At 71.6% G+C, this 47,199-nt stretch carries 35 protein-coding genes, 1 tRNA gene and 2 rRNA genes (2 of these 38 running past the window's edge); 31 read left to right on the top strand and 7 right to left on the bottom strand.

The features are described from left to right. Positions 1-2,213 (top strand): 23S ribosomal RNA (locus tag ABIH81_RS27120) (it extends 896 nt beyond the left edge of the window). A gap of 73 nt (positions 2,214-2,286) precedes the next feature. After that, positions 2,287-2,403, top strand: a 5S ribosomal RNA gene (rrf, locus tag ABIH81_RS27115). A gap of 94 nt (positions 2,404-2,497) precedes the next feature. Here rrf and ABIH81_RS27110 read toward each other — a convergent pair. Further along, entirely contained in the window at positions 2,498-4,204 is a 1,707-nt protein-coding gene (locus ABIH81_RS27110; RefSeq protein ID WP_349877736.1) for a hypothetical protein, read from the bottom strand. On the opposite strand from ABIH81_RS27110, the gene ABIH81_RS27105 reads away from it, so the two are divergent. After that, a complete protein-coding gene (locus ABIH81_RS27105; protein WP_349877735.1) occupies positions 4,127-5,140 on the top strand; it encodes a Replicase polyprotein 1ab in 1,014 nt (337 codons plus the stop codon). The two genes, ABIH81_RS27110 and ABIH81_RS27105, sit on opposite strands and share 78 nt — an antisense overlap. Continuing rightward, a complete protein-coding gene (locus tag ABIH81_RS27100) occupies positions 5,137-6,207 on the top strand; it encodes an HAD-IIA family hydrolase (protein ID WP_349877734.1) in 1,071 nt (356 codons plus the stop codon). The genes ABIH81_RS27105 and ABIH81_RS27100 overlap by 4 nt, the downstream gene beginning before the upstream one ends. A 13-nt stretch (positions 6,208-6,220) precedes the next feature. On the opposite strand, the gene ABIH81_RS27095 is transcribed toward ABIH81_RS27100, so the two are convergent. Continuing rightward, positions 6,221-6,556 carry an SCP2 sterol-binding domain-containing protein gene (locus tag ABIH81_RS27095; RefSeq protein ID WP_349877732.1) on the bottom strand — a complete coding sequence of 112 codons (336 nt, stop codon included), beginning with the start codon at positions 6,554-6,556 and terminating at the stop codon, positions 6,221-6,223. A gap of 111 nt (positions 6,557-6,667) precedes the next feature. Between ABIH81_RS27095 and ABIH81_RS27090 the strand changes: the two genes are divergently transcribed. The 4 genes from ABIH81_RS27090 to ABIH81_RS27075 are packed head-to-tail and all read left to right on the top strand — an operon-like array spanning position 6,668 to position 9,224. Further along, a complete protein-coding gene (locus tag ABIH81_RS27090; RefSeq protein ID WP_349877731.1) occupies positions 6,668-7,237 on the top strand; it encodes a hypothetical protein in 570 nt (189 codons plus the stop codon). Next, positions 7,234-7,473, top strand: a complete 240-nt coding sequence (locus tag ABIH81_RS27085; RefSeq protein ID WP_349877730.1) for a hypothetical protein — start codon at positions 7,234-7,236, stop codon at positions 7,471-7,473. The genes ABIH81_RS27090 and ABIH81_RS27085 overlap by 4 nt, the downstream gene beginning before the upstream one ends. Positions 7,474-7,494: 21 nt before the next feature. Further along, entirely contained in the window at positions 7,495-8,343 is an 849-nt protein-coding gene (locus ABIH81_RS27080) for a TlyA family RNA methyltransferase (RefSeq protein WP_349877728.1), read from the top strand. Beyond that, a complete protein-coding gene (locus ABIH81_RS27075) occupies positions 8,340-9,224 on the top strand; it encodes an NAD kinase (RefSeq protein WP_349877726.1) in 885 nt (294 codons plus the stop codon). Before ABIH81_RS27080 ends, ABIH81_RS27075 begins: the two co-directional genes overlap by 4 nt. 512 nt (positions 9,225-9,736) lie before the next feature. Here ABIH81_RS27075 and ABIH81_RS27070 read toward each other — a convergent pair. Continuing rightward, on the bottom strand, positions 9,737-9,886 hold the full coding sequence (locus ABIH81_RS27070; RefSeq protein ID WP_349877725.1) for an HTH domain-containing protein: 150 nt from the start codon (positions 9,884-9,886) through the stop codon (positions 9,737-9,739). A gap of 245 nt (positions 9,887-10,131) precedes the next feature. Beyond that, positions 10,132-10,599, bottom strand: a complete 468-nt coding sequence (locus tag ABIH81_RS27065) for a helix-turn-helix domain-containing protein (RefSeq protein WP_349877723.1) — start codon at positions 10,597-10,599, stop codon at positions 10,132-10,134. A gap of 79 nt (positions 10,600-10,678) precedes the next feature. On the opposite strand from ABIH81_RS27065, the gene recN reads away from it, so the two are divergent. The 9 genes from recN to ABIH81_RS27020 all read left to right on the top strand — a co-directional run bounded on the left by recN (position 10,679) and on the right by ABIH81_RS27020 (position 23,575). Then, complete coding sequence (gene recN, locus ABIH81_RS27060; protein ID WP_349877721.1) at positions 10,679-12,436, top strand: DNA repair protein RecN; 1,758 nt, start codon at positions 10,679-10,681, stop codon at positions 12,434-12,436. A gap of 118 nt (positions 12,437-12,554) precedes the next feature. Beyond that, positions 12,555-13,733: a putative cytokinetic ring protein SteA gene (gene steA / locus ABIH81_RS27055; protein ID WP_349877720.1), complete on the top strand. Its 1,179-nt coding sequence runs from the start codon at positions 12,555-12,557 to the stop codon at positions 13,731-13,733. Between the two features lie 27 nt (positions 13,734-13,760). Next, positions 13,761-14,702 (top strand): copper transporter, encoded by a 942-nt coding sequence (locus tag ABIH81_RS27050; RefSeq protein ID WP_349877718.1) that lies wholly within the window; start codon positions 13,761-13,763, stop codon positions 14,700-14,702. Between the two features lie 60 nt (positions 14,703-14,762). Beyond that, the gene (locus ABIH81_RS27045; RefSeq protein ID WP_349877717.1) at positions 14,763-15,626 is read left to right on the top strand and encodes a hypothetical protein; all 864 of its coding nucleotides are present in this window, start codon (positions 14,763-14,765) and stop codon (positions 15,624-15,626) included. Between the two features lies 1 nt (position 15,627). Then, entirely contained in the window at positions 15,628-17,325 is a 1,698-nt protein-coding gene (locus ABIH81_RS27040; protein ID WP_349877715.1) for a lipid II flippase MurJ, read from the top strand. Then, on the top strand, positions 17,322-18,455 hold the full coding sequence (locus tag ABIH81_RS27035) for a glycosyltransferase family 4 protein (protein ID WP_349877713.1): 1,134 nt from the start codon (positions 17,322-17,324) through the stop codon (positions 18,453-18,455). The genes ABIH81_RS27040 and ABIH81_RS27035 overlap by 4 nt, the downstream gene beginning before the upstream one ends. Beyond that, entirely contained in the window at positions 18,455-20,908 is a 2,454-nt protein-coding gene (locus tag ABIH81_RS27030; RefSeq protein WP_349877712.1) for a hypothetical protein, read from the top strand. Before ABIH81_RS27035 ends, ABIH81_RS27030 begins: the two co-directional genes overlap by 1 nt. Positions 20,909-21,204: 296 nt before the next feature. After that, positions 21,205-22,935, top strand: coding sequence for a CTP synthase (locus ABIH81_RS27025; RefSeq protein WP_349877710.1), 1,731 nt, complete (start codon positions 21,205-21,207; stop codon positions 22,933-22,935). 34 nt (positions 22,936-22,969) lie between these two features. Continuing rightward, a complete protein-coding gene (locus tag ABIH81_RS27020; protein WP_349877708.1) occupies positions 22,970-23,575 on the top strand; it encodes an NUDIX hydrolase in 606 nt (201 codons plus the stop codon). A 63-nt stretch (positions 23,576-23,638) separates the two neighbouring features. Here ABIH81_RS27020 and ABIH81_RS27015 read toward each other — a convergent pair whose 3' ends face one another. Further along, on the bottom strand, positions 23,639-23,890 hold the full coding sequence (locus ABIH81_RS27015; RefSeq protein ID WP_172967806.1) for a TM2 domain-containing protein: 252 nt from the start codon (positions 23,888-23,890) through the stop codon (positions 23,639-23,641). A 288-nt stretch (positions 23,891-24,178) separates the two neighbouring features. Here ABIH81_RS27015 and ald point away from each other — a divergent pair, with 288 nt between their 5' ends. The 13 genes from ald (at position 24,179) to ABIH81_RS26950 (ending at position 37,063) form a co-directional block, all read left to right on the top strand. After that, entirely contained in the window at positions 24,179-25,294 is a 1,116-nt protein-coding gene (gene ald, locus ABIH81_RS27010; RefSeq protein ID WP_349877707.1) for an alanine dehydrogenase, read from the top strand. Between the two features lie 11 nt (positions 25,295-25,305). Beyond that, positions 25,306-26,277: a site-specific tyrosine recombinase XerD gene (locus ABIH81_RS27005; RefSeq protein WP_349877705.1), complete on the top strand. Its 972-nt coding sequence runs from the start codon at positions 25,306-25,308 to the stop codon at positions 26,275-26,277. Positions 26,278-26,471: 194 nt separating this feature from the next. Then, the gene (locus tag ABIH81_RS27000) at positions 26,472-27,395 is read left to right on the top strand and encodes an AAA family ATPase (protein WP_013285595.1); all 924 of its coding nucleotides are present in this window, start codon (positions 26,472-26,474) and stop codon (positions 27,393-27,395) included. Positions 27,396-27,436: 41 nt separating this feature from the next. Beyond that, a complete protein-coding gene (locus ABIH81_RS26995) occupies positions 27,437-28,435 on the top strand; it encodes a segregation/condensation protein A (protein WP_349877703.1) in 999 nt (332 codons plus the stop codon). Between the two features lie 4 nt (positions 28,436-28,439). Then, positions 28,440-29,336 (top strand): SMC-Scp complex subunit ScpB, encoded by an 897-nt coding sequence (scpB, locus tag ABIH81_RS26990; protein ID WP_349877702.1) that lies wholly within the window; start codon positions 28,440-28,442, stop codon positions 29,334-29,336. Then, positions 29,323-30,093, top strand: coding sequence for a pseudouridine synthase (locus ABIH81_RS26985; protein ID WP_349877700.1), 771 nt, complete (start codon positions 29,323-29,325; stop codon positions 30,091-30,093). Before scpB ends, ABIH81_RS26985 begins: the two co-directional genes overlap by 14 nt. Before the next feature lie 171 nt (positions 30,094-30,264). After that, positions 30,265-30,945 carry a (d)CMP kinase gene (gene cmk / locus ABIH81_RS26980; RefSeq protein WP_349877698.1) on the top strand — a complete coding sequence of 227 codons (681 nt, stop codon included), beginning with the start codon at positions 30,265-30,267 and terminating at the stop codon, positions 30,943-30,945. Positions 30,946-30,965: 20 nt separating this feature from the next. Beyond that, a complete protein-coding gene (der, locus tag ABIH81_RS26975) occupies positions 30,966-32,348 on the top strand; it encodes a ribosome biogenesis GTPase Der (protein ID WP_349881212.1) in 1,383 nt (460 codons plus the stop codon). 148 nt (positions 32,349-32,496) lie between these two features. Next, positions 32,497-32,570 (top strand) — tRNA-Pro (locus ABIH81_RS26970). 254 nt (positions 32,571-32,824) lie between these two features. After that, on the top strand, positions 32,825-34,060 hold the full coding sequence (locus tag ABIH81_RS26965; RefSeq protein ID WP_334467090.1) for a hypothetical protein: 1,236 nt from the start codon (positions 32,825-32,827) through the stop codon (positions 34,058-34,060). A 511-nt stretch (positions 34,061-34,571) separates the two neighbouring features. Further along, positions 34,572-35,246: a hypothetical protein gene (locus tag ABIH81_RS26960; protein ID WP_334467088.1), complete on the top strand. Its 675-nt coding sequence runs from the start codon at positions 34,572-34,574 to the stop codon at positions 35,244-35,246. Positions 35,247-35,294: 48 nt separating this feature from the next. Then, positions 35,295-35,753 carry a hypothetical protein gene (locus ABIH81_RS26955; RefSeq protein ID WP_349877696.1) on the top strand — a complete coding sequence of 153 codons (459 nt, stop codon included), beginning with the start codon at positions 35,295-35,297 and terminating at the stop codon, positions 35,751-35,753. Between the two features lie 77 nt (positions 35,754-35,830). Further along, positions 35,831-37,063 carry an IS701 family transposase gene (locus tag ABIH81_RS26950; RefSeq protein WP_349877687.1) on the top strand — a complete coding sequence of 411 codons (1,233 nt, stop codon included), beginning with the start codon at positions 35,831-35,833 and terminating at the stop codon, positions 37,061-37,063. Here ABIH81_RS26950 and ABIH81_RS26945 read toward each other — a convergent pair. Further along, the gene (locus ABIH81_RS26945) at positions 37,039-38,004 is read right to left on the bottom strand and encodes an endonuclease NucS domain-containing protein (RefSeq protein WP_349877695.1); all 966 of its coding nucleotides are present in this window, start codon (positions 38,002-38,004) and stop codon (positions 37,039-37,041) included. The genes ABIH81_RS26950 and ABIH81_RS26945 overlap by 25 nt on opposite strands. A gap of 261 nt (positions 38,005-38,265) precedes the next feature. After that, positions 38,266-38,736: a hypothetical protein gene (locus ABIH81_RS26940; protein ID WP_349877693.1), complete on the bottom strand. Its 471-nt coding sequence runs from the start codon at positions 38,734-38,736 to the stop codon at positions 38,266-38,268. Positions 38,737-38,962: 226 nt separating this feature from the next. Between ABIH81_RS26940 and ABIH81_RS26935 the strand changes: the two genes are divergently transcribed. Continuing rightward, positions 38,963-47,199, top strand: partial view of a LamG-like jellyroll fold domain-containing protein gene (locus ABIH81_RS26935; RefSeq protein ID WP_349877691.1) — the 5' portion only. Its footprint extends 2,782 nt past the window's final position; 8,237 of the gene's 11,019 nt are visible here — the first part of the coding sequence; the start codon lies at positions 38,963-38,965; its stop codon lies beyond the right edge, outside the window.

Genomic DNA, 47,199 nt, shown 5'->3' with positions numbered 1-47,199 from the left:
TCTCCCCGAAATGCATTTAGGTGCAGCGTCGCGTGTTTCTTGCCGGAGGTAGAGCACTGGATGGTCTAGGGGGCCCACAAGCTTACCGAAATCAGCCAAACTCCGAATGCCGGTAAGTGAGAGCGCGGCAGTGAGACTGCGGGGGATAAGCTTCGTAGTCGAGAGGGAAACAGCCCAGATCACCAGCTAAGGCCCCTAAGCGTGTGCTAAGTGGAAAAGGATGTGGGATCGCATAGACAACCAGGAGGTTGGCTTAGAAGCAGCCACCCTTTAAAGAGTGCGTAATAGCTCACTGGTCAAGTGGTTCCGCGCCGACAATGTAGCGGGGCTCAAGCACACCGCCGAAGCTGTGGCATTCACATATTGACTTCGCTCGGCCTTGATGCCGGGTGCAGGTGTGTGGATGGGTAGGGGAGCGTCGTGCCGGGGGTGAAGCAGCGGGGTGACCCAGTTGTGGACGCGGCACGAGTGAGAATGCAGGCATGAGTAGCGAAAGAAGGGTGAGAAACCCTTCCGCCGGATGACCAAGGGTTCCAGGGCCAGGCTAATCCGCCCTGGGTGAGTCGGGACCTAAGGCGAGGCCGAGAGGCGTAGTCGATGGACAACGGGTTGATATTCCCGTACCCGCGAAAGAGCGTCCCTGACGAACCTCGTTGTGCTAACCACCCGAGCTGCCGGCGGTCTTCGGACCTATGGCGGTGAGCGTGGGAACCTGACGGGTAGTAGTCAAGCGATGGGGTGACGCAGGAAGGTAGCTGATCCCGGCCGGTGGTTGTGCCGGGGTAAGCGTGTAGGCCGGTGTGTAGGCAAATCCGCACACCATGAGGCTGAGACGTGATGCCGAGCCGATTCAGGTGAAGTCAGTGATCCTATGCTGCCGAGAAAAGCCTCTAGCGAGTTCTTAGCGGCCCGTACCCCAAACCGACACAGGTGGTCAGGTAGAGAATACCGAGGCGATCGGGCGAACTGTGGTTAAGGAACTCGGCAAATTGCCCCCGTAACTTAGGGAGAAGGGGGGCCGGAGACGTGAAGCCCCGCGCGGGTGGAGCGTTGTATGGCCGCAGAGAGCAGGGGGAAGCGACTGTTTACTAAAAACACAGGTCCATGCGAAGAAGTAATTCGATGTATATGGACTGACGCCTGCCCGGTGCTGGAACGTTAAGGGGACCTGTTAGCTCTTCGGGGCGAAGCGGAGAACTTAAGCGCCAGTAAACGGCGGTGGTAACTATAACCATCCTAAGGTAGCGAAATTCCTTGTCGGGTAAGTTCCGACCTGCACGAATGGCGTAACGACTTCCCCACTGTCTCAACCACAGGCCCGGCGAAATTGCATTACGAGTAAAGATGCTCGTTACGCGCGGCAGGACGGAAAGACCCCGGGACCTTTACTATAGCTTGACATTGGTATCTGAATTAGCTTGTGTAGGATAGGTGGGAGCCGGTGAAGTCCATACGCCAGTATGGGTGGAGGCAATCTTGAAATACCACTCTGGTTGATTCGGGTATCTAACTTCGGACCGTTATCCGGTTCAGGGACAGTGTCTGGTGGGTAGTTTAACTGGGGCGGTTGCCTCCTAAAGGGTAACGGAGGCGCCCAAAGGTTCCCTCAGCCTGGTTGGCAATCAGGTGTTGAGTGCAAGTGCACAAGGGAGCTTGACTGTGAGACTGACAGGTCGAGCAGGGACGAAAGTCGGGACTAGTGATCCGGCACTGGCATGTGGAAGCGGTGTCGCTCAACGGATAAAAGGTACCCCGGGGATAACAGGCTGATCTTCCCCAAGAGTCCATATCGACGGGATGGTTTGGCACCTCGATGTCGGCTCGTCGCATCCTGGGGCTGTAGCAGGTCCCAAGGGTTGGGCTGTTCGCCCATTAAAGCGGTACGCGAGCTGGGTTTAGAACGTCGTGAGACAGTTCGGTCCCTATCCGCCGTGCGCGTAGGATACTTGAGAAGGGCTGTCCCTAGTACGAGAGGACCGGGACGGACGAACCTCTGGTGTGCCAGTTGTCCCGCCAGGGGCACGGCTGGTTAGCTACGTTCGGAAGGGATAACCGCTGAAAGCATCTAAGCGGGAAGCTCGCTTCAAGATGAGGTATCCCACCCACATTTGTGGGGTAAGGCCCCCAGCTAGACGACTGGGTTGATAGGCCGGAAATGTAAGCCCGGTAACGGGTTCAGTTGACCGGTACTAATAGGCCGAGGACTTGACTACCAAGCTGCTACGCGTCCACTGTGCAACTCTGAACAAACAGCAACCTGCGGGTTGTTTGACATGTTCATAGAGTTACGGCGGTCATGGCGGAGGGGAAACGCCCGGTAACATTCCGAACCCGGAAGCTAAGCCCTCCAGCGCCGATGGTACTGCACTCGGGAGGGTGTGGGAGAGTAGGACACCGCCGGACAATCTTCCAGTCGAGGGCCGCCCCAGCAGGGGCGGCCCTCGACTGCGTTAGCGTTCTTGGCGGAAACGCCATCAGGAAGGATGTACCTGTGAGCTCAGGACCCCAGGGCGGGGACCGCCCCCGTCGTTACGAGGATCGCACCGACCGCGGCCAGGGGCGTGGTGACGCCGGCCGCGACGGCCGTCGCGATGACCGTCCCTCGTACCGGGGCGGCCGCGACGACCGCCCGGGCGGCTTCCGTGGTGGCGACCGCGACAGTGGCGCCCGTGGCGGCGACCGTCGCGAAGGCGGTTTCCGCGGTGGTGACCGTCGTGAGGGCGGTTTCCGCGGTGGCGACCGTGAGGGTGGCTTCCGCGGCGGTGACCGTCGTGAGGGCGGTTTCCGTGGTGGTGACCGTCGTGAAGGCGGTTTCGGCGGTGGTGACCGTCGTGAGGGCGGTTCCGGCGGTGGCGACCGTGAGGGTGGCTTCCGGAGTGGAAACCGGCCGGCCGGCGACCGTCGCGAAGGCGGGTTCCGGGGCGGCGACCGTGATGGCGGCTTCCGTGGTGGTGACCGTCGCGAAGGCGGCGCCCGTGACGGTGGCTTCCGTGGCGGTGACCGTCGCGAAGGCGGCGCCCGTGACGGCGGCTTCCGTGGTGGCGACCGTCGCGAGGGTGGCTTCCGGGGCGGCGACCGCCGCGAGGCCGGTGCCCGTGACGGCGGCTTCCGCGGTGGTGACCGTCGTGAAGGCGGCTTCGGCGGTGGCGACCGCCGCGAGGGCGGCGCCCGTGAGGGTGGCTTCCGTGGCGGTGACCGTCGTGAGGGTGGTTTCCGTGGGGGCGACCGTGAGGGTGGCTTCCGGAGCGGGGGCCGCGACGGCGGTGACCGCCGTGAGGGCGGTTTCCGTGGCGGGGATCGTCGTGAGGGCGGCGCCCGTGACGGTGGCTTCCGTGGCGGCGATCGCCGTGAGGGTGGTTTCGGGGGTGGTGACCGCCGTGAGGGCGGTTTCCGTGGCGGGGATCGTCGTGAGGGCGGCGCCCGTGACGGTGGCTTCCGTGGCGGGGACCGTCGCGAGGGTGGCTTCCGTGGCGGCGACCGTCGTGAGGGCGGCTTCGGCGGCGGTGCCCGTGAGGGTGGCGCCCGTGAAGGCGGTTTCCGTGGTGGTGACCGTCGTGAGGGCGGTTTCCGTGGTGGTGACCGTCGTGAGGGCGGTTTCCGTGGTGGTGACCGTCGTGAGGGCGGTTTCCGTGGCGGCGATCGCCGTGAGGGCGGCTTCGGCGGTGGTGACCGCCGTGAGGGCGGCTACCGTGGCGGGGACCGTCGTGAGGGCGGCGCCCGTGAGGGCGGTTTCCGTGGCGGGGACCGTCGCGAAGGCGGTTACCAGGGCGACGACAACCGCCGGGAGAGCTACGCCGGCGGCGATCGCCGTGAGGGCGGTTTCCGTGGTGGCGACCGTGAGGGTGGCTTCCGCGGCGGCGACCGCGACCGTGGCTTCCAGCGCGACGAGCGTCGCGATGACCGGCGGCCGGGCGGCTACCGGGGCGAGCGGGACGGTGAGCGCCGTGGCTACGGCGACCGGCCGGGTGGTGACGACCGCCGGACCGGCAACTACGGCCCGCAGCGGGAGCGCCGGGACGAGCGTGGTGAGGGGCGTACCGGTGAGGCGCCGGAGCTGCCGGACGACGTCGTCGCGAGCGACCTCGACTCGGCCGTCCGGGCCGAGCTGCTCTCCCTCGCCAAGCCGGTGGCGGAGACGGTCGCCCGGCATCTGGTCGCGACCGGTCTGCTGATCGACGAGGATCCGGCGCTGGCGCTGGCGCACGCCATGGCGGCCCGCCGGCTCGCCTCGCGGATCGCCGCCGTGCGGGAGGCCGTCGGGCTGGCCGCGTACCACGCGGGTGAGTGGCAGACCGCCATCGCCGAGCTGCGGACGTACCACCGGATGACCGGCCTGCAGAGCCACCTGGCGGTGCTGGCCGACTGCGAGCGGGCGCTGGGCCGGCCGGAGCGAGCCATCGACCTGTTCCGCGGCGCGGACCGGGACAAGCTCGACCAGGCCGTCGCGATCGAACTGCTGATCGTGGCCGCCGGGGCGCGCGGTGACCTCGGGCAGAAGGACGCCGCCGTGGCGATGCTCCAGGTCCGCGAGCTGACCGGCGAATCGACCGAGCCGTGGGCGGCGCGACTGCGTTACGCGTACGCGGACGCCCTGCTGGCGGTGGACCGGCGCGAGGAGGCGCGGGAGTGGTTCTCCCGGGCCGCCGACGTCGACTCCGAGGGGGAGACCGACGCCGCCGAGCGGCTGCTGGAGCTGGACGGCGTGGTCATCGAGGGCGACGACGAGCCGGAGGACGACACGGACGCGTCCGAGCCGTCGGCCGAGGCGGCCGGCGACGACGATGATGACGACCTCGACGACGACGAGGACGATGACGACCGCGAGGACGACGCGCGGCTGAGCGGCGGCGACGACATCACGTCGAATGCCGGCGGGGACGCGGCACGGGCCGGCTACCGGGACCGTGACGCCGGCGATCTGGCCGACGACGAGCTGACCGACACCGAGGCCGGCTCGGTCGCCACCAGCACCGCCACCACCCCGACGTTCGTCGCGGCGACCGAGGAACCGGCCACCACCACGCCGACCGGCACCTCTGCGGCCGCCGAGGCAGCGGCCGCCACCCCGGCGGACGAGGCCGACCTGCCCGCGCCGGGTGACGCCGCGCGCGGCGAGGGCGGGGCGGCGGACCGCCGATGACCGGGTACGCCGGTGACACCGCCTCCGGCGCGGATCGGGGAGAACCCGACCGCGCCGGGGCGGGCGGCCGGCTGGTCGAGGCGTACTCGCTTGTCGTCTTCGACCTGGACGGCGTCATCTACCTGATCGACCGGCCCATCCCCGGGGCGGTCGAGGCGGTCGGCCGGTTGCACGCCGAGGGGCGCGCGGTCGCGTACGCGACGAACAACGCCTCCCGCCGCTCCAGCGAGGTGGCCGACCTGCTCACCGGCATGGGCGTTGCGGCGCAGCCGGCGGAGGTGCTCACCTCCGCGGCTGCCACCGCCGAGCTGCTCCGCGACCGGCTGCCCGAGGGCGCGCCGGTGCTCGTGGTCGGCGCGGAGGCGCTGCGCGCCGAGCTGCGCGCGGTGGGCCTGCGGCCGGTGTCCACTGCCGACGAGGAGCCCGCCGCGGTGGCCCAGGGCTACGGCCCGCAGGTCGGCTGGTCCGACCTGGCCGAGGCGTCCCTGGCGGTACGGGCGGGCGCACCCTGGTACGCCACCAACACCGACCGCACACTGCCCAGCCCGCGCGGCCCGCTGCCGGGCAACGGCTCGCTCGTCGCGGTGCTGCGTACCGCGCTCGGCCGCGACCCCGACGTGGTGGTGGGCAAGCCGGAGCCGGCGCTGTTCACCACCGCCGCGCGGCGAGCCGGTACCGGGCGCACGCTCGTGGTGGGCGACCGGCTGGACACCGACATCGAGGGCGCCCGCCGGGCCGGGCTGGACAGCCTGCTGGTGCTCACCGGGGTCAGCGACGCCGCCGAGCTGCTGGCCGCACCCGAGGAGCGCCGCCCCGCGTACGTCTCGTTCGACCTGGCGGGCCTGTTCGACCCGGCCGTAGTGGTGGCGGTGCCGGGCCGGGCGACGGCCGGCGGCTGGTCGGTGACCGAGGCCGGCGGGGATCTCGTGCTCGACGGCGCGGGACCGCCGCTGGAGGCGCTGGCCGCGCTCTGCGCGGTGGCCTGGTCGACGGCGGCCGGGCCGCGCGTGCGGGCGCAGTCCCCGGCGGCGGCCGACGCGCTCGCCGCGCTCGGCCTCGGCGACTGAGGCGCCGGGCCGCTCAGAGCAGCTTGCGGAGCTTCATCAGGTCGAACGGGTTGGCCTTGATCGACACTCGCCGGGAGGCCACCGCCGACATGACGTCGAGCCGGCCGTGCACCAGCGCGACGAGGTCGTCGCTGCCGGTGCTCAGCGCGATCTTCGCCTTCGGGTCGTCGCCGTCGGACAGGTCGACCAGCCGGCCTCCCTCCAGCCGCCCGTGGAACGCCGTGCCGAGGTCGGTGATCCGGCAGGCCAGGGTGCGGTCGAGGTCGATGCGTCCCTGTGCCTCGGCGTTGCGGTCCAGCCGCGCGGCCAGGTCCTGCAACGCCTGCCGGCACTCGTCCACGCTGGCCACATCGTCTCCTCACCACGAACCACGCCGTTCCCGGCACCGTACCGCAATGGGGCGTCCGGGGTGCCCGGTAGCGTGGCACCTGCACACCTCGCCCCGCGGAAGGACTCAGGCATGCAGGACGCGTGGCGCGCCTACCTCGAGCTGGCCATGGGCCTGACGGAGGCGCCCCGGAAGAAGGCACAGGACGCGGTCATGCGCGTCGTCGGCCAGGGCGGCGCGACCGCCGCCCAGCTCCAGACGCTCGCCGAGGAACTGGTCGCGACCGGCCTGGCGAACCGGGAGTCGCTGACCAAGCTGGTCCGCTTCGAGGTGGACCGGGCGCTGGGCGCGGTCGGGCTGGCCACCGCCGACGAGGTCGCCGAGCTGACCCGCCGGGTGCACGACCTGGAGCGGCAGCTGCGCGAGGCGCGCGGCACCCTCGAACCGGGCGCGGCTGAGTCGTCCGAGCCGGAGCCGTCGCCGGCCGAGTCGTCCCGGGCAGCGGCGGCCCCCGCCACGGCGCCGCCGAGCGCCCCGGCGACGACACGCTCGAAGGCCCCGGCCACGACGCCGACGAAGGCGGTGGCGAAGAAGACGGTGGCCAAGAAGGCGATCGCGAAGAAGCCGCCGGCCACTGTCTCCCGTACCCCGGAAGCCGCGCCGGTGAAGAAGGCCACCGGGCGCCGGGCGGCCGGCTCGTGACCGCGCCCCGGCCCGGCCCGCCGCCGGGTCCACGCCCGGGACCGCCCCCGGGACCGCCCCCGGGGGTACGCCCCGCGCCGGCCGAGGAGGTCGGCGACGCCCGGCACCCGGCGGTGGACGCCGCCGTGCTCGGCATGGCCAACGCCGAGGCGCTGGCCCCGGCCGACCAGATCGCCCAGTACGAGGCGGCGTACGAGACGCTGCGCGAGACCCTCGCCACCATCGACCAGGCCTGAGCAGAGGCGGAGAGACACCTGATGGCTCGTCGTACCCGGCTGGACGCCGAACTCGTCCGGCGCGGGCTGGCCCGCTCCCGGGAGCAGGCCGCCGCGCTGGTGGAGGCCGGTCGCGTCCAGCTGCGCGGAGTGCAGGCGCGCAAGCCCGCGGCGATGGTCGACCCGGCCGACCCGCTGCTGGTCACCGGCGAGGATCCGGCGCAGGAGTACGTCTCCCGGGGCGGCCACAAGCTGGCCGGCGCGCTCGCCGCGTTCGCCCCCGGCGGGCTGACGGTGGCCGGGCGGCGCTGCCTGGACGCCGGCGCGTCGACCGGCGGTTTCACCGACGTGCTGCTGCGCGGCGGCGCCGCCGAGGTGGTCGCCGTGGACGTCGGCTACGGGCAGCTCGCCTGGTCGCTGCGTACCGACGAGCGGGTGCGGGTGTTCGAGCGCACGAACGTGCGTACCCTCACGCCGGAGGCGATCGGCGGCCCGGTCGACCTGACGGTGGCCGACCTGTCGTTCATCTCGCTGCGGCTGGTGCTGCCCGCGCTGGCCGCCTGCACCGGCCCCGGCGGTGACCTGGTGCTGATGGTCAAGCCGCAGTTCGAGGTCGGCAAGGAGCGGGTCGGCGCCGGCGGCGTGGTCCGCGATCCGGCGCTGCGCGCCGAGGCGGTGCTCGACGTGGCCGCGGCCGCCGCCGGGCTCGGCCTCGGCCTGGCCGGCGTGGCGGCCAGCCCGCTGCCCGGGCCGAGCGGCAACGTCGAGTTCTTCGTATGGTTGCGCGGGGACGCGCCCGCCGCGGATCCGGAGCGGGTCCGCGCGGTGGTGGCCGCCGGCCCGCAGGGCGCCGCCGCGACGGCGGCCACGACCGAGGAGGTGTCCGGGTGAGCCGTACCGCGCTGCTGGTCACGCACACCGGCCGTCGACGCAGCACCGAGCACGCCCGCGCGGTGGCCGCCGACCTGATCGCCGCCGGGTTCGAGGTGCGGGTGGTGGCCGAGGAGGCCGACGACCTGGACCTGCCGGGCGTGGTGCCGGTGACCGGCCCGGAAACGGCCGAGGGCGCCGAGATCGTGTTCGCGCTCGGCGGGGACGGCACGTTCCTGCGCGCCGCCGAGCTGGCCCGCCCGGCGAAGGTGCCGCTGCTCGGCATCAACCTGGGCAAGGTCGGTTTCCTCGCCGAGGCCGAGATCGACGACCTGGACACCGCCGTGCGTGACGTGGTCGACCGCAACTACACGGTGGACGAACGGCTCACCCTCGACGTCACCGCCGAGTTCGAGGGCGGGCCGACCATCGAGTCGTGGGCGCTCAACGAGATCAGCGTGGAGAAGGGCGAACGCGCCCAGATGCTGGAGCTGCTCGTCGACGTGGACGGCCGGCCGCTGTCCCGGTACGGCTGCGACGGCGTGGTCTGTGCGACCCCCACCGGCTCGACCGCGTACGCGTTCTCCGGCGGCGGGCCGGTGGTCTGGCCCGAGGTGGAGGCGCTGCTGCTGGTGCCGATCAGCGCGCACGCGTTGTTCAGCCGCCCGCTGGTGACCGCGCCCACGTCGACGTTCGTCATCACCGTCGACCCGTTCACCACCCTGGCCGTGCTCTGCTGCGACGGGCGGCGCGTCTACGACCTGCCGCCCGGCGCCCGGGTCACGGTGCGCCGGGGCACGCTGCCGGTGCGCATCGTCCGGCTGCGGGCCCGCCCGTTCACCGACCGGCTGGTGGCCAAGTTCGACCTTCCCGTCCAGGGCTGGCGGGGCAACCGTCGCTGACCAGCGGCTCAGCGGAAATCTCCGTTCGGCCCACCGGTCCCGGCGCTCGCGCGCGTTACGGTTGGCGTACGGGCCGCGAAGAGGTGAGTCCGGGCGCGGCGGTGAGGCCCGCCGCTTCCCGGATGCGGCCCACCTGTCGCGGGCTCGGCCAGGGGGTGGTCGGGGCCGCGACGGTCGGGACGCCGGAGCGTCGTAGGCCGGCCGCGGCGGGCGGACCGGCACGCCGAGTCCGGTCGGGTGTCGACCCCGGCCGGGCCGACAGGTCGCAGGGCCGCCGCCGGAGGAAGCGGCGGCACGCGAGCTGGGCGGCACGGTCTCCGGCGTCCCGGCCTCCACCCCGTCGTGCTCGTGTCCACCTGGCGACATGTCGGCCGGGCGCGGCACGGTGTCCCTGCGCGTCTCGGCGCGGGACCGGGCCGGCAGCACCGTGACGCAGACCGTGGTCGACGCGTACGGGCTGCGGTGAGACCCCGGGGCGGGGCGGTCCTGGGGCCGTCCCGCCCCGGCCCCGGTCAGATCCACCCCCGTCGGGCGGGCTGGAACGCCAGCCCGGGCCGGGTGTCCACACCGGCGGCGGCCATCAGGTCGGCCAGCCGCCGCTGCACGGTACGGCGGCTCACCCCGAGCTGTGACGCGATCGACTTGTCCGGCACCCCGGCCACGAACAGCGACAGCAGCCGTGCCTCGTCTTCGTCGGGCTGGTAGCCGGTCGGCGGGCGTGCCGAGCGGCGTCGCCATCAGCCAGTGGCTCTCGAAGAGCGCGACCAGCGCGTCCAGCAGCTGGCTGCGGCCGATCACCGCTGCTGTCGGCTCGCCGCCGTCGCGGTCGGGCACCAGCGGGCAGATCGCGGTACGGCCGTCCACCACGGCCAGTCGAACCGGCAGCCGGTCCAGCACCCGGGCCTGCTCACCGGCGCGTACGCCCCGCTCCACGTCGGCCAGCGCGCCGGGCATCGCCAGCGGGTTGGCCCGGCAGAACCAGAGCACCTCCTCGCGCGCGCCGTCCGCAGCTCGCGCAGCCGTTCGCGCAGCGCCCGCGCGCCGGTGACCACCTCGACCAGGTGCGCCGCATCCCGGCCCGGTAGTCCTCGGCGAGCCGGCTGACGGCGGCGCGGGCCTCCTCCAGCGCCGACTGGCGGCGCAGCAGCGCCTCGCCGAGCGGCACGTCCGGCGCGAGCGGCCGCCGCGGCGCGTCCGGTTCCGGCCCGGTCGGCAGCACCAGACCCTTGTCCCGCAAGGCGTCCAGCCGGGCGCCGACCTCCGCGCGGGGTCGCCCCAGCCGCTGCGCGAGCTCACCGGCCCGGGCCGTGTTCGCCCTGACCAGGCAGCGGTAGAGCTCCTCCTCGTCCGGGGTCAGGCCGATCTCCTCCAGCACGGGGCTGAACTGTACGGGTGCCCGCGCCCCGCCCTGCCGGCTGGTCAACTGTCACACGGCGGGGCTACTGTCGGGTGCTGTGCTGGAAGAGCTGCGCATCACCGGACTGGGCGTCATCGACGACACGACGCTGCCGCTGGCCGCGGGGATGAACGTCATCACCGGCGAGACCGGTGCCGGCAAGACCATGGTGGTGACCGGCCTCGGCCTGCTCTTCGGCGGCCGCGCCGACGCCGGCCGGGTGCGCGCCCAGCCGGGCCGCGCGGTGGTGGAGGGCCGGCTGCGGCTGAGCGGGCGGGTGGCCGAGTCGGTGCACGCCCGCATCGTCGACGCCGGTGGCGAGCCCGACGAGGACGGTTCACTGCTGCTCAGCCGCACCGTGACCATCGAGGGCCGCTCCCGGGCGCACCTGGGCGGGCGCGCCATGCCGGTGTCCACGCTCGGCGAGGTCGGCGAGCAGGTGCTGGCCGTGCACGGCCAGTCCGACCAGTTGCGGCTGCTGCGCCCGGCCGAGCAGCGCGCCTCGCTCGACCGGTTCGCCGGCCCCGAGCACGAGAAGCTGCTCGACGCGCTGCGCGAGACGTACGCCCGGTGGCGCACCGTCGTCGACGACCTGGCCGACCGGCGGCGCAACGCCCGCGAGCGCAACCAGGAGGCCGACCTGCTGCGCCTGGGCCTGGACGAGATCACCCGGGTCGACCCGCAGCCGGGGGAGGACGACGAGCTGAAGGCCGAGGCGCAGCGGCTGGAGCACGCCGAAGGGCTGCGCACCGCCGCCCAGGTGGCGCAGCAGTGCGTGGCCGGCGGCGTCGAGGCGACCGACGAGACGCCGGACGCGACGGCGCTGCTGGGCACCGCGCGGCGCACGCTCGAGGCGCAGGCCGGCACCGACCCGGCGCTGGGTGAGCTGGCCGCCCGGCTGGAGGAGGCGGCCACGCTCGTCACCGACGTGGCCGCGGAACTGTCCACCTACCTGGCCGCGCTGGACGCCGACCCGGCCCGCCTCCAGACCGTCTACGAGCGGCGGGCCGCCTTGCGCGGGCTGACCCGCAAGTACGCCGACGACGTCGACGGCGTGGTGGCGTGGGCCGAGCGGGCCCGGACCCGGCTGTCCGATCTGGACACCTCCGACGAGCTGCTGGACGAGCTGGACCGCGAGGCGTCCCGGCTCGCCGGTGAGGTGGCCGACCTCGCCGGCCGGGTCTCGGCGTCCCGGCGGGAGGCAGCGGTCCGCTTCGCCGAGGAGGTCACTGCCGAGCTGGCCGGGCTGGCCATGCCGCACGCCCGCATCGAGGTGGCGGTGCTGCCGCGACCGGCGGGCCGGTCCGAGCCGAGCCTGCCGGTCAACGGCGTCGAGACCGGCGTCGGCGCGGACGGCGCCGACGAGGTGGAGCTGCGGCTGCTGGCGCACCCGGGCGCGCCGGCGCTGCCGTTGCAGAAGGGCGCCTCCGGCGGCGAGCTGTCCCGGGTGATGCTCGCCATCGAGGTGGTCTTCGCCGGTTCCGGCGGCCCGCCCACGCTGGTGTTCGACGAGGTCGACGCGGGTGTCGGCGGCCAGGCCGCGGTGGAGATCGGCCGTCGGCTGGCCCGGCTGGCCCGCAGCCACCAGGTGCTCGTGGTCACGCACCTGCCGCAGGTCGCCGCGTTCGCCGACCGGCACCTGGTGGTGGCCAAGGACACCGGGGGAGCGGTCACCACCAGCGGGGTGCGCGTGGTCGAGGACACCGAACGCGCCCGGGAACTGGCCCGGATGCTCGCCGGTTTGCCGGACTCGGATCTGGGTATCGCCCATGCCGAGGAGCTCCTGGCCGTGGCGGCCAAGGAAAGGCGTCCGTGACGCCCCTATTGTGAGCGCAAGCACACCGGCGCGGGTTCCGGTGTGCTTCCCTGGGTAGGCGGCCCTGCTCAGGCATGTCGCGACAGCAAAACCTGCCTCACATGCCAGGATGGTCACGATGCGTCTACCCACACTGCGCCGGAGCCGGAACCCGGAGCCGGGCTCCATCGTCGGCACCGCGCGCCTCGACCGCCGGACGAAACGGCTGGTCGGGCGGCTGCGACCCGGCGACATCGCGGTCATCGACCACGTCGACCTGGACCGGGTGGCGGCCGACTCGCTCGTCGCGGTGGGTGTGGCCGCGGTGCTCAACGCCAAGCCGTCGGTCTCCGGCCGCTACCCCAACCTCGGCCCGGAGGTGCTGGTCTCGGCCGGGATCCCGCTGCTGGACGATCTCGGCGAGAGCGTCTTCGAGCAGGTCCGCGAGGGCGACCGGGTCCGCATCGAGGGCAACACCGTCTTCGCCGGCGACGAGCCGGTCGCGCACGGCTCGCTGCAGGACGCCGAGACCGTGGCCAAGTCGATGGCCGACGCCCGGGAGGGCCTGTCGGTGCAGTTGGAGGCGTTCGCCGCCAACACGATGGACTACCTGCGGCAGGAACGCGACCTGCTGCTCGACGGCGTCGGCGTGCCGGAGATCCAGACCCAGATCCAGGGCCGGCACTGCCTGATCGTGGTACGCGGCTACGACTACAAGGCCGACCTGGACGTGCTGCGCCCGTACATCCGGGAGTTCAAGCCGGTGCTGATCGGCGTCGACGGCGGAGCCGACGCGCTGGTCGAGGCGGGCTACACCCCTGACATGATCATCGGGGACATGGACTCGGTCACCGACGACGTGCTGCGCTGCGGCGCCGAGGTGATCGTGCACGCCTACCCGGACGGGCGGGCGCCGGGCCTGGCCCGGGTCAACGGGCTCGGCGTACCGGCGATCACCTTCCCGGCGGCGGCCACCAGCGAGGACCTGGCCATGCTGCTGGCCGACGAGAAGGGCGCCTCGCTGCTGGTGGCGGTCGGTACGCACGCCACCCTGGTGGAGTTCCTCGACAAGGGGCGCGGCGGCATGGCGTCGACGTTCCTGACCCGGCTGAAGGTGGGTGGCAAGCTGGTCGACGCCAAGGGCGTCAGCCGGCTCTACCGGCAGAGCATCTCCGGGTCGTCGCTGCTGCTGCTGGTCCTGTCGGCGGTGGCCGCGATGGCCTCTGCGGTGGCGGTCTCCACCGTCGGGAAGGCGTATTTGGGCGTGGTCTCCGAATGGTGGGACAATTTCGTGTTCCAGCTCGGCCAGCTCTTCTAGCTCCCCGACGATCAAGAGGCTGCAAGCGTGATCAACTTTCGCTACCACGTGGTGTCCCTGACCGCGGTGTTCCTGGCGCTGGCGATCGGCCTGGTGGTCGGCACAGCCGCCCTCAACGGGCCGGTCGCCGACTCGCTCCGGGAGAACGTCAACGGCCTGCGCAAGGACAACTCGCTGATGCGCCAGTCGGTCAACAGCATGCAGAAGCAGCTGGAGACCGAGGAGGACTTCGCCGCCGAGATGGCCCAGCTCGTGCTGCCCGGCAAGCTGACCGGCCGCCGGGTGCTGGTGCTCACCCTGCCCAGCGGCCGGGACCAGGCCGAGGGCGTGGTGAAGATGCTCCAGACCGCCGGCGCCGACGTCACCGGCCGCATCGACGTGCAGGACAAGTTCGTCAACCCGGACAGCAACAACAACCTGCTGGAACTGGCGGTCACCGCGGCCCGGCCGAACAGCGCCCCGACCGGCAACCTGCCCGGCAACGGGCACGGCGTGGAGACCTCCAGCGCGTTGCTGGCCAACGTGCTGGTGGACCGCCCGGCCGGGAGCCCGCCGGTCAGCGAGGCCGACCGGCGCGCCGTGCTGGAGCAGTACGCCACCGCCGGATACCTCACCCCGGCGGACCGGATCTCCGCCGCCGCCGAGGCGGTGGTGATGGTCACCGGCCAGCCGTACGTGGACAAGGACTCGGCGAAGAAGGACGAGTCGGTGGTGAAGATCGCCGAGCAGTTCGACCGGGCCGGGGTGCTGGTGGTCGCCGGCATGGGCTCGACCGGCGGGAACCTGGTCTCCGTGGTCCGCGGCGACCCGGTGCTGTCGCAGACCATCTCCACCGTCGACAACGCCAACACCGTGCAGGGCCAGCTGGTCACCAGCCTCGCCCTGGCGCAGCAGCTCACCGAGAAGAAGACCGGGCAGTACGGCGTGGGCGACAACGCCGCCGCCCGGGTGCCTACACTGCCCCGGTGACCGCTCCGGGCCGCCCGGTCCGTGCCGCGTCGCGTTCGAAGTCCGGATCGAGGAGGTCCCGTGAGACTGGGTCGGCTGCTGGCCGTGGGCGCGGGCGCGCTGGCCGCCCGCTACGTGCTGCGCCAGACGCGTACGTCGCCGGGCGGGCCGGCGCTGGAGCGCACCAACTACCGGGGCCGCACCGTGACCCTGGCCGCCGGTCCGGCCCTGGCCGTCGGCGCGGCCACCGGGGCGGCGCTGGGCGCCGGTAGCGCCCCGGCCGGCGCCGCCGCGCTCGTCGCCGGGCTCGGCGCGGGCGCGGTCGGCCTCTACGACGACGTGGTCGGCGCGCGCCCCGAGCAGAAGGCCGCCAAGGGGTTCGCCGGGCATCTCGCCGCGCTGCGCGAGGGCCAGGTCACCGCCGGGATGGTCAAGGTCGCCGGGGTGGGCGTGGCCGGGCTGGGCGCCGCGGCGCTGCTCGCCGCCGACCGGCGGGTCGCCGCACACCCGCGCCGGCAGCGTGCCGGGGCGTTCGGCCGCGGGGTCGACGTGCTGCTCGGCGCCGGCGTGGTGGCCGGCACCGCGAACCTGGTCAACCTGCTCGACCTGCGGCCCGGCCGGGCGTTGAAGTCCGGCATGCTGCTCGGCGCGCCGCTGACCGCCGGCCCGTACGGCGGCGTCGCCGCGGGCGCGCTCGGCGCGTCGGCCGCGCTCGTCGGTGACGACCTCGGCGAGCGGGTGATGGTGGGCGACAGCGGCGCCAACGCGCTCGGCGCGCTGCTCGGGGTGAGTCTCGCCGCGCGTACCGGGCCGCTGGGCCGGGCCGGCGTGCTGGCCGTGCTCGCCGCGCTCACCGCCGCCAGCGAGAAGGTCAGCTTCACCCAGGTCATCGCGCGGACCCCGGGGCTGCGGCACCTCGACGAGCTGGGCCGGCTCCCGGACTGACGTGACGAAACCGGCTCCTCTCGCCGCCGCCGGCCGGGTCGCCGGGGCGGCCGCCCTCATCGCCGTCCTCACCGTGCTCAGCCGGCTCGCCGGCTTCGGCCGGACCGCGGTGTTCACCTGGATGCTGGGCCCCACCGACCTCGGCGGCGCCTACCTGGTGGCCAACTACGTCCCGAACTTCATCTTCGAGATCGTCGCCGGCGGGGCACTCGCCAGTCTCGTCGTACCGCTGTTGGCCGGCGCCGTCGAGGCGGGCGACCGGCGCGCGGTGGCCGCCACCACCGGCGCGCTGCTGACCTGGACGCTGAGCCTGCTGGTGCCGCTGGCGGTGCTGCTGGCGGTGTTCGCCGACCCGCTGCCGGGCCTGATCGGAAACGGTCTCAGCGAGGCCCAGCAGGCGTCCGGGGCGCGGATGCTGCGGGTCTTCGCGCCGCAGTTGCCGCTGTACGGCGTGGGGATCGTGCTGACCGGCGTGCTCCAGGCGCACCGCCGTTTCGCGTGGCCGGTGATCGCGCCGCTGCTGTCGAGTGTCACGGTCATCGGCGTGTACCTCGGTTTCACCGCGGCGCAGGGGCGGCTGGCCACGATCGGGCAGGCCGGGCGCGGCGGCGAGCTGCTGCTGTCCGCCGGCACCACGCTCGGCGTGGTGGTGCTCTCGCTGTCGCTGCTGATCCCGGTGCGCCGGCTGCGGCTGCGGATCCGGCCGGGCTACCGCTTCCCGGCCGACGCCCGGGCCCGGGTGGGCGGTCTGGTGGTCGCCGGGGCGGTGACGGTGGCGGCCCAGCAGATCGCCCTGGTGGTCGCGCTCAACCAGGTCACCTACGGCCGCACCGCCGACGTCAGCGTCTACAACCTCGCCCAGACCGTCTACTTCCTGCCCTGGGCGGTGCTGGCGGTGCCGCTCGCGGTGGCCGCGTACCCGACGCTCGTGGCGGCCCGGGCCACCGGCGACGAGCGCGCCTACCGGGAGACCCTGGCCCCGGCGGTACGCGGGGTCGTGCTGCTCAGCCTGCTCGGCGCCGCCGCGCTCGTCGGCACCGCGATCCCGGTCGGGCACTTCTTCTTCTCCGACCCCCTGGACGCGCGCACCGCGGCGGCCGGGATCGCCGGTTTCGCGCCCGGCCTGGTCGGCTACGGCCTGTTCGCGGTCCTCACCCGCGCGCTGTACGCCCGGGGCGAGACCCGCGCGGCCACCGTCGCCACCGCGTTCGGCTGGCTCAGCGTGCCCGTGCTGGCCGTCCTGACCGCTGCGGTCGCGCCGCTGGCCGATCGGGTGCTCGCGGTGACGCTGGCGTCCTCGGCCGGCATGCTGCTGCTCGGCGCGCTGCTGATCGCCGCGGTCCGGCGGGCCGCCGGTGGCGAGGCGCTGGCTGGTGCCGGCCGGGCCGGCGCCGCCGGGCTGCTCGCCGCCGTCGTCGCCGGAGCCGGCGGGGCGGCCGTCGCGGCGGGACTCGCCGGGCTCGGTGACGGCACCCCGACGACACCGTGGGCCCTCGCGCAGGGCATGCTGTCCGGGGTCGTGGTCGGTGTCCTGTTCCTCGCCGTCGCCTGGCTGACCGACGCCCGCGACCTGCGGCCGCTGCTCGCGACCGTGACCCGCCGGTTGGGCCGGCGACGCCCGGCCGGCGGGGACGACGGCCCGCCGGCGCAGCAGCACCCCGGCGAGCGGGGTGACGGAAGGGAGACCGTTTCCTCATGACGGACGCCTCGCCGGCACCGCGCTGGCCCGGGTCGGTGGCCCTGGTGCTCGCCTCCAGCACCGGCGGGGTCGGGCAGCACGTGCGCTCGATCACCCGGGGGCTGACCGAGGCCGGCACGTCCGTGCTGGTCTGCGGCCCGGCCGCCACCGAGGAGCAGTTCGACTTCACCGGCGCCGGGGCCCGGTTCAGGCCGGTGGAGATCCCGGCCAGCCCCACCCCGGGCGACGCGCGCGCGGTCACCGCGCTGCGCCGGGCGCTCGCGGACACGCCCGTCGACGTGGTGCACGCGCACGGGCTGCGCGCCGGCTTGGTCGCCGCGCTCGCCCGCCCCGCCGCGCCGCTCGTCGTCACCTGGCACAACGCGGTCCTCGCCGGTGGCCTGCGCGGCGCCGTGTCCCGTCTGGTCGAGCGGGTCGTCGCCCGGTCCGTGCGGGTCGCCCTGGGCGCCTCCGCCGACCTGGTCGCCCGCGCCGCCGCGCTCGGCGCCGCCGACGCCCGCCTGGCCCCGGTCGCCGCGCCGGCGCTGCCCGCGCCGCGCCGCCGCCGCACGGCGGTACGCGCCGAGTTCGGCGTCGCCGCCGACCGGCCGCTGATCCTCTCGGTGGGCCGGCTGCACCCGCAGAAGCGGTACGACGTGCTGATCGACGCCGCCGCCCGCTGGCGGACCCGTACTCCCGCCCCGCTCGTGGTGATCGCCGGCAGCGGCCCGGCGTACCTGCCGCTGGCTGCCCGGATCTCGGCCGCCCGCGCGCCGGTGACGCTGCTCGGGCACCGCGGCGACGTGGCGGACCTGCTGGGCGCCGCCGACCTGGCGGTGGTGACGAGCGACTGGGAGGCCCGCCAGTTGTTCGCGCAGGAGGCGCTGCGGGCCGGCGTACCGCTCGTCGCGACCGCCGTCGGCGGGCTTCCGGACCTGGTCGGCGACGCGGCGGTGCTGGTGCCGCCCGGCGACGTGGACGCCGTCGACGCGGCCGTGCGCGACCTGCTCGACGACCCCGTACGCCGGGCCGACCTGGGCCGTCGCGGCCTGGCGCGGGCCGCGACCTGGCCCACCGAGGCGGACACCGTGGCCGCGCTCGCCGGCCTCTACGCCGAGCTGACACCCCAGCTCTCGACCGGGAACCGCTGATGCTGCGCAGACTGACCCCGGTTCTGCTGACCCTGGTCGTGGTGGCGCTGGGCATCACCGCGCTCTCCGCCCGCCCGGACGAGGGTGCGACCCGGCCCGGCGCCGACTTCGTGGTGCTCGTCGGCGCGGCGGGCCTGCGGTGGGACGACGTCGACCCGGAGAACACGCCGACGCTGTGGCGGATGGCCGAGCAGGGCGCGATCGGGTCGCTCTCGGTACGCTCCGCGCACCGCCCCACCTGCCCGGTCGACGGCTGGCTCACGCTCGGCGCGGGGAACTTCGCCGCCTGGCCCGGCGCCCGCCCGGGCGGCGGCTGCCCGGCCACCGGTGTGACGGTCGAGCGGCCCGACCGCATCGGCGCGAACCTGCCCGACCAGGCCGGCGCGGTGGCGCACAACCAGGAGCAGCTGTCCTGGGGCGCGACGCCCGGTGCGCTGGCCGAGTCGGTGCGCTGCTCGGTGGCGGTCGGGCCGGGCGCCGCCGTGGCCGCCGCCCGCCCGTTCGGCCGGGTCGACAGGTACGCCCCCGCGCTCCCCGAGAACCCGGCGGAACTGCTCGGCTCCTGCGTGCTGAGCATCGTCGACGTCGGCACGGTCGACGACGACGACCCGGCCGTACGGTCCGCCCAGGCGCGGGAGGCCGACGCCCGGCTGGCCCGGGTGCTCGCCGCCCGGCCGCCGCGCTCGCTGGTGCTCGTCGCCGGCGTGTCCGACACCGACTCCCCGTCTCGGCTGCACGTCGCCATCGCTGACGGCCCGGGCTGGGAGGGTGGCTGGCTGACCTCGCCCAGCACCGCCCGGTCCGGCTACCTGCAACTGATCGACCTGGCCCCGACCGTGCTCGCGGTGCTCGACAAGCCGATGCCGGACCGGGCGTTCCTCGGCCGGCCCGCGGTGACGGTCGACGACCGGCCGGACGACCTGCGGGCCGCGATCGAGGCGCCGGCCGACGCGGACCGGGAGGCAGCCGCCCAGCGCCGCGTCGCCGGCTGGTTCTTCACGCTGCTCGCCGCCGCCCAGATCGCCCTCGCGGTGGTGGTGCTGCCGCTGCTGCGCCGCGCCCGCCGGCTCGCCGGACCGCACGGACCGGAACCGGTGTCCCGGCGGATCGTCGCGGTGGTGGAGCTGCTGCTGATCGCCGCCGCGCTGGCAGTGCCCGCGGCGCTGCTGGCCGACGCCGTGCCCTGGTGGCGCGGGGACGACGCCGGCGTCTGGTACGCCTCGGTGACCGCGCTGCTCATCATCGGCGGCACCGCTGCGGTCCGGTTCAGTCCCGGGCACGACCGCACGCTCGGTCCGCTCGGGGCGGTCGCCGGGCTGGCCACGCTCGTCGTCGGCGTGGACGTGCTCACCGGCTCCCGGTTGCAGCTCAACGGCGTGGTCGGCTACTCGGCGCTGGAGGGCGGCCGGTACGCCGGGCTCGGCACCGTCGGGCTGGGCGTGTTCATCGCCGGGGCGCTGCTGTGCGGCGGCTGGCTCGCCCAGCGGTTCCGCCGGGGCTGGCGGCCCATGGTGATGGTGACGGTCGGCGGGCTCGCCGTGGTGGTCGTCGGCAGCCCGTACCTGGGCGCCGACTCGATCGGCGCGATCGCGCTCACCGCCGGGGTGAGCGTCGCGGCCGCGATCTGCAGCGGCGGCTGGCTGACGGTGAGCCGGCTGGCCTGGGCCACCATGGCCGCGCTGGCGGTCACCGTCGGCTTCGCCCTGGTCGACCTCGGCCGCCCGGCGGACGAGCGCGGCAGCCTGGGCCGGTTCCTGGCCGCGGTGGGCGACGGCACCGGCGGGCTCACCGTGCACCGGTCCAGCAGCTCCAACATCCAGACGCTGGTGAACAGCCCGCTGACCGTGCTGGCCCTGGCCGGGGCCGCGCTGGTCTGGCTCGCGCTGCTCCAGCCGTGGGGCGGGCTGATGCGGCTGTTCGGCATCTACCCGGCGATCCGGGCGGCGATGGCGGGCACCGGGGTGGCCGTCGGGCTGGGCGGCGTCCTCGGCGGTTCGGCGCTGGACGTGGCCGGCGCGGCGGCGGCCCTCGTGGTGCCGATGGCGGCCCTGGCGGCGCTGCGGGTGCTCGACCACTCCACCGACCGCACGGTGCCCGACAGCGGCCGTCCCGGGGGCGAGACGGGCGCGATCCCACCGGGCGGGCCGGACAGATCCTCCCGGGGTGGCGCCGCTGCCGACGGCCCGACGGACGGTCGTCCGCCGGCCGGTGGCGGTACGGATGGCGGCCGATCGGGGCGCGACGGGCAGGCCGGTGGCGGTGCTGGTGAAGGCCGGTCGGCGGGCGACGGCCCAGTCGGTGACGGTGCGGGCGATCCGGGGGAGGCCGGGGAGCCGGCCGGACCGGGTCGGCAGGGCCCTGCCGGCAGGGGGGCGCCGAACGGGCCGCCCACCGCCGGGACGCGGGTTCCCGCACAGCCGAGCCCGGCGTCCGCGGAGATCCCCGCCGGCTGATCCGGTAGGTGCCCGCCCCGGCCTGCCCTCGCCAGGTCGGGGAGGTAGCGGGGTCGAGGCCCTGCGGAAGGCACCACATCGGCGAAGTGGTGTCGATCAAGGGCCCTGACGGGGCCGGAAGGGCGCCGCGCGAGCGCCGGGGGAGGGCCGGATACGGCCTCACGTGCGCCGACAGCGGGTGCGACGCCGGCTCACGGTCCGGATGGTGTTACCGTGGAATCCCGTGGATCGCGTGATCACTCTGCTGATCGGCACGGCGGTTCGCACGACCGCTACGGACGACACGGGAGCAGGCCTTGGCCCCTACAGCACGGACGACCAGGCACATTTTCGTCACCGGGGGCGTCGCCTCCTCGCTGGGTAAGGGCCTCACCGCCTCCAGCCTCGGCAGTCTGCTGACCGCGCGCGGACTGCGCGTGGTGATGCAGAAGCTCGACCCGTACCTGAACGTCGACCCCGGCACGATGAACCCGTTCCAGCACGGCGAGGTCTTCGTCACCGAGGACGGCGCCGAGACCGACCTCGACGTCGGCCACTACGAGCGGTTCCTCGACCGGGACCTCTCCGGCAAGGCGAACGTCACCACCGGCCAGATCTACTCGGCGGTGATCGCCAAGGAACGGCGCGGGGAGTACCTCGGCGACACGGTGCAGGTCATTCCGCACATCACCAACGAGATCAAGGCCCGGATCCTCGGCATGGCCGACCCGGACGCCGACGGCCAGGTGCCCGACGTGGTGATCACCGAGGTCGGCGGCACGGTCGGCGACATCGAGTCGCTGCCGTTCCTGGAGTCGATCCGGCAGATCCGCCACGACCTGGGCCGGGACAACTGCTTCTACCTGCACGTGTCGCTGGTGCCGTACCTGGCGCCGTCGGGTGAGCTGAAGACCAAGCCGACCCAGCACTCGGTGGCGCAGCTGCGCAGCATCGGCATCCAGCCCGACGCGCTGGTGCTGCGCTGCGACCGGGAGATCCCGGAGAAGGTCAAGGAGAAGCTGTCGCTGTACTGCGACGTCGACCGGGAGGCGGTCACCGCCGCACCGGACGCGCCGAGCATCTACGACATCCCGAAGGTGCTGCACCGCGAGGGCCTCGACGCGTACGTGGTGCGCCGGCTCGGCCTGTCGTTCCGCGACGTGGACTGGACCCGCTGGGACGACCTGCTGGAGCGGGTGCACCAGCCCCGGCACACGATCACCGTCGCGCTCGTCGGCAAGTACGTCGACCTGCCCGACGCGTACCTGTCGGTGAGCGAGGCGATCCGGGCGGCCGGGTTCGGCCACCGCGCCCGGGTGCAGCTCAAGTGGGTGCCCAGCGACGACTGCGTGACCGCGGCGGGCGCCGCCGCCGCGCTGTCCGGCGTCGACGGCATCGTGATCCCCGGCGGCTTCGGCGTGCGCGGCATCGAGGGCAAGGTCGGCACCGCCCGGTACGCGCGGGAGAACGGCATCCCGCTGCTCGGCCTCTGCCTCGGCCTGCAGTGCATGACCATCGAGGTGGCCCGCCACCTGGCCAACCTCGACGGGGCGAACTCGCTGGAGTTCGACGAGGAGGCGGTGCACCCGGTCATCGCCACCATGGCCGACCAGGAGGACATCGTCGCCGGGCGCGGTGACCTGGGCGGCACCATGCGGCTCGGTGCGTACCCGGCGAAGCTGGCCGAGGGCTCGATCGTCGCCGAGGCGTACGGCAGCACCGAGGTCAGCGAGCGGCACCGGCACCGGTACGAGGTGAACAACGCCTACCGCGACCAGCTCACCAAGGCCGGCCTGACCATCTCCGGCACCTCGCCGGACGGGCGGCTGGTCGAGTTCGTCGAGCTGGACCGCAACCTGCACCCCTTCTTCGTGGCCACCCAGGCGCACCCGGAGCTGAAGAGCCGGCCCACCCGGCCGCACCCGCTGTTCGCCGCGTTCGTCGGCGCCGCCGTGGCGTACTCGCAGGCCGGCCAGCTGCCGGTGGACCTGGACGGCGCGTCGAAGAAGGCCGGCCGCGGCGGTGGCGCGAAGGCGTCCGCGAAGTGAGCGGCCGGTCCGCGCGAGCGTGCGGGGAGGCGGTGTGAGCGGCGTCGAGCACCGGTACGAGGTGACCGGCCGCCGCGAGATCTGGTCCGGCCGGATCTTCTCCGTGGTCAGCGACGACGTCACCATGCCCGGTGGCGGCACCGCGACCCGCGACTACGTGCGGCACGTCGGCGCGGTCGCCGTGGTGGCGCTCGACGACGCCGGTCGGGTGGTGCTGATCCGCCAGTACCGGCATCCGGTCGGCCGGCACCTGTGGGAGCTGCCCGCCGGGCTGATGGACGTCGGCGGCGAGGATCTGGCCGCCGCCGCGCTGCGGGAGCTGGCCGAGGAGGCGGACCTGACCGCCGGGCGCGTCGACGTGCTCGTCGACCTGCACAGCTCGCCCGGCTTCGCCGACGAGGTGGTCCGGGTCTTCCTGGCCCGCGACCTGGCCGACGTGCCGGCCGGCCAGCGGCACGACCGGCACGACGAGGAGGCCGACCTCCAGGTGGTCCGCGTGGACCTGGACGAGGCGGTGGGGATGGTGCTGGCCGGCGAGATCACCAACGCGTCCTGCGTGGCCGGGCTGCTCGCCGCCGCCCGCGCCCGCGACACCGGCTTCACCGAGCTGCGCCGCCCGGAGGCGCCGCTGCCGCGCTGATCCGCAGACGACGAGGGGCCGCCCGGCGCACTGCGCCGGGCGGCCCCTTCCGTGCGCCGGTGGTCAGTCGCGCAGCGGGCGTCCCTGCCCGTCGACACCGCCGTTGACCAGGATCAGGATGCCGTCGATGGTGCCCCAGAGCGCGCCGAAGCCACAGGTCACGACGCTCACCACGAGCTGGAGCACGCCGGTCTTGGTGTCGCCCATGTAGAACCGCCCGGCGCCGAAGAAGCCGAGCAGAATGCCGAGTACACCCGCGACGACCTTGCTCTTGTCCGAGACGCCCTGCGGGTACTGCTGATAAGGAGTGGTCATGAGCGGACACAATAGTGATCGGTTCACGTCCTGTCGGCCTCGCGGCTCAGCCGATGGGAAGATGTCATCGAACTTTGTCCTGTCGGCGGATGGCGTCTCCACCGGGCAGTCCGGGGCATGCCTGACACACCGTCAGGACCAGCGGGCACCGGATGTCACAGTGTCGCCGTCCGTGGGCTTCCCACGGGCCTAGACTGCCGCCGGCGGGACAGGAGGACCGCGCCGGCAACGGAGCCGGCGCGGCCAGGCAGTCGGGGGTGAGCCGCCCCGGAGGAAGGTGTCTGCATCGTGAAGGTCGGAATCCCCCGCGAGGTCAAGAACCACGAGTACCGGGTGGCGATCACGCCCGCCGGCGTCCACGAGTTCACCCGCCACGGCCACGAGGTCTTCGTGGAGGCAGGCGCCGGAGTCGGTTCCAGCATCACCGACGACGAGTTCGCCGCCGCCGGCGCGAAGATCCTGGCCACCGCCGACGAGGTGTGGGACACCGCCGAGCTGGTGCTCAAGGTCAAGGAGCCGATCGCCGAGGAGTACCACCGGATGCGCGAGGGGCAGGTGCTGTTCACGTACCTGCACCTGGCCGCGTCCCGCGAGTGCACCGACGCGCTGGTCGACCGGAAGGTCACCGGCATCGCGTACGAGACGGTCGAGCTGCCCGACCGGTCGCTGCCGCTGCTCGCCCCGATGTCCGAGGTGGCTGGCCGGCTCGCCCCGCAGGTGGGCGCCTTCTACATGATGCGTACCGGCGGCGGGCGGGGCGTGCTGCCCGGCGGCGTCTCCGGCGTGTACGCGGCCAAGACCGTGGTCATCGGCGCGGGCGTGTCCGGCCTGAACGCCGCCGCCATCGCGCTCGGCCTGCAGTCCGAGGTGCTGCTGCTGGACAAGAACGTGGCCCGGCTGCGCTCCGCCGACGCCATCTACCGGGGCCACCTGCAGACCGTCGCCTCCAACGCGTACGAGATCGAGCGGGCCGTGCTCGACGCGGACCTGGTCATCGGCGCGGTGCTGGTGCCCGGCGCGAAGGCCCCGAAGCTCATCTCCAACGAGCTGGTCTCCCGGATGAAGCCGGGCAGCGTCCTCGTCGACATCGCCATCGACCAGGGCGGCTGCTTCGAGGACTCGCGCCCGACCACGCACGCCGACCCGGTCTACAAGGTCCACGACTCGATCTTCTACTGCGTGGCGAACATGCCCGGCGCGGTGCCGAACACCAGCACCTACGCGCTGACGAACGTCACCCTGCCGTACGCCCTCGAACTGGCCAACCAGGGCTGGCAGGCGGCGCTGCGCAACGACCCGGCGCTGGCCCTGGGCCTGAACACCCACGCCGGCAAGGTCGTCTACGGCCCGGTCGCCGAGGCGCACGGCATGGACGTGCTGCCGCTGGACGAGGTGCTGAGCTGACCGAAGCCGCAGTGCGCAGGGCCGGCGCGGAACCCGCGCCGGCCCTGCGCCGTGCGGTCCGGACCTACCTGGACCACCTCACCGTCGAGCGTGGGCTGTCCGCGAACACGCTCGCCTCGTACCGCCGGGACCTGGACCGCTACCTCGCCACGCTGGCCGAGGCCGGGGTGGACGACCTGGCCGCCGCCGGGCCGGCGCAGGTCGAGGCCCACCTGGCCCGGCTGCGCGCGGGCGACGACGACCACCCGCCGCTCGCCGTCTCCTCCGCCGCCCGCGCGGCCAGCGCGGTACGCGGCCTGCACCGCTTCGCGCTGCGCGAGGGACTCGCAGGCGCCGACCCCAGCCGCGACGTCCGCCCGCCCGCGCCGCCGCGCCGGCTGCCCCGGGCGCTGCCCGTGGACGCGGTCCTGCGGCTGCTGGAGGCCGCCGGCCTGCCCGGCGCCACCGGCGACGCCGCCGCCCGCGCGCTGCGCGACCGGGCGCTCCTGGAGTTCCTGTACGGCACCGGCGCGCGTATCTCCGAGGCGGTCGGCGCCGCAGTCGACGACCTCGACCTGGACGCCGGCACCGTGCTGCTGCGCGGCAAGGGCGGCCGGACCCGGCTGGTCCCGGTCGGCGGGTACGCGGCCGACGCGCTGCGCGCCTGGCTGGTCCGGGGCCGCCCGGCGCTGCTCGCCGCCGGGCGCGGCACCCACGCGGTGTTCGTCAACGCACGCGGCGGCCCGCTCACCCGGCAGGGCGCCTGGGCCGTGCTGCGCACCGCCGCCGCCCGCGCCGGCCTGCCGGTCGACGGACCCGACGCGGTCTCGCCGCACACGCTGCGCCACTCGTACGCCACCCACCTGCTCGACGGCGGCGCGGACGTGCGCGTGGTGCAGGAACTGCTCGGCCACGCCTCGGTGACCACCACCCAGGTCTACACGCTGGTGACTGTGGAGCGGCTGCGCGAGGTGTACGCGACAGCGCATCCGCGCGCCCGCTGAGCGCCTGCGTCGTGAGGCCCTGCTGACGGGCGGCCGACACGCCGACCCGCTACCGAACGCGCTGCTGGCCGGTGGCGTACAGTCGGCATCGGCGCGGGCCTCCAGGTGCGACGGACCGGGGGTGCGCAGCGGCGCCGCGAGGGACGTCGGACGGCTCCGACGCCGGGTGGTCGTCGGGAGGGGGCAACGAGGACATGGCAGGAAACGGTGACCGTGCCGAGACCTGGACGTCGGAGCTCCGTGAGCAGCAGGCGACGCTCGGTGCCGATCTCGGCCCTGCCGACCCGGCCGCGTACACCATGCGCAAGCCGATCCCCGAACCCATGCCGACCGACCGGCACGGCCCGGCGCGGATCATCGCGATGGCCAACCAGAAGGGCGGCGTCGGCAAGACCACGACGACCATCAACCTGGGCGCGGCCCTGGCCGAGTACGGCCGCAAGGTGCTGCTCGTCGACTTCGACCCGCAGGGCGCCCTCTCCGTCGGGCTGGGCGTCAACCCGCACAACCTGGACCTGTCGGTCTACAACCTGCTGATGCAGGACGACGTCACCGCCGAGGACGTCCTGATCAAGACCGACGTGGCCGGGCTGCACCTGCTGCCCGCCAACATCGACCTCTCCGCCGCCGAGATCCAGCTGGTCAACGAGGTCGCCCGGGAGATGGCCCTGGCGCGGGTGCTGCGCACCATCCGCAAGGAGTACGACTTCATCCTGATCGACTGCCAGCCCTCGCTGGGCCTGCTGGCGATCAACGCGCTCACCGTCGCGCACGGCGTGCTCATCCCGCTGGAGTGCGAGTTCTTCAGCCTGCGCGGTGTGGCGCTGCTGCTGGACACCATCGACAAGGTGCGCGAGCGGCTCAACTTCGACCTGGAGCTCGAAGGCATCCTCGCCACCATGTACGACAGCCGCACCACCCACTGCCGCCAGGTGCTGCAGCGGGTGGTCGAGGCGTTCGGCGACAAGGTCTACCAGACCGTCATCACCAAGACGGTGAAGTTCCCCGAGTCCACGGTGGCCGGTGCCCCGATCACCACCCTCGACCCGGCCTCCTCCGGCGCGCGCAACTACCGGCAGCTCGCGCGGGAGGTCATCGCCGCCCAGGCGGACCGGTAGGGCGCACGCCGGCCGCCCGCCGCGTCGTCTACGGTTTCCCGGTGACCGCACCGCCCCTCGACCCGCCGCACGGCCCCGGCGACCCCGCCGTCGCCGCGGAGACGGCCGCCGAGGTCGACGGTGTGGTGCCCGCCGACCCGGGCGCCGGCGAGCAGGCGAGTGGCTTCACGGTCCGGCTGGACAACTTCACCGGCCCGTTCGACCTGCTGCTCCAGCTGATCAGCAAGCACAAGCTGGACGTCACCGAGGTCGCGCTGCACAAGGTCACCGACGAGTTCATCGCGTACCTGCGCGCCATGGGCGACCAGTGGGACCTGGACGAGACGAGCGAGTTCCTGCTCGTCGCGGCCACGCTGCTCGACCTGAAGGCGGCCCGGCTGCTGCCCTCGGCCGAGGTCGAGGACGAGGAGGACCTGGCGCTGCTGGAGGCGCGGGATCTGCTTTTCGCCCGGCTGCTGCAGTACAAGGCGTACAAGGAGGCCGCCGCGCACATCGCCGAACTGGAGGCGGTCGGCGGCCGGCGCTATCCGCGGGCGGTCACCCTCGAACCGCGGTACGCCGAGGCGCTGCCCGACCTGGTGCTCGGCATCGGTCCGGAGCGGTTGCGCAAGCTCGCGGTCAAGGCGATGAGCCCGAAGCCGGTGCCCGAGGTGTCCATCGCGCACGTGCACATGGTCCGGGTCAGCGTCCGCGAACACGCCGGCATCATCGCCGACCGGCTGCGCCGCGCCGGGGTCGCCACGTTCTCGCTGCTCTGCGCCGACTGCGAGATGACGCTCGAGGTGGTGGCCCGGTTCCTGGCGCTGCTGGAGCTGTACCGGCAGGGGCTTGTCGCGTTCGTGCAGGAGCAGGCGCTGGAGGAACTGACCGTCCGCTGGACCGGCCCGGCCGACGGGGAGGCCGAGCTGACGGTCGACGAGTACGCCGGCACCCCCGAACCCACCACCACGTCCACCCCCGCCGCGCCCAGCGATGCCGCCGCATCCGACGCCGTCGTGCCCACCGACATGGCGGACGAACCCGCACCGACGCAGGAGTGAACGGATGAGCGACGAGGAACGCCGCGACTCCCTGGCCGACCAGGCCGCCGCCTGGGTGCCCCCGTGGGAGCGTCCCGCCCCGCCCAGGCCCGCCCCGGACGACTCCGACGCGGCACCGGAGCCGTCAGCAGATCTTGGAAACGAAGGGCCCTCAGAGGGGCCGAATCCTTCCAAGATCGCCGCAGCCACATCCGCCACGCCGGATCTTGGTACGGGGGCGCCCCCTGATGGGCGGGACCGTACCAAGATCTCGGGAGAGAGCGGGACGGGCGACGATGCCGCGCAGGGCGTCGGCGTACCCCCGAAGCGGGGACGGCGGCGGGCCGCGCCGGAACCGCCGCCCGCGCCCGTCCTGGACGACGCGGAGCTGCGCGGCGCCCTGGAGGCGATCCTGCTCGTGGTCGACCAGCCGGTCAGCGAGCTGACCCTGGCCGAGGTCCTCGAACAGGCCCCCGAGCGGGTCGGCGCGATGCTCGACGAGATCGCCGCCGGCTACACCGCGGCCGGGCACGGTTTCGAGCTGCGCCGGGCCGCGGGTGGCTGGCGTCTCTACACCCGGCCGGAATACGCGACGTACGTGGAACGGTTCGTGCTGGACGGGCAGTCCGTGCGGCTGACCCAGGCCGCGCTGGAGACCCTCGCCGTGGTCGCCTACCGGCAGCCGGTGACCCGTTCGCGCATCTCGGCCATCCGGGGTGTGAACTGCGACGGGGTGCTCCGTACCCTGGTGGGTCGCGGCCTGGTCGAGGAGTGCGGCACCGAAGCGGACAGCGGCGCCTACCTCTACCGGACCACCACCATGTTCCTGGAGAAGCTGGGGCTGAACTCGGTGGACGAACTGCCGCCGCTCGCCCCGTTCCTCCCCGACGACGTAGAAGAGTTTGCCGATGCGACGCGATGACCGTGCCCCGAAGCCCGACGCCCCCGTGTACGAGGGCGCCGAGCGCCTCCAGAAGGTGCTCGCCGCCGCGGGGGTGGGTTCCCGGCGCGCCTGCGAGGATCTGATCTTCCGGCGGCGGGTGACAGTGAACGGGCGGGTGGCGCAACTCGGTGACAAGGCCGACCCGGCGCGCGACGTGATCGTCGTCGACGGGGAGCGGCTCCAGGCCGACGTCCGCCTGGTCTACGTGGCGATGAACAAGCCGCGCGGCGTGGTCACCACCATGGCCGACGAGAAGGGCCGCACCGAGCTCGCCGACTTCATCGGCGCGCGGCTGGAGCAGCGGGTCTACCACGTCGGGCGACTGGACGCCGACAGCGAGGGCCTGCTCCTGCTCACCAACGACGGCACCCTCGCCCACAAGCTCATGCACCCGTCGTACGAGGTTCTCAAGACCTACCTCGCCGAGGTAGCCGGGCCGATCCCGCGCAACCTGGGCAAGCGGCTGACCGCCGGCGTCGAGCTGGAGGACGGGCCGGTGAAGGTCGACGGGTTCAAGCTGGTCGACACGTTGGGCAAAACCGCCCAGGTGGAGCTGACCCTGCACGAGGGGCGCAAGCACATCGTCCGGCGCCTGATGGCCGAGGTGGGACACCCGGTGTCCCGTCTGATCCGTACCTCGATCGGTCCGATCAAGCTAGGCGACCTGCGCACCGGGCGGCTGCGGCGGCTGACCAACGCGGAGGTCGCCGCCCTGTTCAAGACCGTGGGTGACTGACCCCGACGATCGGGGTACGGCTCCCGGTAGGCTTCGACGCGGTCCGCGGGCCGGCACCACGCCGGTCCGGCGGGACGCCCGCGCGGCGCGGGCATGATTGAAGACAGAACATCCGCTCAACGGCGCCTGACAACCGGGCGACCCGCGAGGTACGGGCTGAGGAGGACAACGGTGGAGGAAAACGTACCGGCCGGGCGATGCGTGGTCGCTGTGGACGGGCCGTCCGGTTCGGGGAAGTCCACCGTGTCGCGGCGACTGGCGACGGGCATCGGCGCCCGCTACCTCGACACCGGCGCCATGTACCGGGCGCTGACCTGGGCGGTTCTGCGCTCCGGCGTGGAACTCACCGACACCGAGTCGGTCGCGAAGGTCGCCGCCGAGGCCGACCTCCGCATCGGCACCGACCCCCAGGGGTACGCCGTGACTGTCGACGGCACCGACGTGTCCACCGCCATCCGCGGCGCCGAGGTGACCAAGGCGGTGTCCGCGGTGTCCGCCGTCGCCGCCGTACGCGAACTGCTGGTGGACCGGCAGCGGCGGTTGATCGCCGACGCGGGCCGGATCGTGGTCGAAGGCCGGGACATCGGTTCGGTGGTCGCGCCGGACGCGGACCTGAAGGTGTACCTGACCGCCTCCGAGGCGGCGCGCGCGAAGCGGCGCAGCGCCGAGGACGCCGCCGACGTCGCGGCGACCGCCGCCGACCTGGCCCGCCGGGACCGGCTCGACTCGACCCGCAAGGTCAACCCGCTCCAGCAGGCACCCGACGCGGTGGTGCTGGACACCACCGAGCTGGGCATCGACGAGGTCGTGGCGCGGCTGCGGGAGATGCTCACGGAGCGGGGTGTCGCGTGAGCGAGGACTTCGAAGGCTGGGTGGAGTTGCGCGAGCCGGAGGTCGACTCCGGTGAGCCGACCGGCCCGCAGCCCGTCGTGGCAGTGGTCGGCCGCCCCAACGTCGGCAAGTCCACGCTGGTCAACCGCATCATCGGCCGCCGGCAGGCGGTCGTGGAGGACATCCCGGGCGTGACCCGGGACCGCGTGCCCTACGACGCGCAGTGGAACGGCCGGGCCTTCACCGTGGTGGACACCGGCGGCTGGGAGCCCGACGCCAAGGACCGGGCCGCGGCCATCGCAGCCCAGGCCGAGATCGCGGTGGGCACCGCCGACGTGGTGCTGTTCGTGGTGGACGCCATGGTCGGCTCGACCGACGTGGACGAGGCCGCGGTGAAGATGCTGCGCCGTAGCGCCAAGCCGGTGATCCTGGTCGCCAACAAGGCCGACAACACCACCATCGAGATGGAGGCGACCTCACTGTGGTCGCTCGGCCTCGGTGAGCCGTTCCCGGTCTCGGCGCTGCACGGCCGTGGTTCCGGCGACCTGCTCGACGCCATCCTGGACGCGCTGCCCGAGGCGCCGAAGATCGTGGAGAACCGGCCGCGCGGCCCGCGCCGGGTGGCACTCGTCGGTCGCCCCAACGTCGGCAAGTCCAGCCTGCTCAACCGCTTCTCCGGCGAGGAGCGGGCGGTCGTCGACTCGGTGGCCGGCACCACAGTCGACCCGGTCGACAGCCTGGTCGAGATCGGCGGCGAGACGTGGCAGCTGGTCGACACCGCCGGCCTGCGCAAGCGGGTCGGCAAGGCCAGCGGCACCGAGTACTACGCCAGCCTGCGTACCGCCTCGGCGATCGAGGCGGCCGAGGTCGCCGTGGTGCTGATCGACTCCAGCGAGGTGATCAGCGAGCAGGACCAGCGGATCCTCACCATGGTGGTCGAGTCCGGCCGGGCGCTCGTCATCGCGTTCAACAAGTGGGACCTGGTCGACGGCGACCGCCGCTACTACCTGGACAAGGAGATCGACCGGGAGCTGCGCCGCATCCCCTGGGCGATCCGGCTGAACCTGTCCGCGAAGACCGGCCGCGCCGTCGACAAGCTCGCGCCCGCGCTACGCAGGGCGCTGGCGAGCTGGGAGACGCGCATCCCGACCGCGCAGCTCAACCAGTGGCTCACCGCGCTGGTCCAGGCCACCCCGCATCCGGTACGCGGCGGACGCGCGCCACGCATCCTGTTCGCCACCCAGGCCGGGGCGGCGCCGCCGCGGTTCGTGCTGTTCACCACCGGTCCGCTGGACGCCGGCTACCAGCGCTTCGTCGAGCGCAAGCTCCGCGAGGAGTTCGGCTTCGAGGGCAGCCCGATCGAGATCTCGGTACGCCCGCGCAAGAAGCTCGGCCCCGGCGGCCGGGGCAAGGCCCACGGCTGACCCGGCCGCTTTGCCGCTTTGCCGCGCCACACCCTCCTAGGACGCTCTAGGGGGTGTGGCGCGCGGCGCGGGAGGGGCCTCTGCGCACGGTGCGAAGATCCTGCGCTAAGCTGTACCGGCTGCCGCGGGGGAGACCTGGCGGGGGCATCGGGACGTGGCGCAGCTTGGTAGCGCACTTGACTGGGGGTCAAGGGGTCGTCGGTTCGAATCCGGCCGTCCCGACAGGTTGACCTGGGGAGATGAAGATCTTCTCCGGTAACGGCGGTAACATCCGGTAACGGATGATCTTTGTTGGGGGTAACCGCGTGCATGGCTGGCCGCCGGCATGCTCGGCTTGGAACGCTCTGACCTGCCGCTTCTTCTGCGTTTGTGGATGAGGCGGCATTTTGGTCTCTTGATTCCGCGTCAAGCGCTGCAGATGCTGCTGGCTGTCGCTTCGCCGGGCGGCTCGGCGGTTCTGCTGGATAGCAGGGTTGATGGCTGGCCGCCGCGTCGTGCTGGGTGAGCTGACGGGTGGACCGGTGTCGGATCCGTCGGCCGTTGTGTCGTGGTATGAACGTGCCGTGCCGATCACCGTTGATGATGATCTGTTGAATCGTGCGGGTGAGCTGAAGCAGCAGTTGGTGGCGTTCTCGCAGCAGCGACGTTATGACCGGGCGTTCGATGATGTGCTGGCGGACCAGCACGACGGGCGCGTTGCACTCGATGAGCACGCTTTGATGATCCTCTGGGACTACTTCGTCCTGGAGCATCGGCTGCGTAACGGCCGGACGGTGGTGGAGCAGTTCGTCGCCGCGCACCCGGACTTGTCCGAGCCGGAGCGTCAGATGCTGCTCGGGTGGCGGGACGTGGTGCAGGGGCCGTTCGAGGTGCAGGGACGCGACGGGGCGGCGTTGATCGTGGTGAACCTCGTGGATGAGTTGACCTACCGAGTGCGTTCCAACATGGGGTCATCGGTGTTCCGGCGTACGCCGCGTCGGTCGTTCCTGCTCGCTCGGCTGGTGGCGGTGGGCCAGGAGTGGATGATCAGTGGCCCGATGAACGTGTGGCGGCCGCAGGAGCGAGACGTCGCCTACCAGATGGCGTTGGAGATGTCGCTGCGTGCACCGGAGGCGGTGTACCGGAACCCGGAGAAGCTGGCCCAAGCGTGGGAGCTGCAACGTCAGGATCGGGACCGGTTCGTGCGGTTCTTCGGCGGCGACCTGGTGGTGGTGCCCGGTGATGAGGTCGCCGAGCGGATGGCCGACTACCACGCGTTCTGCCGTGCGGAGGTGGTGGCCACGTCGCGGGCTTCCGAGCGGGCCGTACAGAAGGCACCGATGTTTGAGTTGCCGCCGGATGTGGTGGACGCGGAGACAGTGGGGATGATCTACGACGAAGTCGACGGGTTGGGTTTCTACGCCGAGTTCGGGCTGGTGGAGGCGGCGTTCGCGAATCCGGACCTGCTGCGCCGACGCCGCCACCGGGAGCACACGCTGGCGTACCTGCAGGAAGACAGCGTCGGCCCGCTGGTGCTGCTGCGGCTGGCCGCGCGTGATCCCGAGCGGGCCAGTGTGGTGTTCCGGCGGCTGCTGAAGAAGCCGCGTTTCGACTGGACCCGCGACGGGGAGGAACTTCTCCGCGCACACAAGCCGGAGCACTTCCGACGGGCGCCGCGACCGCGGGTCAGCCCGGTCAGCGAGCGGCTGGCCGCGTACGCCCGCCGTCGCTGAGGCGCCGTCGGGTGCTGCGCCAGGTCCACTCGGGCCTGGGCCGGGCAGGGAACGGCGTGAGGCCGAGGTGGCGCCGGTAGGCGGCGTGGATCCAGGCGGTGACAGTTTACGACGTGAACGCCAGGCCGGCGAGGTGACCTCGCCTGCGCCGTCCGGGCCTTGGCAGGTGGCCACGATGCCACGTGCCTCGTTCGTGTAGTCGATCGAGGTGACGGTGACCGGGTGGCCGCGGTGGGTAGGAGTGTTTCGTCGTCGATCACGGCGAGGGACGCGCTGTGTTGCTGGTTGGCGCCGTAGGCGTCGACGAGGATCGCCCCGATCCCGTTGTCCAGATCCTGGTCATTCGGCATGCTCCACCCGATAGGGTGGCGCGTTCCCGAGGCCGGGTCGCGGTCTGCTGAGATGGACAGATGACCGGTGACGATCTGATGGTGTTGGCGGATCGGCTGCGCTGGGATCGCCGGCGGGATCCCTACCGGGGTCGACGGGAATACTACAGACCGCCCGCCAGGTGGCCGAGGAGTGCGCTCGGCTGGTCGCCGAGGGGTCAGCGGATCTCGCGGTGCCGATGTTGCGCAAGGCCGTCGACCGCATCACCCGGGCCCTGATGTATCTGGATGACTCCTCCGGAATCATCGGAGACGACCTGCAGGAGCTCATGGACCTGTACGCGAAGGCATGTGCGGCGGCGCTGCCGAACCCGGTCAGCCTAACCGGCTGGCTGGTGAAGCTGGAGTGCGACGGTCCCGGCTGGCCCCGCGTCCGACTGGCCGACTTCGCTCCCGCACTGGGCAAGCGGGGGATCGCGGAGGTGGAGCGGCTGGTCGCCGAGCGGGCACGTGTCGCCGACCCGTGGACCGCCGGGTTCGCGGTCCGTGACTTGCGCGAGCAGCTCGCTGAGGTGTCGGGCGATGTCGATCGCTACGTTGCCGTGCTGGCCGAGCACCTGACCAATGCCGTGCAGTACCAACGGATCGCCGAGGTGCTACATGCCGCCGGGCGCCGGGACGAGGCGATCGGCTGGGCCCGGCGGGGCGTGGCCGCCAACCCTGGCTCGCCCTACACCGACCGGCTCCGCGACCTTTTGGTCAGCATGCTCCTCGCCGCTGATGACACGTGGGTGCTGTGCTGGTCCGGCGGGAGGAGTTCGGCCGGCATCCCACCGCTGCCGAATACCGATCGTTGATCGACACGGCGGGGGGCGGCCGGCGGCGACGATCCGACGGGTTGGGCGTTGGAGGTGCTGCGCGACCGGGTCGACCAGGAGCCGGTGTACGCCTCGGAGTTGGTCGGCGTGCTGGTGGCGGTGGGCCGCGAAGATGAGGCCTGGCAGGAGGCCCTTCGCCACCGGCGGTGGCTCGGCGGGCCGCAGTGGCAGACCCTGCTGGAAAGGCGGGCCGTGATGCATCCGGAGGAGGTGATCCAGCCGTACCGGGACCTTGTCGAGCAGGCGATCCTCAATTCGGCTGACAAACGGCGCTACCGACGGGCCGTCGCGTTGCTTGCGGCCCTGCGGGCGGCGTACCAGGCGGCAGAAGAGGCCGCGGCGTTCGGGCGGTACCTCGCGGAGATGCGGCGCGGCCGTGCCATCACGTACGGGTGGAGCCCTAATACTCCAACGTCACTTGGCTTCGGCGTTGGGCGTGGCGCGGGCATGCAGACGGCCACCGCGTTGATCATCGATGGTTTGTGAGGACAACCGATGATCGTGCGGTGGCCGCGTGCCACAGCGTAGACCCCGCCGGATGGCGGGTCATCCTGGACGAGGCGGTGAGGCGTGTCGCTGACCGGTTCGTGCGGGCGGAGCCGCGTCGGACCGCCGGGCAGTTCGTGGAAGGGCTGCTGTCGGGTGTGGAACGCAAGACCTGCTGGTCGCTTGCGGAACGGGCGGGTCACGACGATCCACAGGCGATGCAGCGGCTGCTGCGTACGGCGGTGTGGGACGCCGACGGTGTCCGTGACGACGTTCGGGCCTGGCTGATCGAGCAGCTCGGACACCCCGACGCGGTGCTGGTCTGCGACGAGACCGGGTTCTTGAAGAAGGGTGTGTGCTCGGTCGGGGTGCAGCGGCAGTACACCGGCACCGCCGGCCGGGTGGAGAACAGCCAGGTCGGGGTGTTCCTGGCCTACGTGTCACCGACGGGACGGGCGATGATCGACCGCCGGCTCTACCTACCCGAGACGACCTGGTGTCAGCAGCCCGACCGCCTCGCCGCCGCGGGCGTCCCCGACCAGGTCGGGTTCGCCACGAAGCCTGCCCTCGCCCGGCAGATGATCGCCGCCGCGATCGAGGCTGGTGTCCCGTTCGGGTGGGTGACCGGCGACGAGGTCTACGGCGCCGACCCCGGCCTACGCGCTGACCTGGAACACCACGGGATCGGCTACGTCCTGGCCGTCGGCTGTGACCGACGTGTGCACGTCAACGACGGCCGCACCCTGATCCGCGTCGACGAACTCGCCGAGCGGATACCCCGGCGTGAGTGGCAGCAGCACAGCTGCGGACCCGGGGCGAAAGGTCCCCGCGACTACCTGTGGGCCTGGATCACCACCGCCACTGAGCCAGGTGAGCACCGGTGGCTGCTGATCCGCCGCAACCGCACCACCGGCGAGCTGGCCTTCTACCTGTGCTGGTCACCCCGCCCGGTGCCGCTGCACACCCTCGTCACCGTCGCCGGCTCCCGCTGGAGCATCGAAGAACTGTTCCAGACCGGCAAAGGCCAAGTCGGCCTGGACCACTACCAGGTCCGCGGCTGGACCGGCTGGCACCGATTCATCACCCTGGCCATGCTCGCCCTGGCCGTCCTGACCATCCTCGCCGCTCAACAGCCCGACGCCGACCCCGAGATCATCGCGCTGACCGTCGCCGAGATCCGCCGACTCCTCAACGCCTTCGTCCTCACCGCGACGCTCTCACCGGCGCACACCCTGCACTGGTCGATCTGGCGACGAACATCCCAAGCCCGAGCCCGACGAGCCCACTACCAGCGCAGACAGACCAAGTGACGTTGGAGTATTAGGGTCGTGGGTCGCCAGGTACTGCCGTCACCCTCCCAGCGCAGTGGACCCGTGCTGTCCGCCGTCCAGGTGGCGCGTCCACGAGAGGGTTCCTCGGCCACCCACGACTCGATCGCCGCTCGTGCATCGGCGGGGATTTCCGTCGTTGGTTGCAACGTTAGTGCGGCACCGATCGCCAGCAGACCGTTGTCGATGATCCGCTGGACGGTGTTGGCGGTGCGCGTTGCCTCGGTCGTCTTCTCAGCGACCGTTGAGGTCGTTGTCGCGTCCACGTCCGTCGGTGACAGCAGCATGTCGTCGATGCCGAGGACCGGATAAATCGAATCGAATTGGACGGCGACCTGTGTCCCGATCTGCCATGCACTCATCGTCCTCAGCTCGATATCGAGCCTGTATCCGCTGACATTGCAAAGCCAGTCCACGGCAGTCACCACCTGCGGCGGGTGCTCGGCCGCGAGCAGCACGATACGAGGGTTGGTCAGCAACTCCAGGTCGAATTCACCTTCGACATGATCGCGGAGGTGCGCCATCGCCTCGTCGGCCGACGTCGTCTGGCCTCGGCGGTTTAGGAAGTCGGCGTGAGCGGATGCCAGCGTCGCGACGGTGAACCGGGAGACCAGTGCGGCGTAGGTCAACGCTTGCAGGTGGATGTCGCGGTCTCGTTCCCGCTTGAGTTCGACCACGACCAGTCGACCGGCGCGGTCGAGACCAAGCACATCGAGGCGTTGACGGGCACTAGTCCCAGAGCCGGTGGACCACCTGTCGTACTCGATCGTGATGACCCGCACACCATCGCCGATGACCTCCGGGTGGACCACCACCCATTCCTGCAGGTCCTCGCGTTCCTTTAGCCCCGCCTCGGCCAGGGAGACGCGGACGGCCGGGGTCGCTACCGACCCCTCGACGAGATAGACCAGATCCTGGGCCATCGGCTCCCCGCATACGGCTTCTGTCGACTGACACCGAGCCTACCGGCCGGCTCAACCATCTCTCCCGAAGCAGTTCGGCTAAGAAGTAGGGGCAGTTGAGACCCGAGTCTCACAGGCAGCCATTTGACCAGGGTTTATTTGGGCGGTGATCTTTGGGCGGACCGAAGAGATCACCGGAGCAGCTGTGGGTGCCCGCTGAGGAGTTGTACGAGTTCAACCGGCACATCGTCGGGCTGATCAAGCCGCCCACGAGTTTCGTGGTCAGGACGCGGAGTCGGCTAGCGCGGTGACCTCGTGCTTCAGGGCGGTACGAAGGTTGTCCGCAGCGCTATCGCTGATGACGGTGATGTTGGCCGCCGTGGCGCTTCCGCCGATGGTGACGAACCGCACCTTGGGAAAGCTGGGTGCGGCCGCCACGACGGCGTCGATCTGGGCGGGGCCGGCGGCTATGACGAGGCCGCATCTGCTGCCGGCCAGCGACGCCACGTGGTTTCGGGCGTTGTCGACCGTCTGCGGGCCGTTGACCGCCAGGTACTGAACCTTGACGAGGCTGGAGACCGAGGCTTCCTGCATGGCGGCCCAGACCGGCTTGGCCGCATCGTCGCTGATACCCGCGTGGTCGGTGAGCAGGCATGCGGTGGCGTTGAGGTATTCCCGCTGGCGGGGCTCGGGATCGGGCCACAGCATCCAGGTCGTTGCGACGGCTGCGACGAGGAGGCCCAGGGCGGCCAAGGCGATGCGCCTCGGCCACCCGTCCGGCAGCCGGGCAGCCGGGCGCCGTCGGGGTGGCAGCTTCTGAAGCCGCCGTCGCCGGTTCGCTGCTGCCGGGCGCGGCCGTACGCGGTTGGACACCGGCGCACGTTAAGGCACCTGAGGTTCGAAAACAAGATCTTGCGCCGACGTCATCGGCAGGCGAGACTTCCCGAGCTGTTTGATCATCTTCAATAGTGGAGGGCCCATGAGGCGCCGGATCGCTGTCGTCACCACGTTGGCGCTGGCGCTGTCGTTGGGTGTGCCGCAGGGGGCGGTGCCCGAGGGGGGCGGCTTTCCGCTTCCGTCGCTGTCGTCGTGGTTCCGGCAGTTGCCGGCGTGGGCGGCCGTCACGGGCGTGCCGGTGCAGAAGTCGGCTGGTGGCGCCAAGAACCGTGACCACTACGTGTCGGCGGAGCAGACTCGGGCCGACGGTGGACAGGGCCGGGCGCCTGGTCGGGGGCGCGGTGCAGTCGACGCCGAGGTTCCCGCACCGGATCCGAAGAAGCCGTGGACGACGCCGGTGCTGTCCGGCGAGAACAGCTTCAACGAGCAGACCAGTAAGCGGGTGCCGCAGCGGTCGAGCGCGCGGTACGACGAGTTCCAGAACGCTGACGGTTCGTTCACACGTCGGCTGTACGGAGCGCGGGTCAATTTCAAGGACAAGAGCGGCACCTACCAGCCGATCGACACTCAGCTGACCCGCCGGGACGGTCGGTGGGCGATGCGTGCCAACTCCATCGCGGTGGACCTGGCCCCACGGGGTGCCGCGGATGCCTCCGGTCCGTTGGCTTCGGTGACGACCGCGTCGGGTCATTCGTTGGCCTACGGGCTGGCCGGGGCGGCGGAGGTGCCGGCGATTGTCGATGGTTCCACGGCGACGTATCCGGAGATCTTGCCGTACACCGATGTCGAGCTGGACACCTTCGGTAACGGTCTCAAGGAGACCCTGATCCTCAAGTCACCGATGGCGGGTAACCAGTGGGTCTTCCCGCTTCGGCTCAAAGGGCTGACCCCGCAGCTGCGGGCAGACGGTTCGATCGCGATGCTGAACGCGAGCGGCGACGTCGCGTTGCGGGTGCCGCAGGGCTACATGGAAGACTCCAATGTCCACCCCAGGTCCGGTGCGCCGGCCCAGTCGTCCGCTGTCACCTACGAGCTGATCACGGTCGACGATCAGCCGGCGCTGCGGGTGACGGCGGACGCGGCGTGGCTGGCCGACCCGGCTCGCCGGTATCCGGTGCGGGTCGACCCATCGACAGTGGACACCTTCGACACCGGTGACGTCTTCGTCGACAACGATTCGAGCACGACCAACCACAACACCAACGATCTGCCGGTCGGCACCTGGAACAACGGCACGTCGGTCTCCCGCTCGTTCATTCACTTCGACGAGTTCGACAACAACGGGTTGGTGGGTACCCAGATCAGGGCTGCGAAGCTGTTCCTCTACCACACCTGGTCATGGAGTTGCGGCGACAACACCCCCTTCTTCGTGCGGCAGATTCACGAACCGTGGACCGTCGATTCGCTGACCAGCAACGCAGGCCTCGCCGCAGGCCCGACCTTCGGCACCGCCATCGGAACGTTGACGATCACGAACAACTCGCCGGCGTGCGGGAACACGTCGGGGGACCGCAGCGTCGGCAGGTGGTGGTCGGTTCCGCTCGCGGTGACGACCTTCAACGCCTGGTCGACCCGGGACATCGGCAACAACGGCTTGGCGATCACCGCGTCGGAGACCAGTTCCACCGGCTTCAAGAGGTTCACCTCCGCCAACTACGGCGCGGCGTACAAGCCCTACCTGCAGTTGACCTACGACTCAAACGAGCCACCTCAGGTCAACGAGCAGTACCCGGGCTACGGGCAGGCCACGCAGACGTTGACGCCGGAACTGCTGGCCGACGCACACGACCCGGACAAGTTCCCGAAGTCTCTGCAGTACAAGTTCATCGTCTACGGCAGCGACGGCAAGACCCAGATCGCCACCTCGAACTGGCTTACCAAGAAGTCGTGGACCGTGCCCTCCGGCGTACTCGCCTGGGGTGAGTCGTACTACTGGACGGTGCAGGTTTCCGACGGCCTGCTCACCAACGCCGACGCCCTGACGAAGCACCTGCTGGTCACCCCAGTGCCACAGCCGTCGATCACCTCCGGGCTGTCGCAGAACTCGGGACGCGGTTTCGACCCGAGCATCGGCAACTACACCACCGCGACCCGGGACGCGATGGTGAACACGGTCGGTCCACCGCTGGAGATCGTGCGGTCGTACAACAGCATCGACCCGCGCAGTGGTCACGCGTTCGGTGCCGGCTGGTCGACCATGGCCGACGCCCATGCGATCGAGCGGTACGCCAGCGGAACCACCACCGTCAACACCGTCGTGGTGACCTACCCGAACGGCCGACAGATGGCCTTCGGCCGCAACGGCAACGGCACGTTCTCGTCGCCAGCCGGGCGTACGACCACGCTCTCGACAGTCACCGGCGGTTACAAGCTTGTCGAGAAGGACGGCACCAGCTACGAGTTCCTGAGCTCCCAGGGCTCAGGTCGGTACGCGGTGACCAAGGTCAAGGATGTCTCCGGGCGAGCCCTGACGTTCACCTACACCAACGGCCGGATGACCAAGATGACCGCCGCGTCGGGACGGACCTTGACGCTGAACTGGACCACCCCACCGGGGGCCAGCGCGCCGCACGTGGCATCGGTCAGCAGCGATCCCGTCACGGTCAACGGTCAAACCACGCAGAACACCTGGACCTACAGCTATTCCGGCGACGCGCTGACCCAGGCCTGCCCGCCGACGTCCAGCACGCAGTGCCACACCTACAGCTACACCGGCGGCTCTCTCTACCAGACCGCGGTGAGCAACGCCCTGCCCCACTCCTACTGGCGGCTGACCGAGACCAGCGGCACGACCGCCGCGAGTTCCGTGCTGGAGAACGCCGGCGCCGACAACGGCGTCTACAGCAATGTGACCCTCGGGCAGCCCGGTCCGCTGGCGGCCTCAACGGCGACGGCGGCCGGTTTCAACGGCTCCTCGTCGCGGGTGTCGGTGCCGGCCAAGCTCGTCGGCGACGCCTCCGCGCAGGCGATCAGCATGTGGGTGAAGACCTCCGGCGGCGACGGTGTCCTTTACGGCCAGTCCTGGGAACCTGCCACGGCGAGCGCCGCCAAGGGGGCTTACAACCCGACGTTGTACATCGGCTCGAACGGGAAGCTCGTGGGCGGTTTCCCCACCGCCCCGACGCCCGGCACCGCCATCGGCAGTCTGCTCGCATACGGGCAGGGCCAATGCCTGGAGGTGCCCGGGAACTCGTCGGCGAGCAATGTTGTGCTGGCGCTGGGCCCCTGCACGGGGGCGGCGAACCAGCAGTGGACCTGGACCGCGGACCGGGAGTTGCGCGTGACCAGCGGCGGTTCGGTGAAATGCGCGGGCGTGTCCGGCGGCGCCACCGGTAACGGCGCGGACGTCGTCACGTGGGCCTGCACCGGTGCGGTCGACCAGAAGTGGGACGTGCGGGCCAACGGCCAGGTCATCAACGACTACTCGTACAAGTGTCTGGACTCGGTCGGGGACGGGACCCAAAACGGTGCCGAGATGCAGATCTGGGCCTGCGGCCGGTTCAACCAGGCGGACCAGTCGTTCGTGGCGCGGACGCACAACCCGATGCAGTCACCGGCCAGCGTCGCGGACAACCAGTGGCACCACGTGGTGCTGTCGGCATCGGGCAACAAGCAGCAGATGTTCGTCGACGGCGTCCAGGTGGCGCAGCAGACCGGCATCGCCGTCCAGGACATGAGCCCGGTCTACTCATATATCGGGACCGGGTTCCTCGGCGGCGGCTGGCCGAACCAGTCGCGCGGCAGTACGGTCAGCAATCTCGGCACGCCGGACCATTTCACCGGGTCGGTGGCGGAGGTGGCGCTGTTCGACACGCCGGTCACTGACCAGATGGTCGGTGACATCTACGGGGCCAGGACGCCGGTGACCCCTATGACGGAGGTGCGGCGTCCGTCGGGCAACGCGACCGCGCAGGTCTCCTACGACGGCGTGACCGGCCGGGTCAGCCAGATGACCGACGGCAACGGCGGCGTGTGGCGTCCGCTCCCGGCGTCCGTGGCCGGCACCACGAAGATCTACGAGAGCGCAGTGCTGGGCGGCGTCCCGTCGAACTACTGGCGTTTGGCGGAGACCGGCACGGTCGACGCGGTCAATGAGATCAACGGGGACGTCGCCAGCTACAGCTCGGTCACGCTCGGCAGCGCGCCCGGGCCGTTCGGGTCGTCTGCCCCGGCGGCATCCTTCAACGGCACATCCTCTTACCTGACACTGCCGGGCACGGAGATCCCACCGGCGACGGCCGATGACCGTTCGATCGGGTTGTGGTTCAAGACCAGCACCTCCGCCGGTGGCGTCCTGGCCGGATTCCAGACCAACGCGCTCGGGCAGAGCGGGGACGCCCAATGGCTTCCCGCGCTGTACGTCGGGGTCGACGGAAAGCTGCGCGGCACCTTCTGCTACTGCAATGGTGCCGGCGCGATGACCTCGACCACCACGGTCAACGACGGCAAGTGGCACTCGGCGGTGCTGACCCGCACGGCGACCGGTCAGGCCCTGTACCTCGACGGCAAGCAGATCGCCACCAAGACGACGACATCGACGGAGACCCGCACCCTGGGCTACGGCTACATCGGCGCCGGAAAGATCAGCACCCATTGGCCGTCCACCCCGACGAACCTCAACGGCCACTTCAACGGACAGATCGCCGAGGTCGCGTTCTACCGCTCCTCACTCGACACCAAGCACGTCGAGACGCAGTTCAAGGCCCGGGACGCGGTGAAGGCCGCCGCCGTACCGGGAGTCACCTACACGGTGGTGCACCCGGACGACGCCCAAAGCAAGGACGTGCACGACCTGCAAGCCGGGCGCAAGGTCGCCGAGGTCGACACACGCGGCTTCGCAACCCGATTCGGCTACAGCAGCAAGGGCTACCTGCGCACGGTCACCGATCCCAACGGCAACATGACGATCAACGAGCACGACGTGCGCGGCAACGTCGTCTCCACCACCACCTGCCAGGACCGGTCGGCGAACAAGTGCTCGACGAGCTATTCCACCTACTACCCGGATGCGACCACTCAGAGCCCTCCGGCGAACGTGCTCAACGACCGGTTGCTCGAGAAGCGGGAAGCAGGGTCGACCTCCGCGTCCGACAACACCTACCTGACCACCTACACGTACGACCCCGTCACCGGCAACCGCACCGCGACCACTGACCCGCTGGGGCGCAGGACAACCGTCGTCTACACCGACGGCACCACCGTCGCGGCGTTCGGGGGCGGATTCGCTCCGCCCGGCCTGCCGTCAACGATCACCAAACCGGGCGGTGGCGTGGTGCGCATCGTCTACTACGCCAACGGCGACATCGCCGAGGTGACCGACCCGGCAGGCCTGGTCACCCGGTACGAGTACGACCAGCTGGGACGCACCACCAAGGAAATCGACATCGTCGGGGGCGTTCCCCGCTCAACGACCGCCTTCAAGCACGACGCGCTGGACCGGGTGGTCGAGCGGACGGATCCAGCGACCACCAACCAGGTCACCGGCGCGACGCACACACCGGTCACCACCGTCACCTACAACGAGGACGGTCTCCCGGTATCGGAGACCGTGTCGGACAGCACCGGCGGGGACGCGCCGCGAACCGTGACGTACGGCTACGACAGCCACGGGAGGCGGGTGACCGAGACCGACGCCAACGGTAAGACGCTGACCCTCGGCTACGACCCGTACGGCCGGGTGCACCGGCAGACCCACGCCGACGGCAGCATCCTGCGCACCGACTACGACGCCATCGGTAACGAACTCGCCGTGGTGGTGGAGGACTACACCGGAGACCCCAACGATCCCTCGCCGCCGGCAGACCTGATCGTCAAGTCGATGGCGTACGACCCGGCCGGCCGCCTGGCGTCGGTGACCGACGCGATGGGCTGGAAGACCGACTACACCTACACCGACAACAACCTGCTCGCCACGGTGACCCGGAGCGACCCCAGCACCGGCGCGTCCTTCGTACAGGAGAACAACAGCTACGACGCCGCCGGCAACCTGGTCTCGCAGATCACCAACAACGGGCTCACCAGGACCGATCGTACGTACGACGCGGCCGGCCGGGGCCTGACCGCGACTCTGAATCCGGGTGGACTCAACCGCACCACCACCCACACCTACTCGGCCAACGACGACGTGCTGTCCACGACCCTGACCCAGGGCGGCACCTTGGTCGGCGCCTCGGAGGCCCTGTACGACCCGCTAGGCCGGGTGCTGTCGAACACGACGTACACCGGCAACGCGGCAACGCCGGTCGGCCGGTGGATGCTTGACGAGACGACCGGCGGCAAGGCCGCCGACTCGACCGGCAACAACGCCGGCATGCTGCCGGCCAGCGGAGTCGGCTGGTCCACCGACCACGGCGGCTCGGCGCAGTTCGACGGCACCAGCGCCATCGAGACGGCGGGCCCGGCCGTGGACGCCACCGCGGGGTTCACCGTCGCGGCATGGGTCTACTTGACCGACGGCACCGCCAAGCACAAGGTCGTCGCCGCGCGGGGCGTGATGCAGGACGCCTTCTCGCTCGGCTTCGACGACGCCACCGTCGAGTGGCGGTTCAACATGAAGGACTCCGACACCACCAGTTCGCCGGGCAAGGCCGCCAAGACCTCAGCGGCCGGGCAGCTGAACACCTGGACTCACCTCGTAGGTACTTACGATCCCGTCTCCGGCACGATGAGTCTGTACATCAACGGCGTACTCAAGCACACCGCCACCGCCACCACGACGTTCACACCCCGCAAGTCGATGCTCATCGGCGCCGGCACCTGGAACGGCGTGTTGGAGAACTTCTGGCAGGGCCGCGTTGACGACGTGCAGGTCTACTCGCGGCCGCTGAGCGGCAGCGAGGTGGGACAGGTGCGCTCCGGCGCCCTGCCTGCCGCGGACGCTCGGGTGATCCGCACGAGCTACACCCTGGACACCGACGGGTCGATCACGTCGACAACCAACCCGAACGGCGACACCACCTATGTGACCAACGACGAGGTGGGCCGCGCCGTGGTGACGACCTCCCCGGCGGTGAGCACTGTGGTGGGAGAGCAGGCACCGGTCACCGCGGTGTCGACGGTTCGACTCGGCTACAACACCTTCGGCGAGCTGACCGAACAGCAGGATCCCAATGGCAACGTCACCGTTGTCCGCTATGACGCCGCGGGCCAGCCGGTCGAGACGCAACTGCCCGCGTACACCCCGCCGGGCTCGTCCACCCCGATCGTGGCCAAGACGACCAACGTCTACAACGCCGTCGGACAGGTGGTGTCCACCTCCGACCCCCTCGGCGCGGAGACCTCGATCGTCTACGACCAGCTCGGTCGCACCGCAAAGGTCACCGCACCCGACGGCGGCGTGAGCCGCTTCGAGTACAACCTCAACGGCGACCTGCTGTCACAGACCGACCCGACCGGGGCGAAGGGCACCGCCACATACGACTACCTGGGACGCACCGTCACCTCCACCGAGGTGGTGCGCCAGACCGGAAAGGCCCACACGACCACCTTCGGGTACGGGACCGGACCGTGGCCGACGTCGATCACCTCGCCGACCGGCGTGGTCACGACGCAGTCCTACAACACCGCCGGTGAGCAGATCAGCGTCACCGACGGGGCCAGCAACACCACGACCACCCAGTACGACGGCGCCGGCCGCCCGATCAGGGTCACCGCACCCGACCAGACCTACCAGACCATGGCGTACGACCTGGCCGGGCGTGCGATCAGCGCCAAGTCGTACTCGCCCGGCCCGACCAGCGCGCCCGCCGACGACGTGCTGTTGCGGACGGTGTCCAGCCAGTACGACACGGCCGGCAACCTGGTAGCGGCCACCGACGCGCGGGGCACGACGAAGACGTTCGCCTTCGACGCGGCCGGGCAGATGGTGTCGCAGACCGAGCCGATCAGCGGATCCGACCAGATCGTCTCGACGTTCGGCTACGACCTGGCCGGCCGGCAGACCCGGTTCACCGACGGCCGCGGCAACAAATTCATCACCACCTACAACCCGTGGGGCCTGGTCGAATCGCAGATCGAGCCCGCCACGACCGCCCATCCGGCGCTCGCCGACCGCACATTCACCATGTCGTACGACGCGGCCGGCCAGCTGGTACGGCTGGACTCGCCGGGCGGGGTAAGCGTCACCTCGGAGTACGACGACCTGGGCCGGCTGGTACGCAGCTCCGGCGCCGGCGCGCAGGCCACGACGGTCGATCGCACGTTCGACTACGACGCGGCAGGCCGGATGACGTCGTTCGTCGGCTCGGCGGGCGAGACCACCGTCGAGTACGACGACCGCAGTCTGCCCGTGACGATCGGTGGGGTGTCGGGTGCCTCGTC

The sequence above is a fragment of the Micromonospora sp. HUAS YX12 genome, from assembly GCF_040215685.1.
Classification (GTDB): Bacteria; Actinomycetota; Actinomycetes; order Mycobacteriales; family Micromonosporaceae; genus Micromonospora; species Micromonospora tulbaghiae.
The sequence above is the reverse complement of the archived record's forward strand: the minus strand, read 5'-3'. Positions and strand labels throughout refer to the sequence as shown.

Coding starts and splice junctions, on each gene's coding strand:
- scpB (WP_349877702.1), top strand. CDS start 28,440: ATGAGCGACGAGGAACGCCGCGACTCCCTGGCCGACCAGGCCGCCGCC.
- ABIH81_RS26945 (WP_349877695.1), bottom strand. CDS start 38,004: ATGGCCCAGGATCTGGTCTATCTCGTCGAGGGGTCGGTAGCGACCCCG.
- ABIH81_RS27035 (WP_349877713.1), top strand. CDS start 17,322: ATGACGGACGCCTCGCCGGCACCGCGCTGGCCCGGGTCGGTGGCCCTG.
- ABIH81_RS27000 (WP_013285595.1), top strand. CDS start 26,472: ATGGCAGGAAACGGTGACCGTGCCGAGACCTGGACGTCGGAGCTCCGT.
- ABIH81_RS27100 (WP_349877734.1), top strand. CDS start 5,137: ATGACCGGGTACGCCGGTGACACCGCCTCCGGCGCGGATCGGGGAGAA.
- ABIH81_RS26985 (WP_349877700.1), top strand. CDS start 29,323: ATGCGACGCGATGACCGTGCCCCGAAGCCCGACGCCCCCGTGTACGAG.
- ABIH81_RS27030 (WP_349877712.1), top strand. CDS start 18,455: ATGCTGCGCAGACTGACCCCGGTTCTGCTGACCCTGGTCGTGGTGGCG.
- ABIH81_RS26965 (WP_334467090.1), top strand. CDS start 32,825: ATGGCTGGCCGCCGCGTCGTGCTGGGTGAGCTGACGGGTGGACCGGTG.
- steA (WP_349877720.1), top strand. CDS start 12,555: ATGCGTCTACCCACACTGCGCCGGAGCCGGAACCCGGAGCCGGGCTCC.
- ABIH81_RS27090 (WP_349877731.1), top strand. CDS start 6,668: ATGCAGGACGCGTGGCGCGCCTACCTCGAGCTGGCCATGGGCCTGACG.
- ABIH81_RS27015 (WP_172967806.1), bottom strand. CDS start 23,890: ATGACCACTCCTTATCAGCAGTACCCGCAGGGCGTCTCGGACAAGAGC.
- ABIH81_RS27080 (WP_349877728.1), top strand. CDS start 7,495: ATGGCTCGTCGTACCCGGCTGGACGCCGAACTCGTCCGGCGCGGGCTG.